General features: G+C 55.5%; 55 protein-coding genes and 1 pseudogene (2 of these 56 only partly in view). 34 read left to right on the forward strand and 22 right to left on the reverse strand.

The features are described from left to right. The 3 genes in view from ACR0DS_RS12900 to ACR0DS_RS12910 are tightly spaced (each overlapping or abutting the next) and all read left to right on the forward strand, a layout consistent with a single transcriptional unit that may run on beyond the window. Positions 1–157: the 3' end of a sugar phosphate isomerase/epimerase family protein gene (locus ACR0DS_RS12900; RefSeq protein WP_352996563.1), read on the forward strand. 758 nt of this gene lie to the left of the window's left edge; the window shows 157 of its 915 coding nt (coding positions 759–915); its start codon lies beyond the left edge, outside the window; it ends in the stop codon at positions 155–157. After that, positions 138–1,547: an aldehyde dehydrogenase family protein gene (locus ACR0DS_RS12905; RefSeq protein ID WP_480558992.1), complete on the forward strand. Its 1,410-nt coding sequence runs from the start codon at positions 138–140 to the stop codon at positions 1,545–1,547. Before ACR0DS_RS12900 ends, ACR0DS_RS12905 begins: the two co-directional genes overlap by 20 nt. Then, positions 1,547–3,328: a thiamine pyrophosphate-binding protein gene (locus ACR0DS_RS12910; RefSeq protein WP_480558994.1), complete on the forward strand. Its 1,782-nt coding sequence runs from the start codon at positions 1,547–1,549 to the stop codon at positions 3,326–3,328. Before ACR0DS_RS12905 ends, ACR0DS_RS12910 begins: the two co-directional genes overlap by 1 nt. A gap of 415 nt (positions 3,329–3,743) precedes the next feature. Here the strand turns inward: ACR0DS_RS12910 and ACR0DS_RS12915 are convergent, their stop codons facing one another. Both ACR0DS_RS12915 and ACR0DS_RS12920 read right to left on the reverse strand, forming a co-directional pair. Further along, positions 3,744–5,123, reverse strand: coding sequence for an NCS1 family transporter (locus ACR0DS_RS12915; protein WP_480483567.1), 1,380 nt, complete (start codon positions 5,121–5,123; stop codon positions 3,744–3,746). Between the two features lie 19 nt (positions 5,124–5,142). Further along, a complete protein-coding gene (locus ACR0DS_RS12920; RefSeq protein ID WP_480558996.1) occupies positions 5,143–5,841 on the reverse strand; it encodes an aspartate/glutamate racemase family protein in 699 nt (232 codons plus the stop codon). Positions 5,842–6,024: 183 nt separating this feature from the next. Here ACR0DS_RS12920 and ACR0DS_RS12925 point away from each other — a divergent pair. Next, a pseudogene (locus ACR0DS_RS12925) lies at positions 6,025–6,420 on the forward strand (IS6 family transposase); the annotation flags it as partial. 35 nt (positions 6,421–6,455) lie between these two features. Here the strand turns inward: ACR0DS_RS12925 and ACR0DS_RS12930 are convergent. From ACR0DS_RS12930 to ACR0DS_RS12940, 3 genes are all read right to left on the reverse strand, one after another. Then, on the reverse strand, positions 6,456–8,483 hold the full coding sequence (locus tag ACR0DS_RS12930) for an oxidoreductase (RefSeq protein WP_480558998.1): 2,028 nt from the start codon (positions 8,481–8,483) through the stop codon (positions 6,456–6,458). A 266-nt stretch (positions 8,484–8,749) separates the two neighbouring features. After that, positions 8,750–9,697 carry a DMT family transporter gene (locus tag ACR0DS_RS12935; RefSeq protein ID WP_480483617.1) on the reverse strand — a complete coding sequence of 316 codons (948 nt, stop codon included), beginning with the start codon at positions 9,695–9,697 and terminating at the stop codon, positions 8,750–8,752. 163 nt (positions 9,698–9,860) lie between these two features. Continuing rightward, complete coding sequence (locus ACR0DS_RS12940; RefSeq protein WP_480559000.1) at positions 9,861–10,811, reverse strand: LysR family transcriptional regulator; 951 nt, start codon at positions 10,809–10,811, stop codon at positions 9,861–9,863. A 90-nt stretch (positions 10,812–10,901) separates the two neighbouring features. On the opposite strand from ACR0DS_RS12940, the gene ACR0DS_RS12945 reads away from it, so the two are divergent. Together ACR0DS_RS12945 and ACR0DS_RS12950 are read left to right on the forward strand one after the other, a co-directional pair. Further along, positions 10,902–11,738 (forward strand): TauD/TfdA dioxygenase family protein, encoded by an 837-nt coding sequence (locus ACR0DS_RS12945; protein WP_480483563.1) that lies wholly within the window; start codon positions 10,902–10,904, stop codon positions 11,736–11,738. A 19-nt stretch (positions 11,739–11,757) separates the two neighbouring features. After that, complete coding sequence (locus tag ACR0DS_RS12950) at positions 11,758–13,389, forward strand: arylsulfatase (RefSeq protein ID WP_480559002.1); 1,632 nt, start codon at positions 11,758–11,760, stop codon at positions 13,387–13,389. A 9-nt stretch (positions 13,390–13,398) separates the two neighbouring features. On the opposite strand, the gene ACR0DS_RS12955 is transcribed toward ACR0DS_RS12950, so the two are convergent. Beyond that, positions 13,399–13,560, reverse strand: a complete 162-nt coding sequence (locus ACR0DS_RS12955; RefSeq protein ID WP_480559004.1) for a hypothetical protein — start codon at positions 13,558–13,560, stop codon at positions 13,399–13,401. A 78-nt stretch (positions 13,561–13,638) separates the two neighbouring features. Here ACR0DS_RS12955 and ACR0DS_RS12960 point away from each other — a divergent pair, with 78 nt between their 5' ends. The 3 genes from ACR0DS_RS12960 to ACR0DS_RS12970 all read left to right on the forward strand — a co-directional run bounded on the left by ACR0DS_RS12960 (position 13,639) and on the right by ACR0DS_RS12970 (position 15,382). Further along, the gene (locus tag ACR0DS_RS12960; protein WP_480539187.1) at positions 13,639–13,971 is read left to right on the forward strand and encodes a YegP family protein; all 333 of its coding nucleotides are present in this window, start codon (positions 13,639–13,641) and stop codon (positions 13,969–13,971) included. 503 nt (positions 13,972–14,474) lie between these two features. Beyond that, positions 14,475–15,116, forward strand: coding sequence for a Crp/Fnr family transcriptional regulator (locus tag ACR0DS_RS12965; protein WP_480487969.1), 642 nt, complete (start codon positions 14,475–14,477; stop codon positions 15,114–15,116). Positions 15,117–15,181: 65 nt separating this feature from the next. Continuing rightward, positions 15,182–15,382: a YgaP family membrane protein gene (locus tag ACR0DS_RS12970; protein ID WP_480483558.1), complete on the forward strand. Its 201-nt coding sequence runs from the start codon at positions 15,182–15,184 to the stop codon at positions 15,380–15,382. 68 nt (positions 15,383–15,450) lie between these two features. On the opposite strand, the gene ACR0DS_RS12975 is transcribed toward ACR0DS_RS12970, so the two are convergent. From ACR0DS_RS12975 to ACR0DS_RS12995, 5 genes are all read right to left on the reverse strand, one after another. After that, the gene (locus ACR0DS_RS12975) at positions 15,451–16,938 is read right to left on the reverse strand and encodes a TIGR01777 family oxidoreductase (protein ID WP_480559006.1); all 1,488 of its coding nucleotides are present in this window, start codon (positions 16,936–16,938) and stop codon (positions 15,451–15,453) included. Further along, positions 16,935–17,588: a DUF4166 domain-containing protein gene (locus ACR0DS_RS12980; protein ID WP_480487972.1), complete on the reverse strand. Its 654-nt coding sequence runs from the start codon at positions 17,586–17,588 to the stop codon at positions 16,935–16,937. The genes ACR0DS_RS12975 and ACR0DS_RS12980 overlap by 4 nt, the downstream gene beginning before the upstream one ends. Positions 17,589–17,651: 63 nt before the next feature. Further along, a complete protein-coding gene (locus ACR0DS_RS12985) occupies positions 17,652–18,215 on the reverse strand; it encodes a GbsR/MarR family transcriptional regulator (protein WP_480483554.1) in 564 nt (187 codons plus the stop codon). 235 nt (positions 18,216–18,450) lie between these two features. Further along, positions 18,451–19,194, reverse strand: coding sequence for an FHA domain-containing protein (locus tag ACR0DS_RS12990; protein WP_480483552.1), 744 nt, complete (start codon positions 19,192–19,194; stop codon positions 18,451–18,453). Further along, positions 19,191–19,742 carry a hypothetical protein gene (locus ACR0DS_RS12995; protein ID WP_480483550.1) on the reverse strand — a complete coding sequence of 184 codons (552 nt, stop codon included), beginning with the start codon at positions 19,740–19,742 and terminating at the stop codon, positions 19,191–19,193. Before ACR0DS_RS12995 ends, ACR0DS_RS12990 begins: the two co-directional genes overlap by 4 nt. Before the next feature lie 159 nt (positions 19,743–19,901). On the opposite strand from ACR0DS_RS12995, the gene ACR0DS_RS13000 reads away from it, so the two are divergent. From ACR0DS_RS13000 to ACR0DS_RS13060, 13 genes are all read left to right on the forward strand, one after another. Then, positions 19,902–20,606 (forward strand): hypothetical protein, encoded by a 705-nt coding sequence (locus tag ACR0DS_RS13000; RefSeq protein ID WP_480483548.1) that lies wholly within the window; start codon positions 19,902–19,904, stop codon positions 20,604–20,606. 57 nt (positions 20,607–20,663) lie between these two features. Then, a complete protein-coding gene (locus tag ACR0DS_RS13005) occupies positions 20,664–21,131 on the forward strand; it encodes a hypothetical protein (RefSeq protein WP_480483546.1) in 468 nt (155 codons plus the stop codon). A gap of 76 nt (positions 21,132–21,207) precedes the next feature. After that, on the forward strand, positions 21,208–22,725 hold the full coding sequence (locus ACR0DS_RS13010; RefSeq protein ID WP_480559008.1) for an FHA domain-containing protein: 1,518 nt from the start codon (positions 21,208–21,210) through the stop codon (positions 22,723–22,725). 35 nt (positions 22,726–22,760) lie between these two features. Next, positions 22,761–23,375 carry an FHA domain-containing protein gene (locus ACR0DS_RS13015; RefSeq protein WP_480483542.1) on the forward strand — a complete coding sequence of 205 codons (615 nt, stop codon included), beginning with the start codon at positions 22,761–22,763 and terminating at the stop codon, positions 23,373–23,375. A 5-nt stretch (positions 23,376–23,380) separates the two neighbouring features. Next, positions 23,381–24,571, forward strand: coding sequence for a PP2C family protein-serine/threonine phosphatase (locus ACR0DS_RS13020; protein WP_480559010.1), 1,191 nt, complete (start codon positions 23,381–23,383; stop codon positions 24,569–24,571). Positions 24,572–24,579: 8 nt separating this feature from the next. Next, a complete protein-coding gene (locus tag ACR0DS_RS13025) occupies positions 24,580–25,674 on the forward strand; it encodes a serine/threonine protein kinase (RefSeq protein ID WP_480483538.1) in 1,095 nt (364 codons plus the stop codon). A 101-nt stretch (positions 25,675–25,775) separates the two neighbouring features. Further along, positions 25,776–26,933 (forward strand): trypsin-like peptidase domain-containing protein, encoded by a 1,158-nt coding sequence (locus ACR0DS_RS13030; protein ID WP_480616756.1) that lies wholly within the window; start codon positions 25,776–25,778, stop codon positions 26,931–26,933. Beyond that, the gene (locus ACR0DS_RS13035; protein WP_480559014.1) at positions 26,914–27,645 is read left to right on the forward strand and encodes an ATP-binding cassette domain-containing protein; all 732 of its coding nucleotides are present in this window, start codon (positions 26,914–26,916) and stop codon (positions 27,643–27,645) included. The genes ACR0DS_RS13030 and ACR0DS_RS13035 overlap by 20 nt, the downstream gene beginning before the upstream one ends. Further along, on the forward strand, positions 27,645–28,835 hold the full coding sequence (locus tag ACR0DS_RS13040; RefSeq protein WP_480616758.1) for an ABC transporter permease family protein: 1,191 nt from the start codon (positions 27,645–27,647) through the stop codon (positions 28,833–28,835). The genes ACR0DS_RS13035 and ACR0DS_RS13040 overlap by 1 nt, the downstream gene beginning before the upstream one ends. Beyond that, positions 28,828–30,462, forward strand: coding sequence for a formylglycine-generating enzyme family protein (locus ACR0DS_RS13045; protein WP_480483530.1), 1,635 nt, complete (start codon positions 28,828–28,830; stop codon positions 30,460–30,462). The genes ACR0DS_RS13040 and ACR0DS_RS13045 overlap by 8 nt, the downstream gene beginning before the upstream one ends. 29 nt (positions 30,463–30,491) lie before the next feature. Further along, positions 30,492–30,740, forward strand: a complete 249-nt coding sequence (locus ACR0DS_RS13050; protein WP_480616760.1) for a hypothetical protein — start codon at positions 30,492–30,494, stop codon at positions 30,738–30,740. 8 nt (positions 30,741–30,748) lie between these two features. Further along, on the forward strand, positions 30,749–32,080 hold the full coding sequence (locus ACR0DS_RS13055; RefSeq protein WP_480483528.1) for a serine/threonine-protein kinase: 1,332 nt from the start codon (positions 30,749–30,751) through the stop codon (positions 32,078–32,080). Positions 32,081–32,093: 13 nt separating this feature from the next. Continuing rightward, positions 32,094–34,034 (forward strand): vWA domain-containing protein, encoded by a 1,941-nt coding sequence (locus ACR0DS_RS13060; RefSeq protein WP_480483526.1) that lies wholly within the window; start codon positions 32,094–32,096, stop codon positions 34,032–34,034. A 55-nt stretch (positions 34,035–34,089) separates the two neighbouring features. Here the strand turns inward: ACR0DS_RS13060 and ACR0DS_RS13065 are convergent, their stop codons facing one another. The 4 genes from ACR0DS_RS13065 to ACR0DS_RS13080 form a co-directional block, all read right to left on the reverse strand. Then, a complete protein-coding gene (locus tag ACR0DS_RS13065) occupies positions 34,090–34,836 on the reverse strand; it encodes an anti-sigma factor family protein (RefSeq protein WP_480559018.1) in 747 nt (248 codons plus the stop codon). Next, positions 34,833–35,378 (reverse strand): RNA polymerase sigma factor, encoded by a 546-nt coding sequence (locus ACR0DS_RS13070; RefSeq protein WP_480556465.1) that lies wholly within the window; start codon positions 35,376–35,378, stop codon positions 34,833–34,835. The genes ACR0DS_RS13065 and ACR0DS_RS13070 overlap by 4 nt, the downstream gene beginning before the upstream one ends. 6 nt (positions 35,379–35,384) lie before the next feature. After that, positions 35,385–35,777 (reverse strand): COG4315 family predicted lipoprotein, encoded by a 393-nt coding sequence (locus tag ACR0DS_RS13075; RefSeq protein ID WP_480483519.1) that lies wholly within the window; start codon positions 35,775–35,777, stop codon positions 35,385–35,387. Between the two features lie 407 nt (positions 35,778–36,184). Further along, a complete protein-coding gene (locus ACR0DS_RS13080) occupies positions 36,185–36,823 on the reverse strand; it encodes a TetR family transcriptional regulator C-terminal domain-containing protein (protein WP_480559020.1) in 639 nt (212 codons plus the stop codon). 130 nt (positions 36,824–36,953) lie between these two features. Here ACR0DS_RS13080 and ACR0DS_RS13085 point away from each other — a divergent pair, with 130 nt between their 5' ends. Genes ACR0DS_RS13085 through ACR0DS_RS13115 form a run of 7 tightly spaced genes read left to right on the forward strand, consistent with a single transcriptional unit; the run spans position 36,954 to position 45,824 of the window. Further along, the gene (locus tag ACR0DS_RS13085; RefSeq protein WP_480483515.1) at positions 36,954–37,811 is read left to right on the forward strand and encodes an ABC transporter permease; all 858 of its coding nucleotides are present in this window, start codon (positions 36,954–36,956) and stop codon (positions 37,809–37,811) included. Next, entirely contained in the window at positions 37,808–38,596 is a 789-nt protein-coding gene (locus tag ACR0DS_RS13090) for an ABC transporter permease (protein WP_480483513.1), read from the forward strand. The genes ACR0DS_RS13085 and ACR0DS_RS13090 overlap by 4 nt, the downstream gene beginning before the upstream one ends. Beyond that, entirely contained in the window at positions 38,593–39,690 is a 1,098-nt protein-coding gene (locus tag ACR0DS_RS13095) for an ABC transporter ATP-binding protein (protein ID WP_480559022.1), read from the forward strand. Before ACR0DS_RS13090 ends, ACR0DS_RS13095 begins: the two co-directional genes overlap by 4 nt. 17 nt (positions 39,691–39,707) lie before the next feature. After that, positions 39,708–40,769 carry an ABC transporter substrate-binding protein gene (locus ACR0DS_RS13100; RefSeq protein WP_480559024.1) on the forward strand — a complete coding sequence of 354 codons (1,062 nt, stop codon included), beginning with the start codon at positions 39,708–39,710 and terminating at the stop codon, positions 40,767–40,769. A gap of 60 nt (positions 40,770–40,829) precedes the next feature. Next, positions 40,830–42,896, forward strand: coding sequence for an FAD-dependent oxidoreductase (locus tag ACR0DS_RS13105; RefSeq protein WP_480559027.1), 2,067 nt, complete (start codon positions 40,830–40,832; stop codon positions 42,894–42,896). Further along, positions 42,893–44,467, forward strand: a complete 1,575-nt coding sequence (locus ACR0DS_RS13110) for a trimethylamine methyltransferase family protein (protein WP_480483505.1) — start codon at positions 42,893–42,895, stop codon at positions 44,465–44,467. The genes ACR0DS_RS13105 and ACR0DS_RS13110 overlap by 4 nt, the downstream gene beginning before the upstream one ends. Further along, on the forward strand, positions 44,460–45,824 hold the full coding sequence (locus tag ACR0DS_RS13115; protein WP_480559029.1) for an aminotransferase: 1,365 nt from the start codon (positions 44,460–44,462) through the stop codon (positions 45,822–45,824). The genes ACR0DS_RS13110 and ACR0DS_RS13115 overlap by 8 nt, the downstream gene beginning before the upstream one ends. Before the next feature lie 292 nt (positions 45,825–46,116). Here ACR0DS_RS13115 and ACR0DS_RS13120 read toward each other — a convergent pair whose 3' ends face one another. The 4 genes from ACR0DS_RS13120 to ACR0DS_RS13135 all read right to left on the reverse strand — a co-directional run bounded on the left by ACR0DS_RS13120 (position 46,117) and on the right by ACR0DS_RS13135 (position 49,449). After that, positions 46,117–46,986, reverse strand: coding sequence for an EamA family transporter (locus ACR0DS_RS13120; protein WP_480559031.1), 870 nt, complete (start codon positions 46,984–46,986; stop codon positions 46,117–46,119). 3 nt (positions 46,987–46,989) lie between these two features. After that, positions 46,990–47,775 carry a phosphodiesterase gene (locus ACR0DS_RS13125; RefSeq protein WP_480559032.1) on the reverse strand — a complete coding sequence of 262 codons (786 nt, stop codon included), beginning with the start codon at positions 47,773–47,775 and terminating at the stop codon, positions 46,990–46,992. 343 nt (positions 47,776–48,118) lie between these two features. Next, a complete protein-coding gene (locus tag ACR0DS_RS13130; protein ID WP_480559034.1) occupies positions 48,119–48,643 on the reverse strand; it encodes a redoxin domain-containing protein in 525 nt (174 codons plus the stop codon). A 56-nt stretch (positions 48,644–48,699) separates the two neighbouring features. Next, entirely contained in the window at positions 48,700–49,449 is a 750-nt protein-coding gene (locus tag ACR0DS_RS13135) for a hypothetical protein (protein WP_480559036.1), read from the reverse strand. An 86-nt stretch (positions 49,450–49,535) separates the two neighbouring features. Between ACR0DS_RS13135 and ACR0DS_RS13140 the strand changes: the two genes are divergently transcribed. Continuing rightward, positions 49,536–50,078 (forward strand): MarR family winged helix-turn-helix transcriptional regulator, encoded by a 543-nt coding sequence (locus tag ACR0DS_RS13140; RefSeq protein WP_480514547.1) that lies wholly within the window; start codon positions 49,536–49,538, stop codon positions 50,076–50,078. After that, on the forward strand, positions 50,079–50,789 hold the full coding sequence (locus ACR0DS_RS13145) for an MOSC domain-containing protein (RefSeq protein WP_480483491.1): 711 nt from the start codon (positions 50,079–50,081) through the stop codon (positions 50,787–50,789). It begins immediately after the preceding gene. A gap of 243 nt (positions 50,790–51,032) precedes the next feature. Here ACR0DS_RS13145 and ACR0DS_RS13150 read toward each other — a convergent pair whose 3' ends face one another. Continuing rightward, positions 51,033–51,893 carry a LysR family transcriptional regulator gene (locus ACR0DS_RS13150; protein WP_480616762.1) on the reverse strand — a complete coding sequence of 287 codons (861 nt, stop codon included), beginning with the start codon at positions 51,891–51,893 and terminating at the stop codon, positions 51,033–51,035. Here ACR0DS_RS13150 and ACR0DS_RS13155 point away from each other — a divergent pair. Together ACR0DS_RS13155 and ACR0DS_RS13160 are read left to right on the forward strand one after the other, a co-directional pair. Then, positions 51,892–52,908, forward strand: coding sequence for a nuclear transport factor 2 family protein (locus ACR0DS_RS13155; protein WP_480559038.1), 1,017 nt, complete (start codon positions 51,892–51,894; stop codon positions 52,906–52,908). The genes ACR0DS_RS13150 and ACR0DS_RS13155 overlap by 2 nt on opposite strands. 17 nt (positions 52,909–52,925) lie before the next feature. Beyond that, positions 52,926–53,879 carry a VOC family protein gene (locus ACR0DS_RS13160; protein WP_480559040.1) on the forward strand — a complete coding sequence of 318 codons (954 nt, stop codon included), beginning with the start codon at positions 52,926–52,928 and terminating at the stop codon, positions 53,877–53,879. 135 nt (positions 53,880–54,014) lie between these two features. On the opposite strand, the gene ACR0DS_RS13165 is transcribed toward ACR0DS_RS13160, so the two are convergent. Beyond that, entirely contained in the window at positions 54,015–55,217 is a 1,203-nt protein-coding gene (locus tag ACR0DS_RS13165; protein ID WP_480488001.1) for a diaminopropionate ammonia-lyase, read from the reverse strand. A gap of 69 nt (positions 55,218–55,286) precedes the next feature. Here ACR0DS_RS13165 and ACR0DS_RS13170 point away from each other — a divergent pair, with 69 nt between their 5' ends. Further along, on the forward strand, positions 55,287–55,781 hold the full coding sequence (locus ACR0DS_RS13170; RefSeq protein WP_480488002.1) for an Lrp/AsnC family transcriptional regulator: 495 nt from the start codon (positions 55,287–55,289) through the stop codon (positions 55,779–55,781). 225 nt (positions 55,782–56,006) lie between these two features. Here ACR0DS_RS13170 and ACR0DS_RS13175 read toward each other — a convergent pair whose 3' ends face one another. Next, on the reverse strand, positions 56,007–57,409 hold the 3' portion of the coding sequence (locus ACR0DS_RS13175) for a GcvT family protein (protein ID WP_480488003.1). The gene runs 1,042 nt beyond the window's last position; only the last 1,403 of its 2,445 coding nucleotides appear in the window; the start codon falls outside the window, past its right edge; the stop codon is at positions 56,007–56,009.

A 57,409-nucleotide genomic window follows, 5' to 3' on the forward strand; every position in this document is an offset into this window, starting at 1 on the left:
CCAAAGCCGCGTGGCCGAGTTGGGATATGAAGAACACGCGCGTCGCTGTCTCAGCCACGCCAAGCGAACATTCGGCGAGGCGCGGTCACAGCGTCGTATGCCCGATGCTGCAATTCCAAAACACCAAGAGGATCATCATGGGCAAAGAGCTCACTGAAAACGACCGCAACATGGCGGCCGATATGCTGGCACGCGCCCGCGCTGCCATGGCCGAGATCGAGGATTGGGATCAGGGCAGGTTGGACCGCCTGTCTCAGGCCATTGCATGGTATGCGGGGAACGAGAAAACCTTCACGCGTCTGGCCCAGCAAGGCGTGGACGAAAGCGGTATCGGAGATCGCGAAGGGCGTCCTGCCAAGCGATTTAAGATTCACATGGTGTTGCGTGACGTCTTGCGGACACCATCGACCGGGATCGTCGAAGTAGACGAAGAAAAGGGTCTGGTAAAATATGCCAAGCCTGCCGGTGTGATCGCATCTCTGATTCCGATGACCAATCCAGCGATGACACCACCGGTGACCGGTGTTTCCGCCGCCAACGCCCGGAATGCTGTTATCTTCAGTCCGCATCCGCGAACCGCTCATACCACCTTCGAGATGGTCGAGGTCATGCGAGCGGCCTGCCGTGCCGCTGATGCCCCCGAGGATCTGTTTCAATCCATTCGCAAACCGTCGATCCCATTGACGCAACATTTGATGGAGATCTGTGATCTGACGCTGGCAACGGGCGGCAAGCCCATGGTCAAAGCGGCGTACAGTTCAGGGCGCCCGGCCTTTGGCGTCGGCGCGGGCAATTCATCCATCGTCATCGATGAGACTGCCGACCTGGACATCGCCGCTCAGAGCACACGAATTTCCAAGACGTCTGACTTTGGTTCGGGTTGTTCGGCCGACGGTAACATCATCATCCAGCGCTCGGTTTACGACGATATGGTAAAGGCGCTTGAGGCCGAAGGTGGATACCTGTGTTCAACCAAAGAGAAGGCCATGCTCGAAGCTGCCATGTGGGATGAGAAAGGAAACCGTACCTTCCCGACTATCGCCTGTCCGCCTCAGCAAACGGCCAAGGTCGCCGGTTTCTCGATCCCCGAAGATCGCAAGTTCCTGATGGTTGAAAATCAGGGGCAAATCGGGCCGCAGCACAAGTTCTCGAAGGAAAAACTGACCACGCTGATGGCGCTATATCACTTTGACACTTTCGATGACGCGCTGGAAACGGTCAGCCAGATTTACAACACCGGAGGCAAGGGCCATTCCTGCGGCATCTACAGCCACAATGACGATCACATCGACCGGTTGGCGCGCCTGGCTCCGGTCAGCCGCATGATGGTGCGACAGCCTCAGTCCAAGGCCAATGCGGGTGCCTGGACCAATGGCATGCCTATGACCAGCAGCCTAGGTTGCGGCATCTGGGGCGGCAACATTACCAATGAAAATGTCACCATGAAACACATGATGAACTACACCTGGGTCAGCCGTCCCATCCCCGAGGATCGCCCCTCGGAGCCGGACCTGTTCGGTGAGTTCTACGGACAGGAGGTCGCGTGATGGACGGAGCGAAACTGGAAGGCAAAACCGTTGCCGAACACATCGTCGACTTTCTCGAACGTCGCGAGGTCAAGCATGTATTTGGCCTGTGCGGGCACACGAACATTGCGGTTCTGGCCGCGTTGGCGGAAAGCCCCATCGATTTCGTCACCGTACGGCACGAACAAATCGCCAGCCACGCAGCGGACGCATATGCCCGTGTGACGGGCAAGGCCTCGGTGGTGCTGTCCCATCTCTCCCCGGGGCTGACCAATTGTGCAACCGGGGTCGCCAACGCCGCACTGGACTGTATCCCGATGGTCGTGATCGCGGGCGACATTCCAACGCACTACTACGGTAAACATCCACATCAGGAAGTGAACCTCCATGCAGACGCCGCCCAGTGGGAGATCTATCGTCCCTTTGTCAAACGCGCCTGGCGGGTCGATCGGGCAGACCTGATGGCCGAAATTCTGGAAAAGGCGTTTCATCTGGCCGAAAGCGGCCAGCCCGGGCCAGTGCTGGTCAACGTGCCGATGGACATCTTCTCCGAGGTGATCCCCTCGGACAGTTTCGACCGTATCCGCGACAACACGCGCGCGCTCAAAAAACCGTCGATTGACGATGAAACAGCGCGAGAGATTGTCGAAGCGTTGGCGCAGGCTCAAAGTCCGGTCGCTTATGTCGGTGGTGGTATTCTACTGGCACAGGCCAGCGAGGAATTACGCGCCTTTGTGGAGCACATGGGCCTACCAGTCGCGCATTCTTTGATGGGTAAAGGCGCACTGCGCGACGACCATCCGCTTGTGCTGGGAATGACCGGGTTTTGGGGCACCGAGCTGGTCAACCAGTCTTGCCTGAATGCGGATTACATCTTTGCTGTCGGAACCCGGTTCAAAGAGGCCGATTGCTCCAGCTGGTATCCTGGTTACACGTTCAACATTCCTGGCTCAAAGGTCATCCATATCGACATTGAACCGCAAGAGATTGGACGGAACTATCCCACCGAGATCGGAGTCGTTGCTGACGCCAAGGCCGCTTTGCGCGTCGTCAACCGAGTTGCCCGCGAGATGTATCCTGAGGGCTTCAAACGCCCCGCGCTGGAACAGAAGATCACCGACTTCCGAACGAACTTCAAAGCGCGCAACGTGGACATGGCGACCTCGTCGTCCTTTCCGATGATGCCCGAACGTATTTTGGCAGATACCCGCAAGGCACTGCCCGAGGATGCCATTATCACTACGGACGTGGGATGGAACAAGAACGGCGTCGGACAACAATTTGATATCCTGGCACCCGGTTCAATCCTGACCCCGGGTGGATTCGCGACGATGGGCTTTGGCCCTCCGGGAGCGATCGGCGCAAAACTGGCAGCCCCTGACCGTGTGGTGATAAGTCTTGTTGGCGATGGGGGGTTCGGTCAGAACCCGTCGATGCTGGCAACCGCGGTCGAGCATGATCTGGGCATCATCTGGCTGGTTATGAACAACAACGCCTTCGGCACTATCGCGGGCCTTCAAAAGGCGCATTACGGTCTGACATACGGGACCACGTTCCCTGGATCAGCCGCAGCTCCTGCAAACGGACCGGGTTATGCGGATATTGCAAGAGCTTATGGTGCAGAAGGGCACAGGCTCTGTGCTGCTGATGAATTGTTGCCCGCATTGGAAGCGGCAATCGCCAGCGGCAAACCAACCGTTCTTGATGTCCCAATGATCAACAACCCAACACCAACGACGGGACATTGGAACATCTTAGACATATACTCACCGGACAAAGAGGTATCTCACGTCGCGACTTGACGAAACTGGGCGCGTTCAGACGCGCCCAGTTTCTTGTTTCAATGCTCATCCGTGTTCGAGCAGATATCAACAGCTCCGTCGCGGCGCAGTCTTCGTTGTTATGTGTCTGAACTTTTTTGTTGGTTAGTTATTCTCAACGAAGCACGTGAGATAATGTCAAATTGCAATAACGCTGAAGTATGTGCGTTCTTAGCGTCCAAGTTTTCTCTCTCGCAGCGAATGGCAGATACGACGGGATGCGTCGCAGCATCACCAACAGGCAGCCAACGGCAGCCTAGGGCCGGGCGCGTCGTTTAGGCCAAGGCGCTTATTAGCTACCCGGTACGTGACTGTTTTTTGATGGCGGCGAGCAGTAAATGCCTAAGAAAGAAGGCCCGCAATGACGCGAGCCTTCTTTTGGCGGATGGGTCATCGACTATGCGTCGAGAAACCTTTTCGCGCTCGGCAGGTGGTGCATCAGCACGTAGTAGGTCAGACCCGCCGGGATCAGACTTGCGTACCAGGAGATCCCCGAAAAGATCAGGGCCGCGACAACTCCGACACCCATGGCGATCACGGCAGCCCAGTTCACGCCGTTATAGGGGCCTTCCGGATCATAGAGCTTGTCAAGATCAAGCGTCTGTTTGCGCAGCACGAAGTAATCGACGACAAGGATCGCGAAGATGGGACCTAGGAAAGCCGAGTAGGTCTGAATGAAAATGCTCAGGCCTGCCGCGGACTCATCTTTTACAAGTTCCCACGGGAAAGTGCAGAAGGCGAGCAAGCCGACGATCACTGCAGAGGTTTTGAATTTGATCTTGAAGACATCCATCAGCGCATAGGCGGGAGGGACGACGTTGTTCAGGATGTTCGTTGTGACCTGAGCAAAAGCAATGAACAGGAGCGTTACGACCAGCAGCAGCTTGTTGTCGACAGCGCTCGAAAACACCTTGATTGGATCAACTTCACCGGTAGCACCGGACACCATCAGCCCAATGAGGCCCATAAAAAGTGTCGCCGGCAGGATCGAATTGGCATAGATCGCGACCTGCCTTAGCGGCCCAACGCTCCGACGCAATTCGCGCGAATAGTCCGATACGTTCAGCATCATCGTACTGTAGATCCCAAGGAAGAGCATGGTTGCCCCCCAGAACGGTGCACCCCAGGTGCCCTCGACATTTACCAGATTGGTCGAGATTTCTTCGCCGTATTTGTTGATGACGCTAAAGAACATGTAGATCAGCGACGCGATGATGAAGATCGATCCGATATTCTCGAGCCACTTGATCCCGTGAAACCCAAGCACCGAAAGACCGATCTGAAGGAACTGGAAGCCGATAAAGAACGCCCACATGTTCGAATAACCGAGGAGCGTTTCCGACACGAGGTTGAGTGCGCCCGCGCCGATCCAACTCTGGAACCCGAACCAGACGATAGCGGGAACCGAACGCACCAGCGCCGGAATCCGAGTGCCCGCAAAGCCAAAGGCGGACCGGGCCTGTACCATGAACGGAATGCCATATTTGTGACCGGCCTGACCGTTGATCATTAGCGCGAGCCCGATCACCGTGCAGCCGATGGCGATAGCGACAAAGGTCTGCAGGAGGTTCAGCGTACCGACCAAGCCCGACCCGATAGTAAATGTTCCGATGGAAACACATCCGCCAAGCCACGCGAAAAGATAGGACCACGGGTCCATGATCCGCGTCTCTTGCGGTGCCAGGCTCTCTTCCCCGATCGCCTTGTGTTCGATATGGGTTACGTGATCGTCGTGCGACATAGCGACCGTGTCGGCCGTGTCTGATTTGATTGTCATTTTCTCCTCCGATGACAGGTTATTTTAGTTTTGGCCGGGCGTAGGCATTGATTTTGCTGGTCTTTAGGCCGCAACCGACCAGCGCTTCGATCATGCGGGTTGCCACGCTCACGCCATCGATCACAGGAATGCCGGTCTCTTCGCTGAGCCACGCGGTCAAATCGGCCATCCCCGCACATCCCAGAACAATTGCTTCGCAACGATCTTCCTCAATCGCGCGCAGGATTTCCTCGCGGATCTTTTCGCGCGCGTTCGAGCCGGGCTCTTCCAAGGCCAAAACAGGGATCTCTGCTGACCGAACCCGCCGGCATTGATGCGACAGGCCATAGCCATGGATCATGTGTTCGATGATGGGCACTGACCGCGGCAAAGTGGTGACGACCGAGAACGAGGTGGCAAGCATGCTCGCCGCCTTCACCGCAGCTTCGCAGATTCCGATGACAGGGCCCGTCGCGATCTCGCGGCAAGCGCCGATACCGGGATCATCTAAACAAGCAACGACAATGCCATCGACCTGCTGGTCTTCTGCGGCTTGCACGCAGGACAGAAGGCCGGGAACTGACATCGCTTCGTCGAAATGCCCTTCGATACTCGCCGGTGCGCCTTGCGCGGTAGCGCCTCTGATCACGACACCGGCACTCGCGGCCGCCTGGGCGGACGTGATGATCTTGCGTGTCATCGATTCAGTAGAGTTGGGGTTTACAACTAGAATTTCCATGTGATCTCCCTTGACGATATAAATTGTTAACAAACAGTGGTAACGATTCCAAAAAAAATGTTAACTTAAATTGTCAAGGCGTTACCGATGCCTAGATGGCGTCTGTTCCGACTGGGGGCAGAATGACAGGGGTGTTGTCAGGTTAACCCTAGATCGGTTGCTCGTGTCTGGATTTGGACATAGATCGCATTGGTGAATCCATCGTCCAACAGCTACAAGCGTCACCGATTTCCGCCTCAGATCATTGCCCACTCTGTGTGGCTGTATTTCCGCTTCAATTTGAGCCTTCGCGAAGTTGAAGAGATGCTGCTTGCGCGCGGGATCGGCGTTTCTTACGAGACTGTCCGGCGTTGCGTGATCAAGTTCGGACGGATGATGGCTCGAAACTTGCGACTAAGTCAGGACCGTCCTGGTGATGTCTGGCATCTCGATGAAGTTGTCGTGAAAATCGCTGGTCGCAGGTATTGGCTTTGGCGCGCGGTCGATCAGCATGGCATCGTGCTGGACGAAATACTCCAACCGAAGCGGGACAAACGGGCCGCAAAACGGTTGTTGCGCCGCCTGATAAAGCGTCTTGGCTTCCTCCATTGGTCAGCAAAGAAGTGAAATTTCTTTCAGACAGTTACACATATCCGCAATGCATCGAGAATTGCGGCGTGTATATTTCGGCTTGTAACTGCGTCGCCAATTCGGGCCAAATGGAAACGGCCGCTTAGATTGGTGTCAACGAATGGAAATGTCCCACCAATAAGCGCCTTGTGTTCAACCTGCCCGTGGTTCCGCGAGCTTGGTTTGAGATCGTGAAAAAGTCCGTCCATTGGGGACAGGCCATGTTCTACGACTACGTGATCAACAAGACGTTCAGTGACATCCCCCGTCAACACATGACGCAGGCTGGCGCGAACTCCATCATCTTCGCGCACCAGGGAGGTAAGCTCTTGCAGGCAGGTGAAGGTAACTCCATTGGCGGCCAGATCGCGTAAGGCGACGGCAGAGGTCGTTGGGCCAAGGTCATGCAGAAGTGCCCGGTCCGGGGTTACAAGATTTACACTGCAACCATTGCCCGCCAGCGCGTCGGCAGTTACAGCCGCAGGGTGGTCGCCGACTTCATCGAACAACAGCACCTCGCCCGAGACACGTGCCTCGCCCAACAACACGTCCCAACTGGAAATTGCCAGGTCGCCGCCGGGGATAACTGTGGTTTCGGGCCAGCCGCCTGTTGCAACGATCACCAAATCGGGGGCTTCGGATATCACGTCATCAGCTTCGGCATAGGTGTTCAAGCGGATATCGATCCCAAGCAAAGTCACTTCGGAAATCAACCAGTCAGCTACGCCCCAGACCTGTCTGCGCGTTTTCCCTTTAGAGGCCAGAACCAACTGCCCGCCCAGCCGATCCGATGCCTCGAACAGCACGACTTCGTGACCGCGCAGGGCGCAGACCCGTGCGGCCTCCAGTCCGCCGGGCCCGCCGCCGACGACAACAACTTTCTTTCGGGTGTCGCTGTAGGCGATGATATGAGGCAAGGTCTGCTCACGCCCCGTGGCGGCATTGTGTCCGCAAACGGCAGGTTTGCCCTGATTGACCCGGTCCACGCAGTAGCCCAAGCCGACACAGGGGCGGATGCGTTCTTCTTCCCCCCGCGCGAGTTTTTCTACCAGATAGGGATCTGCCATCTGTGCGCGGGTCATGCCCACCAGATCGACATGGCCGCCGGAGACCGCGTGGCGGGCCGTGGCAATATCCGCAATCCCTCCTGCGTGCAGGATAGGCAAATCGACGGCATCACGGATGCGCCCGGCCACGGTGATATGCGGTGCCGCCGGCAGGCCCATGGGGCGCACCCATTCAGCCAAACCCAGATCATCATAGGGCGCGCCGGCGAGGATGTTGAGCAGGTCGACATCGCTGGATTTTTCCAGCATCCTGGCTGCGGCAATGCATTCTTCAGCGCTCAGCCCACCTTCTTTCAGTTCATCGCCGGTGATGCGCATCGACAGGATGAAATCAGCGCCGACTTCGGCGCGCACGGCGTCGAGCACCTGCAAGGTCAGGCGCATGCGGTTCTCCAGCGTTCCACCATAGTCATCGTCGCGCTTGTTTGTCAGCGGGGACAGGAATTGCCCCAGAAGGTGTGAGTGGGACAGGAGCTCGATCCCGTCGAATCCTCCTTGCTGACAGCGACGCGCAGCGGCTGCGAAATCGTCAATCACGCGGTTGATGTCTTCTTGTTCCATGGCCTTGGGAAAGGCACGATGTGCACGTTCGCGGATACTGGACGGAGCTATGACAGGCAGCCAATGGCCATCATCCCATGCAGTGCGGCGCCCCATATGAGTGATCTGACACATGATCGCGGCACCATGTTCGTGAACGCCATCCGTTAGTTTCCGAAACCATGGAATGACGCTGTCATCACCGGCATAAAGCTGGCCGAACACCGATGGGCTATCAGGGGCGATATTGGTCGACCCACCGACCATGGTCAGGGCAACCCCGCCCTTTGCCTTTTCCTCGTGATACAACCTGTAGCGGTCCCGGGGATGGCCATCTTCAACAAAATTCGGCGCATGGGACGTGCTGACGATGCGGTTGCGCAAAGTCAGGTGTTTCAATTGAAACGAATCGAGTAGGTGCGCCACTTTCGTGCCCCTTCGGCCAAATCTGCTGTTTGAAAACTGTCCAGGGTCGGCTCCGCTGGTCAGTTTCAACACCTGATGAGTTTGGTTGTCGAAAGCACTTTACTTGGGAAGCTATGCGTAAGAATTCACTGCTTCCGACATTGCTGTATGAAAAGGCGACCCGACCAGGAAATCCAATGGTGGAACACCCTTTGAGCACAGAAGGGAACCTGGCAGGGGCCGCTCGATCCATCAAGGTCTGCACAAGGTTGCAATCACGTGCAATCTTAGATTGGAGGTGCTGCGCGCGCTGTGATCAACTGTCTGGCAGTAACTCTTTCGCGATGTATCATGTACAGACCTGCACCGATGATGATGGCAATGCCAAGCAGGCTAAGCCTGTTCGGAAAGTCATTGAAGACAAGGTAGCCAAACAAGGTTGCTACCGGCAGCTCAAAATACTGCAAAGGAGCCAATGTGGCAGACGGGGCAAATGACAGCGCATAAGTCATCATCATGTGGCTTACCGTCGCAAAAAAACCGGTCCCAAGAAGCCACAACAGTGCAATGTCTTTCGGCCAAACGGGATCGAAAAGTTCGGAACCAGAACCTTGCGCAACCAATAAGATTGGAATGCAAAACAGACTGGCAACCAGGCCAGTGTGAAATTGCAGAGCCACCGGGTGCATCCGTCGCGACAAGCCCCGCGTCACAAGAATGTAGAAAGCGAAAGCAACAGCCGTACCGAGAGGAATAATTGCCACTGCGCCGAAAGCCGCGAAGCTGGGTTGGATGACGAACAATACGCCGACAAACCCTACAAGAGCTGCCCCGACGCGACGAGGACCGACATCTTCACCAAGGTAAAACTTGCCGACCAGCAAGACAATGAACGGTGCCACAAACACGATGGCAAGGGCATCAGCAAGCGGCATCACTCGGATAGCCGTAATGAAACAAAAAGTCGCGAACAGCAAAAGTATTGAGCGGAATACAAGTACCATCAATTCACCGCTCGCGACACGCAATGACAGTCCCATTTTCCAGACAAACGGTCCCATCAACGCACATTGCAATACAAAGCGAGCGGCCGTTATCTGCCCAACCGGCACACTGGCCGATGCGAGCTTGGCAGCTACATCGAGCAAGGGAGCAGTCAGGCAAAATCCAAGCATCAGTGCAACGCCCGCAAGGGTGCGATCCGTGGATTGAGGTGTGGAATCAGCTGAGGTCATCTCATCATGAAGAACTGTCGCCAAATGCGTGTCTGTTCTCAATGCGACGCCAGGCAAAAGTCCCGATATTCCCGAGCTCGGGCAGAGTAGGAGTTTGCTCATGCAGCGAACCGCAGGTTCCATGACCCGCACGGCAGCATCAACTGCCTTGTTTCAGGTTTCGCTAACGAGATGTACTGGCTTTTTCATTCAACGGTTTACCTGCAAGGCTAGGCACAGAGATCGGCGACCTGCAAATCTCTAGAAACCGGTCAATCAACGCTGTCTGCACTGTTTGGCGAGAGCGGGCAATCACCACCCTGTAGTGTCCGATGCTTTCCTCGAGCGGTCGCGCAACGATGGGGTCGCCTTCAATCGTGCGATCCTGCTTGGGCGGGAAGCCTGCCAGGGTGAAGCCGAACCCCTTGCCGACGTAGGCCTGAACAAGCTCGCGTGATTGGGATTGGAATGGCACTTCGGGGTGAACGCCTGCGGCCTGCAGCAGTTGAAGATAGCTAGGGCCGGGCCCGGCTGGTGATACAGCGATATAGGGCAGTCCGATCAGGTCGGACAGGCTGATCCGGGCTTTTGCTGCCAAAGGGTGTTCGCCTGACAGCAGAACCAGGGGCGGCAGCTCCAGCAGCACTTCTGCCTCATGCCGCTTGAGATCGAACCCCTGGTCAAAAACCACCAGCGCATCCACTTCGCCACCATCCAGTGCGTCCACCAAGGTCGGATAATCCGCTTCCTTCACCTCGACACGAACGTCTGGGTAGCTTTCGCGGAAGGCAAGCACCGCAGGCAGGACGATGCGCTGTGCCAGTGCGTGATGAGTGCCGATGTGGATCCTGCCAGTGCGTCCTGACGCCAGGTTCTCGGCCTGCCTGTCCAGCGCCGCGGCCTGCGCCAGCAGCGCCTCAGCCTGGGCGAAAAACTCCTTTCCCGCAGGCGTCAGCCGCATACCTTGCGCCGGAAAGCGGTCGAACAGGGTCAGGCCGGTGGTCGCCTCCAGTTTGTCCACCGCTGAGGCAATCGCGGCGGGAGAAACATTCAATTGCCGAGCAGCCTGGGCAATACCGCCCCGCCGGGCGGTTTCTGACAGGTAGGCGAGTTGGCGAAGGGTGAAATTAATCATCTAAAAAACTGACTTTTGAGGTGTATTAAATCAGTTTTACCGACCTTTTGACAAGCCCTATGCTGCTTTTGGGACAAACAGGAGACTCACATGGAGATTCTTCCTCTGACGGGGGGGCTGGGTGCCGAAATTCTGGGTGCGGATGTCCGCAGCGATGCAGATTTTGACGCCATTCAGCGCGCATTTGCCAAATACTCGGTGATTGTGCTGAGGGGGCAGGATGTGGGCCCGGAAGATCACCTCGCCTTTGCCCGCCGTTTCGGGCCGGTCAACGTGAACCGGTTCTTCAAGCCGGTCAAAGGGCACCCCGAGATCGCCATGGTGCTGAAAGAGAAGAACCAGAAAGAAGCCGTTGGAGAAGGTTGGCATACCGATCATTCCTACGATCAGGAACCGGCGATGGGCTCGATTTTGCATGCGATCGAAATGCCGCCTTACGGCGGCGATACGCTGTTTGTCTCAATGGGGGCCGCCTACGAGGCGCTTTCGGCCCCGATGCGCCGGTTTCTCGGCGAGCTGACGGCCGTGCATTCCTCGCGGCATGTGTTCGGCGCTGCCGTAATGGATAGCGAGGCAGTAAAGTCAGGACGTCTGGGCAATGCAGAGGCCGCAATCCAGGACGCCCGGCATCCGGTCGTTATCACGCATCCCCTGAGCCGACGGCGTGGCCTTTTTGTGAACCCGGTCTTCACAACCCGTATCGAGGGTTTGGCCCCGGCTGAGTCTGAGGCGCTTCTGGCCATGCTCTATGCCCATTGCCAGCAACCCGAGTTCCAATGCCGTGTGCGCTGGCAGGCCGGTGACATTACCATGTGGGACAACCGCGCCACCTGGCATAAGGCGATCAATGATTATCACGGCTTCCGCCGCCTGATGCATCGTGTCACTGTTGAGGGCGTTCCCCTCGCGCCCGCTGCTGCGGCCTGACCTTAGCGAAAGTATCGCAATGACCCACTTCAACTCACAGGCAGCAACCAGCCGGCCCAATGTCATCCTGATCCTTGCGGACGACATGGGATTTGCCGATCTTGGCTGCACCGGTTCTGAAATCCAGACCCCCAACATCGACGCCCTTGCGCGGGGCGGCGTTATGCTGTCGGCGATGTACAACTGCGCCCGCTGCTGCCCCACCCGTGCTTCGCTTCTGACCGGGCTGTATCCGCATAATGCAGGCGTTGGCCACATGGGCGCCAATCTGGGCACCCCTGCCTATCAGGGCTTCCTGCGCAATGACAGTGCCACGATTGCCGAGCATCTGCGCGCCAGCGGTTATGCCACGCTGATGTCGGGGAAATGGCATGTGGCGGGTGATTTTGAAGCCCGCAAGGTGGACAGTTGGCGGGTTGGCGACGTCGAACACCCAACCCCGCGCCAACGCGGCTTTGACCGGTTTTACGGGATCATGGATGGGGCCACACATTTCTTTTCGCCGCATTACATGCTGGAGGATGACAGTCGGGTCGAAACCTTCCCCGATGACTTCTACTTCACCGACGCCATCACCCAAAAGGCTATTGGTATGATCGAAAGCGCTGTGGCGGAAGAAAAACCCTTCTTCCTTTACCTAGCCCACACAGCGCCGCACTGGCCGTTGCACGCCCACCCTGAGGACATCGCAAAATACGATGGGGTCTATTCAAAAGGCTGGGACCATATTCGCACCGCGCGCCATGAAACCATGAACAGTCAGGGAGTGTTCCAGCGCGGCTGGGACATCTCGCCCCGCGACAGCACTGTACATGGTTGGGAGCAGGAACAGAACCGGGACTGGGAGGCCAGCAAGATGGCCACCTACGCGGCGATGGTTGACCGAATGGATCAGTCGATCGGCACGCTGGTTGCGGCCCTGAAACGGCTCGGTCAGTTCGACAACACGCTGATCCTGTTCCTGTCAGACAACGGCGGCTGCGCCGAATTCATGGCCGAGGACGGCTGGGCTAAGTTCTATCCCGACCGCACCCATGACGGCAAGCAGATCACCATGGGCAATGTGACCGGTCTGCGCCCCGGCGATGCCCAAACCTTCCAGAGCTATGACAAACCGTGGGCCAATGTCTCCAATGCGCCGTTCCGGCTCTACAAGCATTATGTCCACGAGGGCGGTATCTCCACCCCACTGGTGGCCCATTGGCCAAATGGGTTCGAACCGCGCGGCACGGCTCATGCAGCTTGCCATGTGGTCGATATTCTGCCGACCATCCTGGAAGCCACCGGAGGCGCCTATCAGACAGAGGTGGGCGGTCATGATATCCAACCGTTGCAAGGGGAATCTCTGCTAGGTCTTATGAAGGGCAAGGACTGGCAGCGCGAGCAGCCGATCTTCTGGGAGCACGAGGGCAATGCCGCCATCCGGTTGGGCCAGTTCAAGCTGGTTCGACTGCATGACCGCCCCTGGGAGCTTTACGACATCGAGGCCGACCGTACCGAGCTGACCGACCTAGCGGGCCGCAACGCCGCCCTTGAGAAAGACATGATCCACCAATACCTGGCTTGGGCGGAAACCGTCGGCGTGATGGACTGGAACGAAGCGTTGCCGAAACTGCTGGCGGCGTGGGGGATGGAGAACGCGGATGGCTGAAGCTGATCGCTAGGTGGCTGCTGAGGTCCCTTGGTAAAGGACGGGTTTGCTCGCATCCTGCCAGTTCAGGCGAAGTGTAACGAATGGAACCGAAGCCAGCATCAGATCATCCATTTCGATCTTACCTGTGACTTTGGCGGTATCTTGCTCTGGGTAGATTGCTCGCCTCATCTTTTTTCTTGAGACGAATGTTTAATTATAGGAATGTATTTGAAAAAATCGAAAGTAGAACAGAGGAGTAGGCGTCAAATGGCCGGGAAGTTCGAGATATATAAAGACAAGGCTGGTGAATTTCGGTTTCGTCTGAAAGCAGGGAATGGTGAAATCATTCTGGCCAGTGAAGGATATGTTCAAAAGGCGAGTGCCACGAACGGGATCGAGTCAGTCAAGAAGAACGCGCCGGATGACAGCCGGTACGAGCGCAAGGAAACCAAATCCGGCGGTCATATGTTCAACTTGAAGGCCAGCAACGGTCAGGTGATCGGCACCAGCGAGAGCTATACCAGCACTTCAGGGCGGGATAACGGGATCGATTCCGTCAAACGGAACGCACCTGACGCACGTGTCGACGATCTGACGTGACCTGACACGGTAACTTTTTACCACTTCCATTTGTGTAAACTGCGAAGGCGAGATGCATCGACGCATCTCGCACAAAGGCTTGAACAACCAAGCCGAAAGCACACATCAATCAACCCGTAGGCGCGAACGCATCGTGAAGCGTTTCGTTTCGATTCTGTTTCAAATCCGTGCCTACCGAATAAAACGGCGTTTTAGCGACAGAGGATCCAGACCCATGCTGGCAATCAAATCCTTTGCTTCAACCGCATTTGCCCTGACGACCATTAAGCTGAAAAACATGATCCGCTAAAGGCAGATCTCCCCTGGACTCCGTCCATTTCAGCATTTCGCCCAACTGGCAGGCCAATCGAGTCGCCATCTCCACTGATGCTGCCGCTATTAAGACCGTAGTAGAATTGTCAACTTTGGTTCCGCGCGGGTGGGTTTGTCACAGGCAATTGGGTTTGCTCGCGAGGTCCCCAAGGCTAAAAATCCGGGAGTGAGTGTGAGACGGAGGTAGAGCAGTGACCCAACAGAACTGGAGCCAGGCCATTCTCGACCGGCTCAAGTCCGCAGGAAGTAATCTGACTATACCAGACGGATCCCAACTGTTTGCTCCGGGCGCTTACGGTGAGATGTTTTTGATCGTCCGTTCGGGCATCGTCCGGGTGGAACAAACCAGTCCGTCGGGACGCACCGTTGTTCTTTATCGGGTTGGCCCGTACGACAGTTGCGTTATGACGACCTCGTGCATGTTGTCGGACATCCCCTATTCAGGGTTCGGTTATGCCGAGGGGCCGGTGACGGCGCTGGCCATCGGGCGGGACAAGTTCAACACGTTGCTGGCTACAGATGCCGAGTTTCGGGGCGCGGTCTTCATGGCGTTTTCACAACGCATTGTTGAGCTGTCCGAGGTTATCGATGATCTTCTACTTAACCGGATGGACCTGAAACTGGCGCAGTGGCTTTTGGATCAGGGCGCAACTTCGGGCGATATTCGCACCACGCACCAGCGCATTGCAGCCGAACTGGGCAGCGCGCGCGAAGTCATGTCCCGTATCCTCAAGGATTTTGAACATCGCGGGTGGGTCAGGCTTGAGCGAGGTGTGATTTATCTGCAGGACCGCCCAGCTCTGCACCACCATGCCAGAACGGGGGTTGTGTGACCTCGTCACATAATATGGCTTGGAAAACAGTGAATCTTGGGCCAGACAATCAAGGAGATTCGACCATGCAATTCACGTCTAATGTTGGTTCTGTCGACCGGATTCTGCGCCTGATCCTCGGTGGTGTGCTGATCCTTCTGGCACTGACCGGTACTATCGGCCCCTGGGGTTGGCTTGGGGCTGTGTTTGTGGTGACGGCATTCATGAAATTCTGTCCGATCTATGCGCTTCTGGGTCTGTGCACCAACAAGCAAGCCAAGCCGTAACACGACCAACCCTTGCCTCGTGCAACACCGGGATTTTCTGGATCCCGGCGTTGCGCAGCGGGCGCGGGTCAGGCGCGGCGTTTCTCAGAGCTGACGCTGTTTGAGGCGGCCCGAGCGCCCGTGATCCTGGCAAGGGCGGGGGCCAGCTCGGGGCTATTGAAACGGAACCCGCTGCGTAGCAGTTTTGCCGGAATGACACGCTGGCCACCCAGTATCGTTTCACGTCCCATATCCCCTGCGACGTTTGTGATCAGCCAAGCAGGCAGACGTATCAAGGCAGGTCGGTTCAATGCGCTTGCCAAAGCCTGTGTGAACTCTGCGTTGCGCACCGGGTTTGGAGCAGTGGCGTTGAGCGGGCCGTTGATATCCGGATGCGACATGACGAATGCGATGACGCGGATCAGATCATCCCGTTCGATCCAGGGCATCCACTGTTGTCCATTCCCCAGCTGACAACCGGCACCAAACTCGAAAGGTGTCAGCATTCGGGCCAGCATGCCGCCTTCAACCCCCAGCACCAGACCGATACGCAGTTGCACAACCCGGACGCCCATATCCACGACTGGCGCAGCGGCGCGCTCCCATGTGTCGCACACCTCATGGATGAAGGCGGGGCAGTGCGTGTCGTCTTCGGTGAGGGTCTCGTCTTGCCGCAGCCCATACCAGCCCACGGCGGAGCCGGTGATCAGACAAGATGGTTTTTGATCCAGCCTGCGGATCAGTGCGACCAAATCTTTCGTCATCTTGACCCGAGACTGCAGGATGCGCGCGCGTTTCCGAGGCGTCCAATGCGCGTTTGCTACCGGCTCACCCGCCAGATTGACGATGGCGTCAAAACGCTCTGTGTTGTCAATTTGCTCGAGTGAGGTGATCAGGCGTACCGGATGGGTCAAAGCGTCGACCTTTTGCAGATTGCGGGTCAGGACGGTGACGTGGTGGCCGCCAGCAACCAGGGCTTCGACCAGGCGTTGTCCGATGAAACCGGTGCCACCCGTGATCAGCAGATGTTGTCGGGGCGCGAGTTGCGCGACCAGAGAGGTCGCGTTGACAGCATTCAACCGCGTGCTGCGTGCGGCCGCCACCAAATCGCGCGCGCTGAACAGCGCCACACCAATCGCGGCAAGGGTCGCCATGATGCTCCAACCGCCGTGATGGACGGGTACCATCTCTGACGGCAGGGCAGACCAGGTCCAAAGGTATGGGGCAGCCAGCGCGAGGATCGCACCATAATTCAGCGCCAGCAAAGTGTGATTGACCCGTTCTGTGGCGGGGAGACGGCGGGTCAGGTCCTCTTCAACGAAATCCCAAAGGGTAATCAGGACCTCAAGGCCCAGGATTATGGTCAGAGCAATGGTAAACGTGCCGTGGGGTTCGAACCATCCAAGGCACAGGAAGATGACGGCGTAGAAAGCGTTCCTGACCCCATGCAGGCGCAGTTCGGTCTGTTGCGAAGGGCGCCAGGCCAGCCGCTCGGTGCCTTCATGGTGCACCAGCGTGTCGAATGCACCCATCGAGATCTGAAGGGCAATCAATGTCCAAAGCAGCGGGTCAGTCATGTCGGATCCTTTCTGTCGTAAAAAATGGCGTCCTGGTGGATCAACTCTCCGAACAGGCGGCTATGAAGGCTTAGGGAAAACAGAAACCGCGCGTCGCCAAGATCGGTGTGAGTGATGGTCAGAACGCCAGGGCGAATCCAGCGCGGGAGGCGCAGTTTCCTATCACCCAATTGAACGAAGTAATGATCGCTGAGAAAGCGGAGACCGGTGCGGTCTGCTTGAACGCGCAATGCGATACCGATACCGGCGCCGATGTATTCTTCGATCCCGGTCGGTCCAGAGAACCGTTTTGCGCTGTGGATAACTTGAGGAAACCCTCCGGCGCGCCCATACTGGCGGATCCAGAACTGTCCGTTAACGGAACTATCCTCGGTCACGGTGACAATCGCGGGCTGATCCACGCTGGATGTATCAAAGGGTAGGGGGCCGCCGATCAGACGGGCCAGATGCGCCAGCAGTTGCCCGGCCAGCGTCAGACGCATTGCTACAACTTTGCCCTGATAGACCACGCTGGCGCCGTTCGCTAGGCAATGACCAAACCGCGCCCGGACCTGATGGGGCAGGGCGGCCCAAGCTGCGGGGCCAACCAAGTCGCGAAACCTTTGATCGGACATGTCCATAACATGCGGAGAGAAATTGCTCAGTTTCATATCACACCATATGCTGTAGTTGCTGTTATTTCTGTAGGAAGAGAAATATATTCTCAAAATTTTTTACGACTTGCCTTTCTTGCTCCCGATCTTGAGGAGCATGATGATCTTGTCGCCCATCTTCATAAGAGCCGAAAGCTTGGACTTAGGGACCGACAGCATTTGCTCGGACCATTGGTCGGCCGTAGTCAGGAACTGTTGCATATTTTGCATTCTCTCCAATACGACAGGGGACAGATCAGCCTCGTCCGAGGCTTGTTGCACGCAGATGTCCAACGCCCGCATCGCGGGGTCGATCTCGCGCTCTTTGCGGCCTTTTGCAATCAGAAGGGCCATGTTCCAGACATCAGTTTCGGCTGCGAAGTGCTCGCGACGATCACCGGGGACGGGCACGCGGTGGATCAAACGCCATCCGGCCAGCTCTTTCAGCGAGTTTGAAACATTTGACCGGGCGATGCCAAGTTCGTTTGCGATTTCTTCGGCATTCATGGGCGAAGTGCTGAGGTACAAAAGCGCATGTATCTGCGCTACGGATCGGTTCACACCCCACTGGCTGCCCATATCACCCCAATAGAGGATGAATTGTGAACGGGCCGAGGATTCGGATAAATCAGTTGTTTCTGTCATGACAGAAATATGAGATACCGGTAGTCTGATGTCAAACAAATTTACCATGACGTCAGGGTGATCCGCCCGAAACCTGTACCGAGGTCTTGTCGCAACCGGATCGCAATTGATGACCGTGGAATCCTGAGTGACTAACCAATTCCAAAGTCAAATTTAGGGAATTAACCAGCCGCAATACCTGCCGTGCATTTGTAGCTAACAAACTATGCTAAAACCCGCGGTACGTTGGAACTGGTCACCTGACCGTGGCAATCTGGACATTTCCTACACGGAACCGACCATCCGCGGCCAACGGTACCCATTTTTCAGGACCGACACGCCGTCCACCTGTCCAGGTTCCGTTCGTTGAGCCCATATCACGAATAAAAAGATCGCCCGTTTTTTCTACGCGTAAAACACAATGCTGACCCGAAGTTCTTTCGCTGCGAGAAAGCGCAAGATCAGCCCAGTTCTTGTCACGTCCGATTTTGATCTGATGTGTGTTAGACAAGCCTTTAACATTCCGAAATTCGACAAACTTGCCGCGATCCGGGCCGTTCAGAACAACCAGTTGCCAAAAGGCCAAGGCGCGGGGAGCCATCGGGCTGTACCATGTCACATCGGCGGCCCTGTCATACCGGGATGCGACGTTCGGATTTGCTCCGGTTAAGCCAAACGACATGATCTTCTTCAACGCGCGGGTAGAACGCCGCATATGAGATACCGGATTGCCGCGTTTGTCGCGCATATTCAGACGTAAGGCATATCGTCCCAGGCTGTGCCCACCAAGAAAACCTTCGCAGATCAACCAGTAGCTAAGAACCAGGATCAGATAAAGCCCTACCGGTAAGGCCAGACCGGTATTTCCCAACCGTAGTTCCTGACGCAACACAGGTTCCAAAGTGACCAATACAAAACCCAGAAACATAAAATCTAGGACAGCGGCGGCGCTCAGCAGGCGCGCGGCGTTTTTTGAATCCAGAGGTCCACTGAGCTTCATGTCCGCGCCCCCAACAAAGTAAGCACCATAAAAAGGGCCGCGCCGATCGAGAATAGGAACAGCGCGTCGCACCTGATCCGCAGTGCTCGTCTACCACCTGCACCGGCGCTTTGAAAATGGAATCCAGCGACCCACACGGCAAGACCCGTTCCTGTGACAGTGAATAACAGGACTTCCGGCAAGACCTGTTGGTGGGGCGCAATAGAAAGCCAGTCAGCGGCCCCCACCATAAGGCCGCCCCACAAAAGCGCGACGACATAAGCTGCAAAGCCAAGAGACTCATTTCTTTGCTGACTTAGCTTTCCGACAAGTGCACCCAATCCCCATCCCAATGCCGCAGCGACTAAAACTAATAATGTCAGGCGGACAGGTAAAGACAGTGAAGAAACCTGAACATTGAACACAATACTGGACGTATTGTTCGTCAAATTGGAAGTAATACCGAGAAACGCAAGAAATGCGCCAACTCCGGCACCGAGGTGCCCAAGGAAGGTAAAAATATCATTTGCGAGTGAGAGTTTATCTCTGATATCAAAGGGTAATTTCATTGAAAATCTCGAGTTTGATAAATAAGGAATTCACGTGTTCGGCGACGTGAGACGATATTACCATTCTTCACTTGCACACATGCGAATCGTTGATTGAAAATAAAAAGTATGTGACTTCATAATCAACTACGAAGAAAATTATGAGTACGGAGTTTGTTGATGCGTTCAGTAGCAATTTCTATTTTTGCGGTTTTTTCTCTTCTACTTTCAGCCTGTACAGAAGAAACAATTCAATCTGCGTCATCATCGGCAGTCGCTGGCAAGACGCAGCAGGAAAAGCAACTTGAAAAGCAGGTTCGAAGCCTGGATCAGGTTTCAAAAGATATCATCGTCAACAATACCATTCAGGGTGCCCTGGCTGGTGCAGTCGTTGGTTGTGGGATCGGATTGTTGCTGGGTGGCAGTGGCAGCGATTGTGCCGCTGGTGCAGCAGCAGGTGGCCTGATCGGCGGCGTAGGCGGCAATCAGGTCGGCAAGAAAGCGGCAGCCAAAAATGTTGAAATCGTCAACAGCAAGGCTGTTCTGGCCAATCTGTCCAACGTCAGTAAGCAACTGAATTCGGTCGAAGCAAACCTGCGGTCAGTTCTGGCATCGCAAAACGCCGAACTGAAGTCGCTGCGTCGTCAACTGGATGGCGGCCAGGTTTCTCAATCGGCGTACAACGCACGCGTCAAGGCTATCAAGTCAAACCGCCAGGTTGTTTCGAATGAGCTAAAGCGCAGCGAAAAGAACATGGATGGAACGATTTCCGAGTTGCGTGCTGCCTCAAGCAAAGGCCAGCCTGGTCTGGGTGGAGCCACGAATGCAGCCGTCAGCAACAAAAATCGTCTGGCGCGGACGCGGGCATCCATCAATCTTCTTTAAGTTTCTTTGACCCGCGTTCGTTACCGGACGCGGGTTTTCCAATAGTAAGTGTGTACCATGACCTCTGATCTTTTTCGTTTCTCAAAACCGGTAATGCTGGTCTCATTGATCGCCCTTGCGGGATGTACAGGATCTACGGACCCAACCACCGCGACTCTCTTCGACAATATTGCTAACCTGAATTCCGGGGAATACGATCGCCAGATTGCGCAGAACAAGGCGCAAGCGGATGCCATTCTTGCTCAGAACAAGGCGGCTGAGCAGCGAAACGCTCAGCTAGCGGCGCAGCGCAATGCCAATCAAAGCGAGATAAACGCGTTGCGTCAGCAGATTGCGGAAGTCAAAGCCCAAGGGGCCAAAGCCCGCGCAGCGTCAGCTTCGGACCCGGTGAAACTGCAGCAAGTTCAGGCTTTGGACAATCAACTGGGGGCCGTCGAACGGGACGTATCAAGCGGCGCTGATCCGTCTGTTGTACGGAACGAACTAAACCGGATTAAGTCGGCCTATCGCGCGCTGTCGATCTGATAAGAAACACGCCAGGTCGGCGCTTGTCGACGCATGCGACGACCGGGACAACTTGCCTGAGGGGGGTCTTGGGATCGTGACCTACGGAATATCACGCAAATTTATTGCGGTTGCGGCTGCATTGGTTTTTGCAAGCTCAGCCCAAGCGCAGGACGGTAAGACGCGTGCGCCTGCGACCGGGCTTGCAATTCTGGATTGCGCTCCGGCAAAACCTGCACCGGAAGACAGTTGTCTGGTGCGGGTACCGTCAGGCAACGAACGCGGCGGTATGAGCTTTCGATCCCTTGGTGATACGCAAGCTGATTTCGAGTTCGTCAAAGATGTCGACGAATTGCCCGGTAACCTGACCCTCTCTGCTACAATGGTTCTGATTGACCTTTCTGTCGGGGATCGCAGTGGCAGGGTGCGCAGCTGGAGCCGCGAGAGGGACCTTATATCGCGCGTGGTGACGAACCTGCCGCCAGATGAGAAAGTTGCAATCTACGGTTTCGGTAACGATATTGTCGAACTCTCACCATTCTCCACCAGCCGCTCGCGCGCGGAAGACGTGGTCAAATCTCTAGAAATCAAAGAACAGAACACGCGCCTTGTTGCAAACTCGACCCGGGCAATCGAATTGCTCAGCGAGCAGGACGATGTGCTGTTGAAAAACCTGATTCTGATCACCGACGGCGACGAGGAAGGGTTGGCCACCGTTGAAGAGATTTCAGCGGCTGCGGAAAAGGCAGGGGTGTCTGTCTCAGCTCTTGGGATGTTCTGGCGGGCACAGGGGAATGCCCGTACCACGCGCGGCATCGATGTTTTGAAACGCCTGACCGATCCTCAACAAGGTCTAATGGAAGAAGTGTTTCTTCAGAACCAACAAACAGCAAACACGGTAGTTTCAAGCTTCATTCGAACTTATGGAAATTCGGTCAAGGGCTCAGGCCTGATCGTCCCCGTAGGCGATGCGGCGCCAGCGCGTATCACGATTGACATGATCGAACCTGTTGTTGGTCAACCTGGTCAGACACAGACCAAGAGCTACTCGGCAGAGTTTCAGCCTGTCAATGTAGCGGCGGCGCAAACGGAAGAACCGGCTGAACCGGAAGTGGATGAAACTCTGATTTTCGGCTTGCCGGCTTTGTATGTCTATGTCGGTGCCGGTGTTCTGGCATTGCTGGTACTTTTGCTGGCGTTCTTGCTGATGCGTCGCGGGGGCTCTGGTTTTGATGATGATCTGGAAGAGATCGAACTGGGGGATATCCCAAATGCTGAGGAAGTGCCGAACCGCGACGCAGCACCGACGGCTGCGCATGTACCACCTCCGGTTGCCTTTCTTGTGCGTGTTGACAATGGACATCGGTTTCCGGTGCCCGCAGGGCGTTCGACCTTGGGCCGCAGCAGCACTAACGCCGTGGTCGTTCCCGATAGCGGCGTATCCCGTGTTCATGCCGAACTGAGCGGATCGCTGGATGGCAAGTTCACACTCAGTGATCTGGATAGTCTGAACGGGACGCTGGTCAATGATCGCAAGATCAAAGGCACGCAAAGAATAAATGTGGGTGACACTGTGGGCCTTGGGCCCGTGCGCCTGAAACTGGTCCGCGGTTAATCCGCCAGATCATCTGAACAGGAAAGGTGATGAAAATGGGTAACGATAACAAGACTAGCTGGTTGTTCGATAAGGATGACGAAGAGTTGAACGATCTGGACATAGAAGGAGATGACGGTTTTACCGAAAGCCTTGCCCCTTCGAACAATGAACCGACACATGCAATCGGCGGATCATCCTACAGCGAAGCCCCGACCGAATATGTAGAATCTGACAAGACGCAGATCTACCACGGAGGTATGTCCAAGAGCTTTTCCGGAAAAGCCGAATTTGATCCAATGATTGATCCCATTACAGGGTGGTTGGTCGTGGTGAAGGGCCCCGGACTGGGACAGTCTGTAAACCTGGGTTCAGGTATGAACACGCTGGGACGCGAGGGGGGAGAGCGTGTGTCACTGGATTTTGGTGACAAGTTGATTTCTGGTAAGGATCATCTGCGTATCATTTTTGACGACGCCAATCGGGTATTCTTTGCAGCCCCCGGAACAGGCCGCAATATCAGTCGGATCAACGGGCAGATCGTCGCCACGACAATGCCGCTTGAGAACTATGCTTTGATTGAATTGTCCAAGCAGACTCATGTGCGTTTTGTTGCTTTCTGTAACGAGGATTTTGACTGGTCGGAACTGGCCCAATCCTCTGAAGACTAATTCAGATGACAATTATCAGCGGCAAGCAAAGCCTGGGCCAGCGCGAGAACCAGGAAGATGCGTTTGACATCGTATTCCAGAATGAACGTGACCCCAAATCAGATATCCTCATGCTGGTCGCCGACGGGATGGGGGGGCACGCTGGTGGTGAAGTGGCCGCGAACATGGCGTTGTCAACCTTCAAATCCCATTTCATCGAAGGCTCGAACGCCCCTCGTCCTCGAGACCGGTTGCAGGAGTCATTGATCGCGGCCAATGAAGCTCTGCGTCACAAGATTGGCAGCCAACCGGATCTAAAGGGCATGGGGTGTACACTTGTTGCCGCCCTGAAACTGGGTGACCGTTTGGTCTGGTTGTCCGTCGGAGACAGCAGCTTGTTTCTACTACGCGACGGACGGCTGAAAAAGCTAAACGCTGATCACTCGCTTTACGGCGAGCTTTTGCAGATGGTTGCGTCTGGTCAAATCACTCAGGACGAGGCTGACAACCATCCGCGTCGCAACGCACTGCGCTCTGCCTTGATGGGAGATCGGATTTCACTGACGGATATCAACGCGATCAACCTGAAACCCGGTGATGTCGTACTGGTATGTTCTGACGGGCTTGATACGTTGTCGCAAGCCGAGATCACCGGTGTGTTGCAAAGCGGTAAAAGTCGCGACATGCGTGGTGTGGCCTCGGATCTGCTGAATGCCGTCGAGGCGAAAGGCAAACCGAAACAGGATAATACGACTGTTGTGGTTTATGCACATGTTCAGGAAGGCATGAGCAGCATGTTGCGGGGCAGCCAGTGGGCGTTCACACCCGCTGACAATCGAAAGAAAACACTGAAATACATTGCGATCGGACTTGGGGCTTTAGCCGTTGGGGCCACTATTGGTGCGCTGAGTTTCGGTGACAAGAAGTCAGCGGAAACTGATCTGGTAACAAAGCCCGAGCCCGCTCCAGTAGAGCAGGAAGAACGCAGTATCGGAGACAGCTCGGTCGCCGAGCCGGTTTCGCCGGAAACGCCTGTTGAAGGTGTTGAGAGCCCCGCATCCGAAGAATCGGATGCTCAGGAACCGGTGGCTGATCCGGAAGCGCCTGGTGAAGAAGCCCCTCCGTCAGATGCGCCTGAAGCGTCGGGTGATCAGCCTGGTGAAGATGTGACCAATCAGGATGAGCAACCGTCCACTGATTCAGTAGTTCAGGAGTAGCGCCGCCCGTGTCCGCTCATTTGCCAAGGGGAGAAACCTTTGCCGGCTATGTCCTAGGGGACGTGCTTGGGCAAGGGGGCTTTGGCATCACCTATCAATCGCGCAACCGGGAATCAGGTGAACGATTTGCAATCAAGGAGTACTTCCCGGCGGATTACGCCAGTCGCGGACCGAAGAACGCAGTCGTTCCCACAAACGAAGGGCGCCAGCTTTTTCACATGGGGCTCGAAGCGTTTTTGCAGGAAGCTAACATGTTGCGCGACCTGCCGCAGCAGCAGGGCTTGATGCGTGTTCGGGCGGCTTTTCGCAAGCATGGTACAGCCTATTGCGTGATGGAATACATCCACGGCGATCCGTTGGACCGGATGCTGACTCGTATGATCGAGGCACGTGGCTCCGTACCTCAGGACCTCGTAAAAAAGTTTCTCCAATCAATGCTTGGTGCATTGGATGCGGTTCACAAAGTTGGCATTGTGCATCGCGACATGAAGCCTGCGAATGTCATGATCCGAAAAGATGGGCAGCCGATCCTGATTGACTTCGGAGCAGCGCGACTGATGGGCAAGTCCAGCGGGTTGGCTTCTATGTTCACACGGAAATACGCCGCGATCGAGCAGTTTCCGCCCGAAAAAACCGGGTTGGCGGGCGGAGTTCACGAAGGACCGTGGAGCGATCTGTTCGCATTGTCCGTTATTCTTTACGAAATGGTGTCGCAAAGCCTGCCGCCAAATGCGGAAGAACGTTGGAAAGACAAGCGGGCCACTGGTCGTGATCCTTATGTGCCCGTGCGTCAGAATCTGATCCGCAACCGTGTGCAGGCCCAATATGATGACGTTCTGCTCAATGCGATCGACATGGGGTGTCAGCTGTTGCCCCGAGACCGAATTCAGACTGCGCGAGACTATGCCCGGATTTCAGGTATCGATTTGCGTCACCCTGTCGAGAAACATGAACCACCTGACCCGAAACCAAAGCGACCGCAGGACGGTCGCACGCCTCGACATAAGCGCGGTGGTCGTGCTGGGCATAAGGCATCGCTAGTGGTGTTGTTGTTTATTCTGGTCGTTGCTGTGGCCGTAATTGCGTATGGAACTTTGATGTGAATGTTGTGATCGCCCTTCGTGCAATGTTTTTCTCAGTTGTTTGGTCAGCTGCTTTCGGAGTGTCAGCTGCATGCGCGCAGATCCAATCCGAAGTCGTTAAGGTGGCTGATGGTGCGGTTGGGCGTGTGGTTGTCCAATACGATGGTGGATGGGGAACCGGGTCTGGCTTTGTGCTTGCGCCTTTGCCGGGTGGAGGCGGGTATTATTTCCTGACCAATCACCACGTGATCGAAGGTGGTGTCAGCGCATTTGTTGGCTTCAAGAAAGGCGACCGAATCTACAAGTACGGCGTTCAGGTTGCATACGATTCCTTTGAAAAGGACATGGCTATCCTGAAGATCACACCGCAGGAATCCTTTGATCACAAACCCAACGTTCTGGCGGTGCGTGTTGGGACAATCAACAAAGGCGAGCAGGTTGCCGCAGTCGGTTTTCCTGGCACTTCAGACGTATCCAATGACAGCGGAAACGAGCTGGCCTTTTTTGAGACCACATTGACACAAGGGGCCGTCAGCAAAGTTTCACCCGGAAAAACGCAGCGGAATCGTGGTACGCAAGAAATTGTTCAGCACACTGCAGCAATCAACCCCGGAAACTCCGGCGGGCCGATGATCGATTTCTGCGGTTCGGTTTTGGGGATCAACACCGCCGGTGTCATGTTGAATTCGGATGGTGAAACTCCTGCTAACGGCACGTTCTTTGCACCATCCGCCAATTCCATCGCCGGTTTCCTGCAAGACAGCAATGTCCCGTTCACGCGTCACAAGGCAGGTTGTGATCCTGACAATCCAACTGTCGTTTCCGGTGGTACGTCAGACAGCAACCTTCTGATCATCCTTGCTGTATTGTGCGGTGGAGGCGCTGTGGTGATCGGTGGGATGTACTATGTCGTCTCGCGCAGTCGCGGTAAGGCTGATTTCAAACCCGAGCGGTCGGCTGCGTCTTCCAAATCCTCTGGGCGGTCTATTCTTGCCGTGGGCATGGCGGGTCATTCTGCGCAGTTCAGTGCTCGGCAGCTGCAATCCGGTGTCACCATCGGGCGTGCCAGCGAGAACACACTGACAGTCACTGATCGCAATTTGAGCCGCCGTCATGCAAGCCTCTCTCTGCAGGGGCGTAAAATGATGCTGACAGATCTTGGGTCTTCGAATGGGACCAAGGTTGACGGGCGGCGCCTCAAGCCAAACGAGCCGGTGCAGATCAACACCACGTCGAGGGTTGAACTGGGAGGGATAGCGCTTGTCCTCAAACGACCCTGATACCGTCCTGTCAATCCGGAACCTTGGTATAGAACGAGCGCCGGGTTTCTTTGTTGTGATCGAAGAACTGGACCTGAGGGCAGGTGAGACCATTGTTCTGGATGCTGTCAGTGGGGCGGGTAAAAGTACTGCTCTGGGGTTGATCGCGGGGGCGCTTCCGTTGACTGCATTGCCGGATACGCACCACGAGATAGCTGGCGTTACGGTGACGCCGGATACGCCTCGTGCGGATTTTGCGGGGCCGGACAAGCTGGGATTTGTACTTCAAACAAACACACTGGTTCCATATCTGACATTGCTCGAAAACATCGAACTGCCCGTGCGCGTTGCGGGTCAGGAACCCGATGCAGAATGGCAGGACCATCTGATCCGGTCGATGGGCCTGGGTGACTATGGGGCGCGAAAGCCGGGTCAGTTATCTGTTGGCCAACGACAGCGAGTATCCGTTGCGCGGGCTTTGTTGGGTCGACCGGCCCTGTTGCTGCTGGATGAGCCGGTGTCGGCACTGGATCCCGCGAATGTCGCCGAGGTCGAGGGCTTGATCGTGCATCTTGCGGCAGAGGCCGGGTCCGCTGTCGTGTTGGCCAGCCATCAGGCGCAGATCGGTGAGTTTGCGCAAACGCCTCGGGCTGATCATCGGCTTCTGGATCATCAGGGGCAGTCCTATTCCATCTTTTCCACAGCGGGTCGTGTAGCGGCCAAGGTGGCATGATGTTGAAAATACCAACCAAACTGGCCCTCAGGGAGTTAAAGCACGACTGGCAATCGGCTTTATGTTTTGTCGCTGCCTTGGCTGGTGTTCTTGGACCTCTGCTGATCATACTTGCGCTCAAGAATGGGGTCATCGGCACAATGGTCGGGCGTCTGATCGAAGATCCGTCGAACCGTGAAATCCTGGCCATCGGTGCGGGGCAGCATGATGCTGCCTTCTTTGCAGGTTTGAATGCGCGGCAAGATGTAGGTTTTGTTGTTCCTGCAACACGCTCAATCAACACATCCGCAAACGCTGTTCGGAATGAGGCGCAGCGGAAACTGGAGCGGGCGGTGCCATTGATCCCGTCATCTGCGGGTGACCCCTTGGTCAAGGGCGAGGCCGTCGGTCCCGGCCGGATCTGGATATCAGACACGCTGGCAAGTGATCTTTCGGTTTCCGCAGGTGATACACTGGACATGATTATCGGGCGCGAGGTCGACGGGCAGCGCGAGAACGCGCGGCGCGACCTGACGGTTATCGGTGTGCTTTCGCCTGAGATCTGGCCGCGGCCCGCAATCTTCCTGTCGGTTCCCGACTTGCTGGCAGTTGAGCGGTTCCGGGATGACCTGTCCGCGACACCTGGTAACTGGACGGACCCGGTTCCGGAACCTGACAGCTTTGCCAGCTATCGCCTGTATGCCAGGTCTCTCGAAGATATCGCAACCCTTTCCGCTTATTTGGCGGATATCGGTTTGCAATCTCGTCCAAGGGCTGAAAACGCAGCGCTGTTGCTGTCGTTTCGCCGGAATTTAAACATCCTTTTCACGGCCGTAGCGGCATTGGCGATGTTCGGGTTTTGGGCTGCAATGTCAGCCAACCTTCGTGGTATGGTCGAGCGTCAACGCGTCATCTTCAGTTTGTTTTCCATGTTGACGATGCCCGATCGTCAGCGGTGCGTCATTCCCGTTGTGCAAAGCCTGACGCTTGTACTGGGTGGTGTGATTGCGACCTTGGTTATCATCCTGCCTTTTCTGCTTGCCATCAATGCCAGCTTCGAAACGGCGCCCGGAGAGGCCATTGCGCGCCTTTACCCCGGTGACATTCTGGCCACTCTGGGTCTGGGCGCTGTGACAGCTGTCACGGCAGCGGCCTGGGCGGTATTTGCCGTTCGCAATGTTGAACCACAGGAGGTTTTGACCCATGCCTAGACTTCCTCTGAGTATGATTGCCACTCTGATCGGCCTTTTCAGCTTGACTTCAACCGCACAGGCGCAGGACATCACTTGGCGCGAGAAATATTTTAATCCGCAACCCGCCGAGGGAGATTTGACCCTGCCAATGCCGTGCGGCGGAGCGATGACGTTTCGAAAGATCGCAACTCCTAATACTGACGGCGTGATTGGCGATGTTTCGGTTGTACTTGGTCAGGAAGGAAGCGAGCAGCCCTATCTGAACGGTCTTCGGCGGGCGTTTGTATCTGGTGCGTTCGCGGATGAAGATGGTGCGGCCAAGGGCTACTTCTACATGGCCAAATACGAGTTGGCACAGGCACAATGGGATGTGGTCATGGCTGGTCAATGTTCCGAAAAGGAACCCCGCCGACGCGAGTTTGTTCCTGCCGTCGCACAATCAAAGCTCGACTATCAGCGCTTTGCTGAGGCCTATACGCTATGGTTGATGCAGAACGCCCCGGATACGTTACCGCGTGTCGGTGAAACACGTGGGTATCTGCGATTGCCGACTGAAGAAGAGTGGGAATACTCTGCCCGCGGTGGGTTGGCCGTTGATCAAGCTCTGTTCCGGGCGCCCTTGCCCCCGATTCCGGAAGGGACGCCGCAGGACGAATTCATAGCACATGGTGGAACAGCGTCGGCGGGCGGTAAATTACAGGTTATAGGTTCGTTGCGCCCCAACCCTTTGGGTCTGCATGACATGCTGGGCAATGCGGCCGAAATCGTTGGCGATCCATTTGCTTTGGTCCGTCACGGCCGATTGCACGGACAGGCCGGAGGATTTGTGAAACGGGGGGGTGATGCACGCACACCCTTGGCGGACATCACTTCTTCGACCCGGTTCGAAGTGCCGCCGTTTGACATTTTGTCCAATACCTCTTCAGCGGACCGGTTTACCGGCACACGTCTTGTGTTGCAGGGCTTGGCCATTACTTCGGCTGATCAGGACCAGGCTCTGAAAGATGGACTGGACCAATTGGCACGCCCGGACGAAGGTCTTGCTGTAGCGGCCAGCGAACAAGAGGCGATGGACCTTCTGGATGAGATATCGGCCGAGACGTTGTCGGATCGGACCAAAACTCAATTGGCGGTGATCAAGGATACCTTGAACAGGGGGCGTGTGGAACGTAACGCGCAACGCGACCAGTCGATCCGCCTTATCCTGACCTCGGGTGTACTTGTCTGCGGGCAGGGCATTCGACGTTATCTAAATGCGCTGATTTCATCACTGACAATTGCACCTGAGCTGGATGCGCTGGAGGCGGAAGCGCGGGCAAGCGGGGACCAGTCTTTCCTTGACGAAGTGCTTGCTGCCAAAGAGGACGCTGCGGCCAAGCTGGCCGAACTTGAGGCCAAGGCCAAGGCTGATATTGTCGAATATGCCAACCTGATCGAAGGGTTGGTCGATCAGTATTCACCTGTTTTGCTGCGCAAGCAGATCGATTTCATCTATCCGACAGAAGCAGAGCGGGGTCGCGAGCGCGCGACTTGCCTTGCTATGGTTCAGGATCATATCGGTGCGCGAAGCGTAGCTGGCTATTCGGATTTGGATCAGATTGCGAACGACTTTCAGGCAGTTGCTTTGTCGTTTGTCGAAGAATGAATTGGAAAGGTTGAACTATGCGGGATGTATTGAACAAATCGCTTGAAGTACTGGTCTGGATAACGACTTGTCTATCCATTGTCTTTTTCTGTTTCACAGCAATTACGATGTTGCGGCTATCTCCGCTGGGGCCGGATACAACGACCATCATTGCAGCCTTTCTGACTGTGGTGTTCGGGATTACCGCTTCGCTTGTTTTTGCTGGCATCTGTTTTCAAATCATGGATATCCGCACCTTTTCCAAACACAGCGCGATCAGTTTGAAGAGCCGGAGGTAACATAAGCTATGGAACATTCTGTACTTGGGCTTCGACCCGGCAGCGTCCTTCAGGATACCTACGAGATCAAGTCTCTGTTGGGTGAAGGTGGTATGGGTGCCACATTCCGGGGTTTGAACCGGGCCAGCGGTCACGAAGTGGCAATCAAAGTAATGACACCTAGCTTTGCCAAGAACCAAAAAGCGGTTGACCTGTTCCGGCGCGAAGCGAATTTGCTGCGAACTGTCCGTAGCGAGGCGGTGGTCCGGTTCGAAACCTCCATGCTGGATAAGGACGGGCGCTTGTTTCTGGTCATGGAATTTGTACCGGGTCATCCTCTGTCGCATTATCTGAAAAAGGGCGCGCGACTTTCGTCCGATGACGTTCTAAAATTGGGGTTGCGACTGGCGCAGGGGCTGGAGGCAATCCATAAACTGGGCATCGTTCATCGAGATGTTGCACCCGACAATGTGATGATCTCGCATGAAGACATTAATCAAGCGAAGTTCATAGATTTCGGTTTGGCATCTGACAGCATCGGAACCGACAAATCGATAATCGGCGACAGTTTTGCAGGCAAGCTGCGCTATTGTGCTCCAGAACAGTTGGGTTTGTTTGGCAATAGTGTTTCAGCCGCGACCGATGCCTATGCATTGGGTCTTGTGTTGATGCGTACGACCGGGCTCGAGTTGCCAGGTGAAGGTAAAGGTTTTGCCGCGGTTGAAGACCGAAAGGTGGACATCAAGATAACCGATCCAAAGGTTGCGCCCGGTCTGAAATCTGTTTTGGAACACCTGCTGAAAGCCAACCCCAAAGACCGTCCCAGTGACCTGCCTGGCTTGTTTCGCACAGCAATGAGCGGTGCCAAGGCAGCACCGACTTCGGCGGCTGTACCCCGTCAGCCGACTGCCGCGCCCGACCAGGGTGGGGGCAGCAAACTACCTTTGATTGCGGCGGGTATCGTCGCTCTGATCGCAATTGCTGGAGGTGCATGGTATTTTCTGTCAGGAGCTGGTGGTTCGTCAGCCAAGGTCAATGAGTCTGTCGGGATTGCGCAGGAGGCCGTTGCTGCCGATAACCCACTGACAGCCGCACGAGACCTCTTGGCTGTGGGCGGGGCACAGAATCTGGATGCCGCTTTGGGCGCGCTGATTGCGATCAGCAACGATCAGGAGTTGTCCCAACAGGATCGGGCATCAGCCAATATCCTGATTGCTGAGATGTATGATCCTAAAACGCACAGCACCGTTACATCGCCTTTCCCGCGCCCTGACCCGTCGGCAGCACGGCGTTATTATCAGCGCGCAGCTGATCTTGGGTCGGACCCGGCGCGTCAGGCTTTGGATCGATTGGCTGAGTGAGGAGGTGAAGAAGATGTTGATACGAGTTATTTCCCTAGTTGCCTTGTTGGCCTCTATGGTCGGTCCGGCTACGGCGCAATCAAGATCTCCGCTTCCAATCGAAGGCAAAGAAAGCCTGTATCAAAGGGTTCTGATCCGTGAGCGGATCGACGCGAGGCCCGAGCCAGACAGCGAAAGTTCCGCGGCGTCTCTTTCTCCATTACAGGTGTTTTTTGTCTATGCTCGTGACGGCGACTGGATGCAAATCGGAGCGAGCGATCAAGGCGACGATCTTATGTGGATTCCGGAAGGGGCGGCTATTCCCTGGAATCAGAACATTGTTGCAACGTTGGAAGGCAGTGACAATGTCGGACGCGTTTTGTTTTTTAATGATATCGACCCGATCTATGACATCATCGAAAGCGAAAACCCCGCCGGTCTTGCAAAAAACGCCAGAGATGAAGCGCTGGCAGCTGAGCAGGGCGGCGAACCGTCAGAAAGCGTGATCGCCTTAGGCCCGCGCGAAACGATTGATCAGCGTCAAAACCTTTATGTAATGCCAATCCTGGCAACGGAAGAGGCTGTGTTCGACATCGGACCGTTCGTAAATCTGCTGCAAGTGGCCGTTGCCAGTGCCAACGCCCCGAACCGCCCGGCGCCATCGGGTAGTCAGAATTCGGGCGACTTAAAAACAGCAGTGGTCTTTGTCGTGGACACTACGATATCGATGGAGCCGTATATCCGCGCTACCCGTGCAGCACTGCAAGAGGTTTATCGAGAGGCCGCAGGATCAGCGGCAGCAGACGCGATCAGTTTCGGGCTTGTTGGCTATCGCGACAGCCTCGAGGCAGCTCCGGGCCTTGGGTATGACGTTCGGACATTCGTGGATCTTCAGCAGGGCCTTAACGTTGACAACTTCCTGAGTGGCATCGATCAGATGCAAGAAGCGGAATCCAGCAGTAAGAATTTTCGCGAAGACAGCTATCGCGGTATTGAATACGCATTGGAAGGCATGGACTGGAGCGACTTTGGGGGACGGTTTATCGTACTGGTTACAGATGCAGGTCCACGCGAATTCGATGATCAGTATTCTGCCACAGGGTTGAGCGCCGAAAGTCTGAACAGGATTGTCCGTGAGCGCATAGGTGGTGCGATGGCCGTCATGCATCTGCGTACCGCGCGAGGTGCCAAAGACCACCCTTCGGCTGAAGCGGCTTATAAGCAACTGACCGCCTTTCCGAATTCTGCTCCCTTGTATTTCCCGATCGAGAACGGTGACCCAGACGTCTACAAGGAAACCGCACGCACGTTGGGTGGGATTGTGGCAAAGCATACGTCTTCTTATCGTCGCAGCGGCGGCGACGAGATTTTGGACGAAGACGCCATTGCTGACAAAGGTGACAACAGGTTTTCCGGCCTGAGTACAGCAAGCCGGACTATGCAACTGGCCTACCTTGGAAAAACAGAAGGCGCGCGAGCGCCCGACTTGTTTGAAGCTTATGTGGCGGATCGGGATTTTGATCGACCAGGATTGAAACCTTTGTCTATCAGATTGCTCATCTCGAAGGCGGATCTGAGTAACCTGGAAGAAGCGTTGCGGATCATTGTCGACCAGGCCGAGCGGAACGTCGTGAACCCTGATCAGTTCTTTGCACAGGTTCTTGGAGTTGCCGCAGACATGAGCCGCAGACCTGATCAGGTATCACGCCAATCAGACCCCAGCCTTGCCGAAGCTGTGGCGTTGGACGAATACCTGTCTGACCTGCCCTATAAGTCTCAGATCATGACTATTACTGAAGATGATTGGGTGCGCCTTCCGATTTCAGAGCAGCAAACCATCGTCAACGGGCTATATGACAAGATCGAACGGTACCGGCGGTACAACGAGTCGACCGATCAATGGGTTGATTACCTTGGGGCCGGGCCGCAGGCAGGAAACTTGCTGTACCCGATGTTGCTGGATGATCTGCCATAACCCCAAAGGTGTTGTCGCAAATCTTCTGCGCGAGCCAAGCCGTCGAAAGCGGTTTCTAGATCATTTGACCATGCGCCAAGCGGGCGATGTGTTCCATCGGGTCACGTTTCTGGTCCCCGACCAACGTATACTGCCAGGGTCCGTCCTGCCAGAAGACGACAAGATACCCGTCCTCTTGTCGAAACCGAAATGATTGAGTTTGAGTTGTGTCGCCATGCGTGGCCATCAAACTTAACCGATCACCCTCTGCATTCTCGTACATAAATAAAGCTGAGGCTTGGTCTCCTGCGGGCAAAAGGCGTCCTCCAATCAGGGAAAACCCGGTTTCCCCAAGTTGCGGCGCGATAATGGCAGAGCCCAGACGATTGGAGAGCCAGGTTTGCAAGTGGTCTTTTTCCGCAGCGGCGACTTCTACAGGGTGAAGAACCTCAACGGCGAATAAAGAATGCGCCGCCTTTGCGTGTTGCGAAAACAATGCCAGATCGTCGGTTGTTCCACTGTTCCAAGGTTGCAAATAAGATCCCAAGCCGAATCCGACTGTAAAAACCGCGACCGAAGCAACCAGCCTCAAAGAGACTGGCGAGGGTGGCGTGGCCTGTTTCTGCAGACTTCGAAGATGTGCCGCAGAAGGTACAGGGACCGCCTTGTTTATCAGATCAGATTGACGCTGCATTGCACGAACGCGCGCTGCATCGTCCGGGTGACGGGCAAGGTGACGGTCAAGGCGTTCGCTCTCTTCCGGTGACAACTCACCGTCTATGCTACGCTGAACCAGGTCTTCGATGGATGGGGTGTGCGTCATTTCACGCTCCTGATCTTCACGGCGGTCGAAGCGTCCATTTCAGATTTGATTTTAGTACGCGCGCGCGAGATCCGCGACATCAGCGTACCCTTTGGAATGGACAAAGTTGTGGCCGCTTCGTCATAGCTTAACCCACCAATCACAACAGAAAGAAGGGCTTCTCGCTGATCTTGGGGAACAGAATCCAGCGCCTTCCAGACAGCCTTGAGTTCCAACCGTTCTTCGGCCGTGCTTGTCGTAGCTGCCAGCGTCGAAATGTTGTCGAGATCGACAGTGTTGAATTTGGTCTCTCGACGCCACCTGTCCCGGTAGAGGTTCAACAATATTTTAGTGAGCCATGGTTTCAACGGCCGTCCCGGAAGCCATAGCAATCGTTTGCGAAGGGCGCGTTCAACACAATCCTGCACCAGATCATCCGCCGCATCCGGATCACGGGTCAGCGACCAGGCATAACGCCAAAGATCGGGGAGGCAGTTTTCAAGCTGGTTTTCAAATGACTGAAGCATGTACGTAAGCCGGGAGAGGAAACCTTCCCCCGGCACCAAGGTTCAGGGGCGTGCGATATGCCAAACACCTTTTACACCGTCCCCTGTCATGTCCCCAGGGTTTTCGTCTTTGAACCATAGATAAAGCGGCTTTCCTTTGTAGGCGATCTGAACGCTGCCATCCATGCGTTCGATCAGGCTGTAGCCTTTTTTCAGTTCCATGTTGGCATCACCCATCAGCGGCGGCCATTTGGTGGCACAGTCATCATAGCAATTCGAAACGCCTGTTTCGTCCTTGTCAAAGGTATAGAGAGTCATCTTGTGCGCATCCATAAGGAAGGTTTCTCCGTTGAGCTTGCCAGTTACGGCTGGCGCACCGGTGTGACCATCCGCAAATGAACCGGTTGCAGTCGCAACCAGCGCGACACCAGAAAAAGTAAGGGACTTTAGGGACATTGTATTCTCCGACTGTTTCAGGTCTGCCGAATGGCAGACAATACAACTACGAAGGCACCTGGAAAAAATTCCCCAAAGTGAAACATTTTTTCGGCGGCGTGTGGGCATTGTTTTGATGGTAAAGCCAGAGTCCACGCCTATGGGAAAGGTCACGCATATCCAGTTTGGGTACGAAAAACCTGTATCTGTTCGACAAGTGGGACAAGCGCGTTAGGGCCCGAGGGGCAGGGTGCTTCGTCACCTGTCAGTATCTGAAGTAAGGACAATTAAGTGTTGGCACGGCTATCGCAAATCTTGCAAAACGAAAGCACAGGCGAGCTGATTGCATGCGCCCGGAACAATTATCTCTCAGAAACTTCTGTCTCCGAGCTATCCAATTTGAATTGGGACGCCGCCTAGGCTTAGACCTAGAATTTTCCGGGGAAAAGTCCGCATAAAAACCTTCGAACAAGGTTGACAGAGCGGCGGCGTGAAAATCCCTGCATATCGGTTAGGTAGTTCACCCACATCCCCTCCAGCAAGGCCAGCGTTCCGCTGGTTGCGTCATCTACCAGGTTCGGGTCGCCCCTGTTTTCCGAGGCTATCTCTGTGAACGCGGACCGCAAGGTTTCGACAAGTTTGTCATCCTGAGTGCTGCTGTAACGGGCGATACCTGGATGAGAGCTTGCGATACCCCGAAACGCATGCCAGATTTTAGTACTGCGGGGATTGAGCAGTGCTTCTGACAGGTCGGCCTCAATCACTGCCATAACACGGTCTTCGGGTCTTGCGCTCGGGCCCAGATCTGTCCTTCTGTCCATCTCGGCATAATACTCGGTGCTGAAATGCTGGGCGGCTGCGGTCAGTAAATTGTCCTTACCCCCGAAATGCAAATGGATCATTCCGCGTGACAGACCGGAGCGCTCGCAGATTCGGCTGACCGAGGTATCGGTCACCCCAATATCGGCAATCGTGTCCAGAGTCGCTTCGATCAGTAGCTGTTTATTGGCTTCCGGATCCCGCTTTGAACCGCGTTTTTGTTCCTTGACGCTTTGCGCTTTATTCAATGGTACCAACCGTTTGTGAATGTCTCATAGAGGTAGCTCACAGGAATATTGACACGAAAGGCCATTCTGGCGCAACATTTAATGGACGATCGTCCATTAGTGACTCGTGAATTGCGGGAAGGGAGGTTGGGTGATCTTTCGCAGCGAAGCGTCCCGGGGATATACCCTTAGCGCGCCAGCCACGGCTTACGTGGGCTTTCTGGTCGCGGCGCCATTGGTGATCCTGATTGCCTATTCATTCTGGACCCAAACCTATGTGACGCTCGACAAGACACCGACGCTGAAGAATTACAGCGATGCGTTTGCGGATCCGCTGGTCCGACACCTGATGCTTCGGTCGATCTGGATTGCCGGAGCGGTGACCATAGTCACCGTCGCGCTGGCCTATCCCATCGCGTATTTTATCGCGATGAAGGCCCAGAAAAAGACCATCTGGTTATTACTGATCACCATACCGTTTTGGTCCAGCTATTTGCTGCGCGTATTTGCCTGGAAGCTCATTCTGGGGTTCAATGGAGTGATGAACTCTGCGCTTCTTGCGCTGGGTTTGATCAGCGAACCTCTCGACTTCCTGCTCTACAACGAATTCGCAGTCGTGCTGACGCTCGCTCATGCCTGGGCACCATTTGCGATCCTGCCGATCTATGTCTCACTGCAAAAGATCGATCCGAGCCTTCTTGAGGCTGCAACAGATCTTGGGAACAGCCCCTTTCAACGTTTTATGCGGGTGACGCTGCCGCTGACGATCCCAGGTATCATTGCTGCTTGCCTGATCATCTTCATCCCTACAGTCGGTGATTATGTGACCCCGGCTCTGGTTGGTGGTTCAGATGGGAAGATGATCGCCAATCTTATTCAGGTGCAGTTCGGGGCCGCCAACAACTGGCCACTTGGGGCTACGCTATCGTTAATCGCAATGCTGTCGGTGGGCTTTGCGGCCATCGTGTTTGTCATGTCCGCCACACGGCTGGGGAGGCGGATCAGATGAGACGTCCTACGACCCTGACAGCCTATGCGTTCGTGTATCTGCTGTTTCTGTACCTGCCGGTTTTGTTCCTGCCTTTGTTCTCTTTCAACAGCGGCACAATCGTTGCGTTCCCGATTAAGGGCTGGACACTGGACTGGTATCGGAAGCTGGGCGAGCAGGACACGTTGATCCAGGCGCTTTGGAATTCGCTTGCTGTCGGCACTGTTGTTGCCCTTCTGTCGACCGCCATGGGATTGTTCGCCGCCCGTGCCTTCGTTCGGTACCGTTTTCGGGGTCAACGCGCGGCAGAAGGTCTGGTGATGCTGCCTTTGGTGATCCCAGGTATTATCGTCGCCTCTTCAATGCTGGTCCTGTTTCTGTTTCTTGGTCTCAAGCCGTCATTGCTGACCGTCATTCTGGGCCACACGTTTCTCGCGCTGCCGTTCTCTGTCTCGATCTTGAAATCAGCCTTTGATGACTTCGACGCATCACTGGAGGAAGCATCTTACGATCTGGGCGTCGGTGTGTTCGAAACCTTCCGCCGCGTGACGCTGCCGGTCGTCGCCCCCGGTATCGTAGCCAGTGTTTTGGTCACATTCACCGTCAGTTTCGATGAGTTCGTCCTTGCCTTTTTCCTGTCCGGCAACCAGCCAACCCTGCCGGTTTACATCTGGAGCCAGATCCGTTTCCCCGCCAAGCTTCCAAATGTGTTGGCGCTGGGGTCGATCCTGCTGCTGACTTCGGTTCTGCTTCTGGTTCTGGCCGAATACTTCCGCCGCCGTTCATCCGCATCAGAGGTCCGATGACACACAGAAACATCATAGAGCTCAGGGACGTCGAAAAGCGCTACGGAACATTTGTGGCCGCGAGCGGAATAAACCTTGACCTCAGAGAGGGTGAGTTCTTTTCGCTCCTCGGTCCTTCAGGGTGTGGCAAGACCACGGTTTTACGCATGATCGCGGGCTTTCAGGAACCCACCAGGGGGAAGGTGCTGATTGACGGTCAGGATATGGAAGGAGTGCCGGCCAACAACCGACCGACGAACATGGTCTTCCAAAGCTACGCAATCTTCCCACACCTCAATGTCGGGAACAACGTAGCCTACGGGTTGCGGGGCAAAGCGCCCAAGGCCGAGATCGACCAGCGCGTCGCCGAAGCTTTGGAAATGGTCGAACTGGGTGGTCTTCAGGATCGCGGCGCAAGCGAGTTGTCGGGCGGGCAGCGTCAAAGGGTGGCGCTTGCCCGCGCGCTGATCATGCGGCCAAAGGTGTTGCTTTTGGATGAACCCTTGTCAGCGCTTGACAAGAAGCTGCGTGAACAGATGCAGTTTGAAATGCGCAATCTGCAACAGTCGCTTGGCATTACCTTTGTGATGGTCACGCATGACCAGTACGAGGCTATGACCATGTCCGACCGTATCGGCGTGATGTTCAACGGACAACTCAAACAAGTTGACACGCCAACGACGCTTTATGCCCGTCCCTGTGATCAACAAGTGGCCAGCTTCATCGGTGAGATGAACATATTGCCGGCCCGGTTACTGAGCGAAAGGGGTGACATGTTGTCAATCGATGCGGCTGCCTTCGGGCGGATGGAAATCGAGAGAAACCCCAATGTGGCGACCAGCGCCAGAAACATGAATATCGGTATTCGGCCGGAACAGCTGGAGATTGCTGTAGACCGGCCTGAAGACTACCCATCAACGGTTCAGGGTACTGTCAGCAACGTCGCCTTCTACGGTGAGAATATTCACTACCACATTCAGGTGGCTGGGGCCGAGAAACCAATCTCGGTTTCGGTTCCAAACTATTTTCATACGGTCGATTTCAAACGCGGCGACGCCGTTTGGCTGGGGCTTCAGGCGGCCAGTGTGATCGATCTTGGTACGAACTCGGAATAAAACAGAGGGAGGATAGAATGAAACTTCAGGGAATTGCGGCCTTCGCATGTGCGACGGCGTTAACGACAGGCAGTGCCAGTGCAGGTGGCGCCGATCTGACGGTTTTTGACTGGTCGGGATATGAAGATCCCGGATTCTTTGCCGGCTACATGGAAAAATACGGGGATGAAGCGCCAAGCTACTCCTATTTTGGAAGCCAGGAAGAAGCCTTTACCAAGCTGAGTTCCGGTTTTACCGCTGATCTGGCACATCCCTGTTCTGACGCGGTCAGAAAATGGGTCGCAGCCGATCTGATTCAGCCTTTGGATGAAAGCAAGCTGACCAATTGGGCGGATGTGCTGCCCGAGATCAAAGAGGTCGACGCCATCGTTCTGGACGGCCAGCTTTATATGCTGCCGTTCGAATGGGGGAACACAGGCCTTATCTATCGCACCGACAAGATCTCGGGGGATGACATCTCGCTACAATTGATGGCGGATCCGGCCTATGCAGGCAAAATCGCCATCCCGGATGCCGCATCGTCTGCTTATGCCCTGGCTGCGCTGGCCACCGGAAACGCGGATGACTACACCGACCTGAGTGATGAGCAATTCAAGGAAGCATCGGATTTCCTGCGCTCAATCCATCCGAACATGCGCTTTTACTGGTCCGACGCGGGTCAGTTTGACCAGGCCATGACCAGTGGCGAGATCGAAATGGGATGGGCCTGGAACCAGTCCGAACTGAACCTGATCTGGAACGAAGTGCCCGCCGCCATGATGCGTGATGTGGACAAAGGCATTGCGACCTGGGCGTGTGGCTATGTGCATCTGAAATCGTCCACGACACCGGTCGATCAGGTCTATGACCTTTTGAACGCGCTTACGGACCCTGCCAGTGGTCAGTACATCATCGACAACTGGGGCTATCCGCATTCCAACGCAAAAGCGTTCGAAATCGCCGATCAGGCCAATATCGATGCTTATGGTTTCTCCGATCCCAAAAGCTTTTTCGAAGGCAGCTTGTTCTTTGACGCTGTGAACCCCGAGCTTGAGGCGAAGATGCTGGCCGAATTCGAGCGGATCAAAGCCGGCTTCTAACATAACCCACTATCCGGAGCCTTAAGGCTCCGGAACTCAAATACAGGAAAACGCGTGATTATGTCGAACGCGAACCCATATGCTCTGCTTTTCGAACCGGTCCAGATCGGGCCCGTCACAGCCAGAAACCGCTTTTATCAGGTGCCGCATTGCACCGGGATGGGGCATCTCAGGCCGCGGGCGGACGCTGCCGTGCGGGGAATGAAAGCAGAAGGTGGCTGGGCCGTGGTGTCCAATCAGGAGACCGAGATTCATCCGACCTCGGACTTGTCCCCGTTCCCCGAAGGGCGATTGTGGGACGCACGCGATGTGCCTGCGCTGCGGCTGATGACAGATGCAGTGCATGCACATGGCGCGTTGGCGGCCATACAGCTGGTTCATAACGGCAACCACGCGCAAAACCTGCTGACCCGCGCTCCGGTTCTTGCACCGTCCGAGATGTCTGTGGATACGACGCAACCAAAGCACGCGCAGGCCATGGACAAGGCCGATATCCGGGAACTCCGCCGCTGGCACCGCGACGCGGCCCTGCGCGCGAAAGAGGCCGGCTTTGACATCGTTTATGTCTATGCCGGGCACAACATGACATTGGCGCAACATTTCATGCTGGCCCATATGAACCAGCGCAGCGATGAATATGGGGGGTCGCTTGAAAACCGTGTGCGGCTGACCCGTGAGTTGCTGGAAGACACCCACGATGCCATAGGCGACAGCTGTGCCGTTGCGTTCCGCTTTGCCATTGACGAGATGATGGGCGCCGACGGTATGCAGGCAGCAGAAGAAGGCCGCGCGGTTGTTGAGCTATTGGCCGATCTTCCCGACCTGTGGGACGTGAATGTCGCGGACTGGTCCAATGACAGCGCAACGACCCGTTTCCAGCCCGAAGATGGCTTTCAGAATGCGTTTCTGTCCCACGTCAAACAGATCACCCGAAAACCTGTTGTTGGCGTTGGCCGACTGACGTCCCCGGACATGATGCTGTCGATGGTCAAAAAGGGAATTGTCGACCTCATCGGTGCCGCGCGGCCATCCATTGCGGACCCTTTCATACCAAAAAAGATCGAGGAAGGCAGGATCGACGAAATCCGCGAATGCATCGGCTGCAATATCTGCGTGTCGTCGGACAATCTGGGTATTCCGATCCGCTGCACGCAAAACCCAACGATGGGCGAGGAATGGCGCCGTGGCTGGCACCCCGAGATCATCGCGCCAAAAAAAAGCGACGCAGAAGTGCTGGTCATCGGCGGCGGACCTGCGGGGTTGGAATGCACGATGCAATTGGCACGGCGCGGGTATAATGTGACACTGGCCGAGGCCTCGGCCGAACTTGGTGGACGGGTTGGCAGGGAAAGCAGACTTCCAGGCCTCGCCGCCTGGTCGCGGGTGGTTGACTATCGCCTGAACGATCTGAAACAGCGGGCCAATGTTCAGTTGTTCACGGACAGCAAGCTCGAAGCCGGACAAGTCGCCGAGCTTGGCATCGAGCATGTCTTTGTTGCAACAGGCAGCCATTGGCGCGCCGATGGAGTGGGTCGCAATACGCAACGCTGCCTGCCTAGGTTCACGCCGGATGCCAAGGTGTTGACGCCTGATGACATCATGAATGGCGTACTGCCCCCGGACGGCCCGGTGATGATCTATGATGATGATCACATCTATCTGGCGGGGGTGATTGCCGAGAAATTGGCGACTGCCGGATATCAGGTCATTTTTGCCACGCCTGAGAGTTTGGTTTCAGCCTACGCCGTTCACACATTGGAACAGTCCCGCATTCAGGCCCGCATGATCGAACTGGGGGTGGATATCCTCTGCAATCAGGTGCTTGCGGCGGTTCAGGGCGGCGCGGTGCGGATAGGCTGTGCCTTTACCGACCGCGAAACTGAAATCCCGTGCGCCTCAACGGTTCTGGTGACCGAGCGCCAGCGTGAAACCGCCCTTTTCGACAGCCTGAAGGGAGCCGGTTTGAAAACCCTTGACCTCATTGGTGATGCCGCGTCGCCGGGGCTGATCGCAGACGCAGTTTTTGCAGGTCATCGCGCCGCCCGCGATTTCGAACGCCCAAAGGCCGATGCAGACAAAGACTGGTTTCGCCGTGAGATTATTGATTTGGCAGAGGATGCAACATGAACAGCACCAATGAAGCACCCCGTTCACGTCGTCGCGGGGGCGGGGGGCGCGCAGCGCGTCTGAAGGTACAACAGACGACCACGGGTAACGAAGCCGTACGCGGGGGTCTGAGCGGCGGACGCTATAGACCGCTGACTCAGACCGATATGGAGAACATCCATCATGCAGCCTTGACCGTCCTGGAACAAACCGGAATTACCGACCATTTCCCGGAGTTGCTTGAGCTGGTGCTTCCCAAAGGTGCAGTGCTGAGTGACCTCAACCGGCTGTGCTTCCCACGCTCCCTGATGGAGGACATTCTGGCAGGTGCCGCCAAGGAGTTTTACGTCTATGCCCGAGGGGAGCGCGAAGGTAAGGACGACATGCATTGCACGGCAGAAAGCGTCTATTTTGCCAATTCCGGCACCGCCGTGACAACATTCGATTCCAAATCCAAAACCTATCGTCCGTCGGTTCTGCGTGATGTTTATGATTTCACCCGCCTGGTCGACCGTTTGGAAAACATCCACATGCTGGGCGACACGGTTCTGGCGACGGATGTGACCGATGACTTCACCCATGACATGAACACCATTTATGCCATGCTTGCGGGCAGCCAAAAACCCGCCTGCCTGACGTTCCGCGACCGCAGCCACATTCCACATGCCATTCGCATGTTTGATCTGGCTCAAGGGGGCGAGGGGGCTTTCCTGAAAAAGCCAAGCGTCATATTCGGCGGCTGCCCCATTGTTTCCCCCTTACGGATCGGCAAGGAAAATATGGAGATCCTGATTGATACCGCCAAACTTGGCCTGACTGTCGATCTGGCCGTGCCACCTCAAGCCGGGGCCACGGCACCTGCGACGCTTGCGGGAACGCTGGTTCAGACCGTGGCCGAAACACTTGCCTGCGTTGCCATCGTCAACCTGATCACGCCGGGTTGCCCCATCTGCTTTGCGGCCTGGCCCTTCATTACGGACTTGCGCAGCGGGTCTTTTACTGGCGGCAGCGGCGAACAGGCGCTGATCGGTGCCGCAGCAATTCAGATGGGCAACTTTTACGGCCTTCCTACCTCGGTGGGTGCAGGTATGACCGATGCAAAAATACCTGATGCGCAATACGGGTTGGAAAAGGCGCTGACCTTTACCCTTGCGGCGCATGCTGGTGCAAATCGCCTGTGCGAGTTTGGTGGCATGATCGGTAGCCTGATGGGATGCAGCTTTGAAAGCATGGTCATCGATGACGAAGCGGGCGGCATGATCCTGCGATCGTTGCGTGGGATAGAGGTTACTGATGAAACCATGGCGGTGGATGTGATTCACCAATGCGCCATAGATCCGGGTCATTTCCTCGGCAATCCGCACACGCTGAGCTATATGAACAGCGAATTTGTCTACCCACAGCTGATGGACCGCGAGCGTACGGACACTTGGGAGAATGAGGGGAAAACGGATCTGTTGGACCGCGCCCGCAACAAGGCGAATTCCATCCTCGACAGCCATTTTCCTAATTATTTTGGTGCTTTGGACGCTCGGGTGCGCGAAGAATTCCCTATTGTACTAAGCGCGGAAAGCATGGCCCGCCATGGATAACTCCAACGCCAAGCAATGGGACAACGACCACTTCCTGCACCCGTGGGAAGGGATGGAGGCTTTGGGTGAAAACGACCGCACCTTTATCGAAGGCGCCAGCGGCATCCATCTGATAAACGAAAAGGGTGCTCGCCTGATCGACGGTCCGGGGGGAATGTGGTGCACCCAGATTGGGTATGGGCGCACGGAAATGGCCGAAGCAATGGCCGAGCAAGCCCGGAACCTTGCCTATTTCTCACCCTTCAACAACACCAACTCGACTGCGGCACAGTTCGCCCGCGAAATCGCCAAACGTGCGCCCGGCGATCTGAATAATGTCTTCTTTACAACCGGCGGTTCCACTGCGGTTGATACAGCCATCCGGTTTGTCCATTTCCGCAACAACCTTATGGGTCGGCCAGAGAAAAAGAAAATCATTTCAAGGCAAAAAGCCTATCACGGAAGCACTTATCTGGCAGCCAGCGTCAGTGGAAAAGAACGTGACAGGCTTTGGCTCGACAAGGCCGACGACCTGGCGCATTTCCTGCCGGACGTGAACCCGCTTTACCGCGCGCCCGGTCAAAGCGATGAAAGTTTTCTGAACGAAAAAGTTGCTGATCTCGAAAACGCCATTGTGGCACTTGGCCCGGAAAACGTTGCCGCTTTTATCGCTGAACCGGTTTTGGCCTCGGGCGGTGTCATCGTGCCACCAATCGGATATCACGCACGCTGCCTGAACATCTGCAGGAAGTATGATGTCCTGTATATATCAGACGAGGTTGTCACGGCTTTCGGCCGATTGGGTCATTGGTTCGCTTCCGAGGCTGTCTTTGGCATTCAGCCCGACATAATCACCTGCGCCAAGGGGATGACATCCGGGTATGCGCCGATGGGGGCCGCGATTATCTCAGATCGGCTGATAGCGGATGTTGCGGGAAAAGATGCCACCTTTTCGAATGGCTACACCTATTCGGGCCATCCGGTCAGCGCGGCTGCCGGGTTGAAAAACATCGAGATTTTCGAGCGGGAAAAGATACTCGAACACGTTCGAAAAGTCGGCCCGGTTTTTCAGGATCAATTACAGCAGTTGCGCCAGATTGACATTGTGGCCGATGCGCGTGGGATGGGATTGATGGGGTGTGTTCAGTGCTCAGTCGATGGCGATCCCCAGAGCGAGCTTGGGCGCGACTATGAGATTGGCGGTCGTATCGATATGGAATGCCAGAAACGCGGTCTGCTTGTACGACCCGTGATCAACATGTGTGTTCTTTCACCGCCCCTCATCATTACAAAAAGCGAAATCGAGCATATGTTTGCTATTCTGCGACAAGGGTTAGAAGCGACATCCGAGTGGCTCGGCAGGATCAGTGGCCGGTGACTGTTGCAGGCTGTCGCTGCGAAAATCTGGAGATCGGATACCGTAGCGGCATTTCGAACTTAGGCTTTGCCAAATTCGTTTCCGTCAAGGAGTTGGCGTATTTGCACTGCCCGAGCGACTATGGCATCCACACGTCGGCTCCAGTGATGGAGTGTTTCGGATCATCAGTGTAGTCGTTTGCTTCTGTCGTGCTCGGCCATTACAGGACCGGCTATTTACGTCCAGAGAGATCCCAAACAAGGCCAGTAAACGAAGGACGAGTTCGTAGCGCGTCAAGACAGTGACTACCGTTTCAACTTCGGGACAGCGTAATCAAAAGGATTCCCAATGCGATCAGGCTTGCCCAGCCGATACGGTGCAGAAAACGGGATTCCTTCAAGATGATCGCCGCGAGGGTCACTGAAACCGGGATCGATGCTTGCCGTACCGCGCTGACTGTGGCGGCTTCGGCCCCAAGCTGGAATGCGGTCAGGATGAACAGGTAAGACAGATAGGACGCAATCCCGGCAAAAGCGATCCGCACCGGTGCCTGCGCCCAGCCACGCACGACCCCCAGAAACGGGGCTGACAAGTGGCGATCTTCCCAGGCTCTGATGCCAGCAAGCAGGGGTGTCACCAGAAAATAGGTGAAAAACAGGAAAGGTGCCGGATTGGTCAGCTTCATCGCTTGGGCATCGCTTAGCGAATAAGCGGCCGATCCCAGCATCGCCATACTTGCCAGCGCGAATGCTTTGTGATCATGCAGCAGCCCGCCAGGCGACTTCTGAATCATCAGGCTGCCCACCAAGACCAATGCGATCCCCAGCAGGGTGAACCACGAGTAATGCTGATCAAGGGCCAGCCAGCTGAAGGCGACAATGGCAATCGGCGACGAACGGATAATCGGATAATAAACCGACAGGTTCCCACGTCTCAGGGCCGACAATGTGCCGTAGTAGTAGAAGGTCAACCCAAGGGCTGAGATTGCGACAAAGGGCCAGGTCTCAAGTGGCAGGCTCAATTCCTGACCCATGACCAGCGTATGAACCGCCGCCAGGATCACCCAGGTCAGAGACACTCCAACATAGCACGACACCGGATGCGCAACCCCTTTCAGCGTAAGGTCGCGCAATGGGTGGGTTGCCGCCGAAACCAGAACCAATGCGATCCAATAGGCTTCCATACCTCAGGTCTGATGCAATGGGTTACGTTGCAGGAAAGTGTTGAAATGCACCGTCAGCTGATCCTCGGCGATCTGTACGACACCGTAAGCCGGAGGTTCGTCGCAGAACTCGCCATCGACACTGGCCGCATTCAACGGAATCTGATGGTTGAGACTGGGCAGGCTGGTAAATGGAATGCCACGCCAGTTCACATAGGTCATGCGGTGCACATGGCCGTAAAACACATGCCGAATGTTGCGCCCGTGTTTGAGGGCGTCAGCAAAGGCGTCCGCCTCGACCAGCCTGATCTCGTCCACAAGGGGAATGCCAAGGTCAAAGGGCGGGTGGTGCAGGAACACATAGGTTGGCTTGTCCTCGGCTTGGGTCAGTTGCTGCCTGAGCCAGTCCAGCCGGGCAGGGCAAAGCTGCCCTTCATGCACATCGCGCCCGTCTTTGGTTGAATCGAGAAACAAGAAAACACCCTCATCCGTTTCGAACCGATGCTGGACAAACCCGTTGGCATCCTTTGGATGATCGGGGAAGACCGATTGGAAAACAGTTCGGTCGTCGTGATTTCCAATCAGCAGAAAAGAGCGGAGCGGAAATGCGGCCAGTTTCGCCTTGAGCGCCCGATAGGCCTCATCCTCAGCAAATTCAGCCAAATCGCCAGAGATGACACAGAACGCCGCATCGGAATGCCACCGAAGGATATCGTCCAAACAGGCGTCCAGCCGCTGGGATGGAAAGCCGCCGTTTAGCGGGCCGGAGTCGCGGACGAGGTGTATGTCAGTGATTTGAATGAATTTCATCAGCCATTTTCCCCGAGTATTGCAAGAAACAAGGTATCGACGAAGTTTGCCGATCACACGGATTTAGTAAGAAATTCACTGGGTTCACTCGCTCATACGCGACAAGGTTTGCAGTCGAACACGACAGAGTTCGCGAATCTTCCCCCAAATGATGTGAAGCCGTAGTCCAGATAATCCGGCCGTATTGCTGTCGCGGGTACGCAAGTCTGAAACGGGCGCGGTACCGTGCCTAAACGAACATGTGGAACCTGGGCAGTCTTGCTTAGCTGAGAAAATTGAGAACCAATGTCGCGCACGCCGAGGAGGTAGATACGCTTAGGTTTGCCCTCTGTATGCCGCCGTTTCACACAGCGCAGCCAGTGTCATCACAACGCCTGGCCTGGCTGGGTTGCCGACTTGCGTCCACAGCGGCAGCCTCGCTGGCAAGTAGGCTTCCAATCTCCGCACCCAGCTGCAGCTTAGAGACCTGGCCAAAGTGATGTGCCGCAATCCTGCCTGACTGATCCAATAGAACAAGGCTGGGCGTGCCGCGCATTCCGTATGCCGCCATAGTTTCCGGCAAAGGCCCGGTGCCCTGTTTGTCGACCGCCACAGGAAACCTGATGCGGTATTCGTGAAGAAAGGCTTTCAGTGATACCGGCGTCATTGCGTCGTGATGTTCGAAAACGGTGTGCAACCCGATTACGGCGACGTGTTCGTTGGAAAAATGCTCCCGCACAGCTTGTGCCAGAGGGATGCCATGGATGACGCAGCCTGGGCATAGCATCTGGAAAGCCTCAATGACGACAACCTTACCCTGGAAATCCGAAAGCTTTAAGTTCTTGTCAGTGTTGAACCATTCACTGACCTGCAGTTCAGGTGCTTGCATATTGATCTCTCCTGTTCAGAGGTCGGCCGCCTGCCTGAGACGACCGGCTGACATCGTTACTGAAGCTTGCCCGGTAGGCTCAGGTCGCCCGAGGCAATGTCGAAAACATCCGTGACGCACAATAGCGGAGCGTGAATGTTGGCGTTTACCCGCAGAGCAGAGGTTACGCCATCATAAGCGATGCCTTCCAACTGAACGTCGTTGGAAAATCCGGCTTTGACTTGAATTTCCGGACCATCGAACAGCGGTGTGAACCCTGGGCTGTCCAGGAAGATTGGGAATCCAGGCCAGGTTGCAGGAAGCTTAGGCGTCGTCCCTTCAGGGATATCGCGCACTGCAAGGGCGCCCGGGCCGCAAGTTTCGGTCGGGGCGAGAACAACCCAGTGGCTGTGCCATTCGATACCGTCGTTGGCTGGGTCGCCATCGCCGTTTTCATCAAACAGCGGGGTGTCGTCAAAATCCGGGTGGCTGGTTGCAGCCATTGCCAAGATGCCGGCGCCGCCTTCGAAACCTACTGCAGACGTATCCAGGGATGTAGGCCACACATAGGACCAGACGTCTGACCCTCCTACTGCCCCGGTTCCTGCCGGCACCGATGCCCCGGCAGTACCATTGGTGGTCATGTGGAACGTAATGGTATTGCCGTTGCGATGCGCATGCGCTGCAAGGATGTCAAAGTCGGCCACCTTGGCTACATCAGCGGGAGAGACAACAGCCCCCTCCTGATGTACCGCGTGATCGCCTTCTGCGACGGCGGACGAAGCTCCGATCACAACTGCAGCAAGTGATTTCCAGGTGAGTGTCATTTCTTATCTCCGGTAAAGTGATATCGACTCGCTACCAAACGGAGAAACATATTGCAACTTTAATTTCGACTCGCTACTTGTTGGGCATGAGAACCGCCCACAGTATTCGTATCCTTATCAACCGTCTTGCCCGGATAGATTCCGCTGCGGGCTGGACGGGCGACCTGAACCCGACACAAAGGGCGGCGCTGGAGTACCTTTCCGAGGCAAATCAGTTTTCCCGTTCACCGTCACATGTCGCTGAGTACCTTGGGACAACCCGCGGAACGATGTCCCAGACACTGAAAGCGCTTGTGCGCAAGGGATACGCTGCCGAGCACCGGCAAAAATCTGACCAGCGGTCGATCTCGTACGAGCTGTCCAAGGCAGGCGCCTCTGTTTTGACAGAGGCCAATCCGATTGCTGACGCCATCGGCAATCTGCCCTCCAGCGTTCAGGTGTCTCTCAAGGATGGTCTGCTTCAGAGCTTGATGTTGGCATTGGCCGCGAACGGTGGTCACTCGTTCGGGAAATGCATGACCTGCGCCTATCATAAGAAAGGTCAGAAAAATGGCTTCTGCAGCTTGCTGGAAGTGAGCCTCGAGCGTGGCGAAGAAGAAAAGATATGTATTGAACACAAAGAGGCCTGAATGACCCTTCCTGAACTATCGACAGTAATAGGTGGCATTTTCCTGGGTTGTGTCACGAACCGCTGGGAGGCAAAGCCGCCCTCTGCCATTCAGAAGGATCGGGTGTCTGGCCGTCAGGTCATTTCGCTTACTGGATTTTCAGATGATGCACAGGCGGACCTGACCGTGCATGGCGGTGCAGAAAAAGCCATTCACCATTATGCGCAGGATCACTATGCGGATTGGCAGAGAGAAGGGCAGCTGCCCCCCGGCGCAGAGCCCGCAGCATTTGGTGAAAACATCTCAACAACCGGTTTGACCGAGGAAAATCTGTGCATTGGCGACATCCTGAGGCTGGGCACGGCAATCGTTCAAATCAGCCAGGGCCGTCAGCCCTGCTGGAAACTGGGACTGCACACCGGAAATGAAAGGATGCCCTACCTGTTTCAGAAAACGGGTCGCACTGGGTGGTACTACCGTGTTCTGGAAACCGGCGAGGTCGAAGCAGGAGATCGAATAACGTTGATTGAAAGGCGCAATCCGGACTGGAGCGTGCAGCACGTGACCCGCGCCCGACTGACACGACGAGTTTCCCGCAAGGATGCCGAAGCCCTCGCAAATCTGACGGACCTCGCCCCTGGCTGGCGGCAAGCCTTTGCGCGCATGGCGATGGGCGACGTAAAAGAAGATACGCGCGCGAGATTGGGGAGCATGTCGAACACATCGCCTTAAGGCCCCACTGCGAGACTTCAGCATGTTTGTTGGAAGACATGGGCAGGTCGCCAGCGCGGTGCACATCGGCACGTCAAGGGGCTATATGAATTTCTGGCGGTTGATCAGCCAGGAAGTTTCCAGTGAACGTTCCGCTTTCGCAGTTAGGATATCGGTTCCGGTTGTCGGAAGGAGGGTCCGCATGCGGCGGACCACGTCTTTTGCGCGCCATCTCAGAGATGGCAATCAAAGTTCCTTTGCCCTTCATCGGGCGGTCGCTATCTCCGAGATGAGCGCGCGGAGCCATTGGTGGCGAGGTGACGCTGCCTGGCGCATGTGCCAGATCTGCGCAATTCTATCGGGTGGCAGGTCGACGGGTGGGCTGCAATGAGCAAAGCCGGCAAAGATATTGTCCTTTAACCGCGCAGGCATAGTCGCAATAGTATTGGTCCCGCGAATAAGAGAGGCGATTGCCGAGAAACCGGGCAGCGTCACTGAGATGCGGCGATGCCTTTCCAGGTGGCTGAGCGCCAAATCGATAGCGGTAAGTTCGTGTTGCCCGGGCATCATGACCGCGTGGGGCAACGCGCAATAAGCCGCGATTGTATCAGGAGCAGTCACGTGGTCAGGGTCGAAATAGCAAAGATCATTGTCGGTCAGGATCAGTTTCTGCATCAAGTCGGCTTCGGTTCCGGTAAGCTCGGGCGCCAGCACCAGATCGACCTGCCCGTTGCGTAGTAGTTCGGCCCAGTCTTGTTGCGACTGCGCGCGCCAAATGCGCAGTTGTACCTTCGGTGCGCGGTGTCGCAACGCGTGAAATAAGGGTTTCAGCACGATTTCGGTCTCATAATCATTGGCGGCGATCACAAACTGGCCGCTGTCATCACGAGGCTCGTATTGCGCGGGTTCTGTAAATGCGTCCACTGCCTCCAGAATATGTTGCGCTTGTGCAAACAACTGGGCTGCGCGCGGCGTAGGAGAGATACCGCGCCCCATAGGGACAAACAGCTCATCTTTCACAATTCCGCGTAGCCGGTTCAATCCATGGCTGACAGTGGATTGTGTGACCTCCAGACGTCTGGCCGCCGCCGTGATCGAACCTGTGTCATAGACCGCGGCAAACATGCGTATCAAACGGACGCCGAGTTCCTTGTTATCGTTTTTCTTCATGAGTTGTATGGTTATTCTTTCTGTTATTTTCATCAATGAAAATCTCTATCTGGTCGCCACATGCAACCGAAAAGGTAAACCCATGCCGTTTAGAAGATCCGTCCTCTTTGCTGCAACCGCTGTGGTTATGGCGCTTTCCACTCCGCTCCATGCTGATAAGCTAAGCATTGACGCACAAACCCAGGCCTCGATCAAACTGGCCGAAGGGTTCTATCAGGATGTTTTGGTTTACCGGAACCTCAACAATTTCGGGAAGTACATCGGCGATACCTATGTTCAGCATGCCACCGCATATGGCGACGGGCCGGTTGAGTTGATCAAGGCCGTTGCCAGTGAACTGACTGCCGATCCTGATGTGCAGGTGGATCTCTACCGTGTGCTTGCCGAGGGTTCCTATGTTGCAATCCATTCTGTCTGGACCGGCAGTAACGGGGACCAGTACGTCTATGTTGATGTCTGGCGCGCCGAGGACGGAAAACTGGTCGAACACTGGGACCACTACCAGCAGGTCCCCGAAAGCGCGGCGAATGAAAACACCATGTTTCAGGGACCAAACGCAGATGTTTATTCCGATCAGAATATCGAGCAGAACCGTGAACGTGCTATCGCCGTTCTGAAAAGCTTTGAAAACCCAAGTGATCTATCAGCGGTCGAAGCGTATATCTCCTCCGAGAACTATATACAGCACAACCCGAGCGTGCCGGATGGGCGCGATGCTCTGGCAGAATACTTGACCGGACTAGCTGCTGATAACGTGCGCCTAAAAACAGAAATTGCCAAGACTATTGCGATGGGCGACATGGTGCTGGTTCATTCGAAGCAGACCAACCTCGACATTGAGGGCGATCTGGGCATCGGATTTTTCGATATCTTCCGCTTTGATGACAATGGTTTCATCGTAGAGCATTGGGACATCGAAGAAGCGCAGACCGGAGAATCTGCAAACACCAACGGCGTGTTCGAGTATTGAGGATCAGGAGAAACCCCATGACCATCAAACCCGGCAATGTGCACAGGCGAGGATTTCTAAACAGGATGGCCGGAGGTTTGACTGCCGCCGCCGGTACAGCGATGATCGCTGATATGCTGGCAACGCGGGCCTACGCCAGCGCGGTTGATGGGAAGGGGGTTTCGAAACTCAGAAAAGGAGCCTATGGCATGAGAAGCAGCGAAGCCCCCGTGTCAATCGGCCGTGTGGCACTGATTGTGAACAATCTGGACACTGTTGGGACCTTTTACCAACAAGTGCTTGGCCTTGAGGAATTGGCGCGGGATGGCGAAACCCTGAAACTGGGCGCAGGAAACAACGTTCTGCTCGAGTTGCGCCAAGACCGTGCTGCGCGGCGCTATCCGCATGCGGCGGGTCTTTTCCATACAGCTTTTCTGATGCCGGACCACGATTACCTGGGACGCTGGCTGATCTATGCTGCACAAAACCGCATCTCTTTGACCGGGGCGGCGGATCACGACGTCAGCGAGGCGCTGTATCTAAACGATCCAGAAGGCAATGGGATCGAAATCTACGCCGACCGGCCTGTTGAAACATGGCAGATGGATGGAGAGTATATCCGCATGGGCTCGCATCATCTGGACCTGGAGGCCATTGCAGGTGCGGCCCGTCAAGACTGGTCCGGGGCTCCGGAAAATATGGTGGTCGGACATGTCCACCTACAGGTCGGGGATATCAATGCGGTCGACGAATTCATGACACGACATCTAGCGCAGGATCGCATGCTGCACGAAGGTTCAGCAGGGTTCTACAGTTCGGGTGGGTACCACCATCACTTTGCAGGCAACGTCTGGAACAGCAATGGTGCAAAAGCTCGTCCAACTGACAGCAGCGGCTTGGATGAGATCGTGCTGTTGACGGATGGGACTGTATTGCAACCGCAAGAGCTGACAGACCCTTGGGGAACGCGGTTCACTGTCGAAAGGAAGTGAACCTGCATGATTGGCCAAGAACAAAGGCGTATCTTGCAGGCCGGACAGCGGTAAACTCCTGCGGCGTGGCCGGAAGGTGGAAGCCGGGCGCGGCTTCCACCAAGGGGGAATACCACGCCGGGTCATTTCCGCAAGTCAGTTGCTATCATTCATGATCCGGTCGAAAACATGCGGATCTGTGACGCCCTCTGACCCGATCAACATCACTCGGGATCGCGGCGTAATTTGAAATTGTTTTCGCAAGTCGGTGCGCATCGACGCGCAGATCAAGCCAATCAGACCGGCCACGGCGCTTTCTCCGGCTTCGATTGGCTCATCTCCGAAAGCGCCGTTTGCCAATAGGCGGACGGCCGGTGCCACAAGCTGGTCAGGGATTTTCATGAAACCGCTGGCGGCCTCTTCCAAAACGTTCCATGCCAATTCGGACGGCGCGCCGCAGGATAGCCCAGCCATTATGGTTTCTTCGCCTACTTCGACGGCTGTAGGCCGATTTGCCTGGGCGCTTGCAAAAAGGCAGGGGGCCAATTCAGGTTCGACCACGATGACGCGCGGCGCATTCTGCTCCCATTCGTGGAGGAATACCGCGGTGACGGCAGCCGCTAAGCCTCCAACGCCGCCTTGAAGGAAGACATGAGTGGGTGGCAAAGCCAAATCCTGCACGATCTCGCGCGCCATGACCCCGTAACCAGCCATGACATCAAGAGGTGCCTGAGTGTAACCGGGCCAGGAAGTATCTGAAACAATCAACCAACCGTGTGCCGCTGCATCGGTCCGGGTCTGTGCCACGGAAGCGTCGTAATCTCCATCAACCCTGATCACTTCGGCCCCCAGCTGGCGCATTGCGTCGGCGCGGAATGCGCTTACTTCTTTGTGAATGTAAATTCGGCATGGCGCGCCGAAGCGCTGGGCACCCCAAGCCACTGAACGACCGTGATTGCCATCTGTCGCCGAAATGACGGTTATGTCTGCAATTCCGGCAGTATGGGTGCCGTTTCGGATCTCATCGGCAGTGACTTCACGGCCTGTCTTTTTGGTTAATTCGCGCTGTAATACTCGCAGAACCGCATAAGCGCCGCCAAGTGCTTTGAAACTGCCCAAGCCAAATCTTAACCCTTCATGCTTGTAATAGACTGCGCCCAGATCCAGTGCTTCGGCTAGACCTTGAAGAGACGGCATTGGCGCTCTTTCGTACCCACTCCAGCTTTGAATTTCCCTCTGTGCGAGGTCAAATCCCTCGCGGGGTAAGGTGGCTGTGGCGGCATGGCCAAAGCCTGGCTTGGCTGTATGGCTTTCAATTCCGACTGTCTCAAAGTTTGCGAGCATTTGTGGTCCTTCCATTGTTGGTGCAAATATAATTCAATGTCAGTGATGTTTTCGCTCTGAATTGCTGGTAATTTTGAAGCAAACTTGCATGAGGTCGCCGTGAAACAAAAATATTTATCAGGAAGTCTGGATAGCTTCGATCTCGCGATTCTTAGGGTGTTGCAGCAGGACAATACGGTGCCGCACCGTCAAATCGGTGAAAGCGTGAATCTGTCTGCGCCCAGCGTGCAGCGGAGGATCAAACGCATGGAGGCGGAGGGCGTCATTGCCGCGCAGTCAGCGCATATTGATCCGGCAGCCGTGGGATTGCCGCTGACCATTTTCGTCGAAGTCGAACTAAAAACCGAGACTGGCGGAAAAATCGATGAAATCAAGAAAAGCTTCTATGCTGCCCCTGAGGTTCAGCAATGCTACTATGTTACTGGTGAAGTGGATTTTGTTCTGATCGTTATCGTTCGAGATATGTCCGAATATGAAAAGCTTACCCAACGGTTGTTCTTTTCGAACAAGAACATCCGAAAGTTCAGAACATTCGTTGCAATGGACCGAACAAAGTCATCCATGCAGTTGAACATCTGACTTGTGCCTCTCCAGAGCATGTAGTCTGGCGGGGTATTTGACTTTTGCGCGGCGCGAACTGGAAACAAAGTGCTTGTGCACTCCAAATCTGCCAGAAACCTGGTGATCTGGGCGGTAAATCCTGCCGAGACACCTCTCGGTTTACCTGGAAAATAACCACGTTTCCCGAGGTATTGAGGTTGGGACACATTTGCCCCAACCTCATCAAGGTAACAGGAGTTTATCTTACGATTTGATACGGTCCATTTTGGGATCGTAAAGCGGTTGAAGTGTCACGTCGCAGGAGACACGTTGGGTCGCAACCTCCAACTCATACGTGCCGGACGTAACAAAATCTGCATCGACGCCGCCCTGATTTCGGACATAGCCGTAACCGATGGATTTGCCGGTTGTATAGCCATAGCCTCCCGACGTTAGCCAACCCACCCGTTCTCCATCCCGGTATATTGTTTCGCGGCCCAACAGCACCACATCGGGGTCGACGGTGAAGCAGGCCAGCATCTTTTTGACGCCCTCGGCCTTTTGCTTCTCGCTTGCCGCGCGACCCTTGAAGTTTATGTTTTTGCGCAGTTTCACAGCCCATCCCAGACCGCTTTCAAACGGCGTGTGATCAGGCCCGATATCAGACCCCCAGGCGCGGTAACCCTTTTCTAACCGAAGAGATTCAATTGCGCGGTAGCCCGCATTAACCAGCCCTTGCGGTTGCCCTGCTTCAATCAGCGCAGAATAGACTGTTTGCGCGTATTCGACAGGCAAGTGCAGTTCCCAGCCAAGCTCGCCCACATATGTCACCCGCAGCGCCTTGACCGGGCAACCCGCGATGCCGATTGTCCGGATTGTGCCAAACCTGAACCCGTCATTCGAGACATCATCACGGGTAACTGCCGCCAGAATATCTCGTGCTTTTGGCCCCATCAGCGACAACACTGCGTTCGAGGAGGTGATATCGAACAGCTGGCAGTTCAGCCCGTCCGGAATATTTCGGCTGATCCAGTCAAAATCGTGGGTGGCATAGCCCGTACCAGTGACAATGTAGAATTCATCATGCGCTACACGGCCCACGGTCAGGTCGCATTCAATTCCGCCCTTGTCATTGAGCATCTGGGTATAGACCAGCGCTCCCACCGGTTTGTCCACATCATTGGCACAAATCCAGTTCATCGCCGCCAAGGCGTCCGGGCCTTTCAGCGCGAATTTGGCAAATGATGTTTGATCGAACAGCACTGCCGCTTCTCGGGCCGCTTTGTGTTCACGACCAACGGCAGCGAACCAGTTCTGGCGACCAAAGCTGTATTCGTCCTTGGGCGTTTCACCCAGCGATGCGTCGGCAAACCAGTTTGGACGCTCCCAACCCAGTTTTTCTCCAAAGCAAGCGCCCTGATCCATAAGCGTATCGTACAGCGGTGACTTGCGGCAGGGGCGGCCGGACTCGTGTTCTTCATGAGGCCAAGCCATAGTGTAGTGTTTGCCATATGCTTCGACTGTTCGGGTGCGAACCCAATCGGTGTCGAAATGCGGGCGGCCAAAACGGCGAATGTCGGCGGACCACAGGTCAAAGGGCGGCTCGCCCTTGGCGGCCCATTCTGCCAGCACCATTCCGGCGCCACCGCCAGAAGCAATGCCAAAGG

Source organism: Ruegeria sp. AF5 (assembly GCF_056541905.1).

Excerpts from the sequence above, each read along its gene's own strand:
- ACR0DS_RS12905 (WP_480558992.1), top strand. The coding sequence starts at position 138 with ATGGGCAAAGAGCTCACTGAAAACGACCGCAACATGGCGGCCGATATG.
- ACR0DS_RS12955 (WP_480559004.1), bottom strand. The coding sequence starts at position 13,560 with ATGAGGCGAGCAATCTACCCAGAGCAAGATACCGCCAAAGTCACAGGT.
- ACR0DS_RS12950 (WP_480559002.1), top strand. The coding sequence starts at position 11,758 with ATGACCCACTTCAACTCACAGGCAGCAACCAGCCGGCCCAATGTCATC.
- ACR0DS_RS12975 (WP_480559006.1), bottom strand. The coding sequence starts at position 16,938 with ATGACTGACCCGCTGCTTTGGACATTGATTGCCCTTCAGATCTCGATG.
- ACR0DS_RS13140 (WP_480514547.1), top strand. The coding sequence starts at position 49,536 with ATGAGAACCGCCCACAGTATTCGTATCCTTATCAACCGTCTTGCCCGG.
- ACR0DS_RS13090 (WP_480483513.1), top strand. The coding sequence starts at position 37,808 with ATGAGACGTCCTACGACCCTGACAGCCTATGCGTTCGTGTATCTGCTG.
- ACR0DS_RS13105 (WP_480559027.1), top strand. The coding sequence starts at position 40,830 with ATGTCGAACGCGAACCCATATGCTCTGCTTTTCGAACCGGTCCAGATC.
- ACR0DS_RS13005 (WP_480483546.1), top strand. The coding sequence starts at position 20,664 with ATGACCTCTGATCTTTTTCGTTTCTCAAAACCGGTAATGCTGGTCTCA.
- ACR0DS_RS12915 (WP_480483567.1), bottom strand. The coding sequence starts at position 5,123 with ATGACAATCAAATCAGACACGGCCGACACGGTCGCTATGTCGCACGAC.
- ACR0DS_RS13015 (WP_480483542.1), top strand. The coding sequence starts at position 22,761 with ATGGGTAACGATAACAAGACTAGCTGGTTGTTCGATAAGGATGACGAA.
- ACR0DS_RS13040 (WP_480616758.1), top strand. The coding sequence starts at position 27,645 with ATGTTGAAAATACCAACCAAACTGGCCCTCAGGGAGTTAAAGCACGAC.
- ACR0DS_RS13075 (WP_480483519.1), bottom strand. The coding sequence starts at position 35,777 with ATGTCCCTAAAGTCCCTTACTTTTTCTGGTGTCGCGCTGGTTGCGACT.
- ACR0DS_RS12985 (WP_480483554.1), bottom strand. The coding sequence starts at position 18,215 with ATGACAGAAACAACTGATTTATCCGAATCCTCGGCCCGTTCACAATTC.
- ACR0DS_RS12920 (WP_480558996.1), bottom strand. The coding sequence starts at position 5,841 with ATGGAAATTCTAGTTGTAAACCCCAACTCTACTGAATCGATGACACGC.
- ACR0DS_RS13135 (WP_480559036.1), bottom strand. The coding sequence starts at position 49,449 with ATGACACTCACCTGGAAATCACTTGCTGCAGTTGTGATCGGAGCTTCG.
- ACR0DS_RS13045 (WP_480483530.1), top strand. The coding sequence starts at position 28,828 with ATGCCTAGACTTCCTCTGAGTATGATTGCCACTCTGATCGGCCTTTTC.
- ACR0DS_RS13125 (WP_480559032.1), bottom strand. The coding sequence starts at position 47,775 with ATGAAATTCATTCAAATCACTGACATACACCTCGTCCGCGACTCCGGC.
- ACR0DS_RS12980 (WP_480487972.1), bottom strand. The coding sequence starts at position 17,588 with ATGAAACTGAGCAATTTCTCTCCGCATGTTATGGACATGTCCGATCAA.
- ACR0DS_RS13165 (WP_480488001.1), bottom strand. The coding sequence starts at position 55,217 with ATGGAAGGACCACAAATGCTCGCAAACTTTGAGACAGTCGGAATTGAA.
- ACR0DS_RS13065 (WP_480559018.1), bottom strand. The coding sequence starts at position 34,836 with ATGACGCACACCCCATCCATCGAAGACCTGGTTCAGCGTAGCATAGAC.
- ACR0DS_RS13160 (WP_480559040.1), top strand. The coding sequence starts at position 52,926 with ATGACCATCAAACCCGGCAATGTGCACAGGCGAGGATTTCTAAACAGG.
- ACR0DS_RS12940 (WP_480559000.1), bottom strand. The coding sequence starts at position 10,811 with ATGATTAATTTCACCCTTCGCCAACTCGCCTACCTGTCAGAAACCGCC.
- ACR0DS_RS13120 (WP_480559031.1), bottom strand. The coding sequence starts at position 46,986 with ATGGAAGCCTATTGGATCGCATTGGTTCTGGTTTCGGCGGCAACCCAC.
- ACR0DS_RS13000 (WP_480483548.1), top strand. The coding sequence starts at position 19,902 with ATGCGTTCAGTAGCAATTTCTATTTTTGCGGTTTTTTCTCTTCTACTT.
- ACR0DS_RS13055 (WP_480483528.1), top strand. The coding sequence starts at position 30,749 with ATGGAACATTCTGTACTTGGGCTTCGACCCGGCAGCGTCCTTCAGGAT.
- ACR0DS_RS13020 (WP_480559010.1), top strand. The coding sequence starts at position 23,381 with ATGACAATTATCAGCGGCAAGCAAAGCCTGGGCCAGCGCGAGAACCAG.
- ACR0DS_RS12945 (WP_480483563.1), top strand. The coding sequence starts at position 10,902 with ATGGAGATTCTTCCTCTGACGGGGGGGCTGGGTGCCGAAATTCTGGGT.
- ACR0DS_RS12990 (WP_480483552.1), bottom strand. The coding sequence starts at position 19,194 with ATGAAGCTCAGTGGACCTCTGGATTCAAAAAACGCCGCGCGCCTGCTG.
- ACR0DS_RS13130 (WP_480559034.1), bottom strand. The coding sequence starts at position 48,643 with ATGCAAGCACCTGAACTGCAGGTCAGTGAATGGTTCAACACTGACAAG.
- ACR0DS_RS12995 (WP_480483550.1), bottom strand. The coding sequence starts at position 19,742 with ATGAAATTACCCTTTGATATCAGAGATAAACTCTCACTCGCAAATGAT.
- ACR0DS_RS12970 (WP_480483558.1), top strand. The coding sequence starts at position 15,182 with ATGCAATTCACGTCTAATGTTGGTTCTGTCGACCGGATTCTGCGCCTG.
- ACR0DS_RS13115 (WP_480559029.1), top strand. The coding sequence starts at position 44,460 with ATGGATAACTCCAACGCCAAGCAATGGGACAACGACCACTTCCTGCAC.
- ACR0DS_RS13100 (WP_480559024.1), top strand. The coding sequence starts at position 39,708 with ATGAAACTTCAGGGAATTGCGGCCTTCGCATGTGCGACGGCGTTAACG.
- ACR0DS_RS13110 (WP_480483505.1), top strand. The coding sequence starts at position 42,893 with ATGAACAGCACCAATGAAGCACCCCGTTCACGTCGTCGCGGGGGCGGG.
- ACR0DS_RS13155 (WP_480559038.1), top strand. The coding sequence starts at position 51,892 with ATGCGTATCAAACGGACGCCGAGTTCCTTGTTATCGTTTTTCTTCATG.
- ACR0DS_RS13095 (WP_480559022.1), top strand. The coding sequence starts at position 38,593 with ATGACACACAGAAACATCATAGAGCTCAGGGACGTCGAAAAGCGCTAC.
- ACR0DS_RS12935 (WP_480483617.1), bottom strand. The coding sequence starts at position 9,697 with ATGACCTCAGCTGATTCCACACCTCAATCCACGGATCGCACCCTTGCG.
- ACR0DS_RS12910 (WP_480558994.1), top strand. The coding sequence starts at position 1,547 with ATGGACGGAGCGAAACTGGAAGGCAAAACCGTTGCCGAACACATCGTC.
- ACR0DS_RS12960 (WP_480539187.1), top strand. The coding sequence starts at position 13,639 with ATGGCCGGGAAGTTCGAGATATATAAAGACAAGGCTGGTGAATTTCGG.
- ACR0DS_RS13060 (WP_480483526.1), top strand. The coding sequence starts at position 32,094 with ATGTTGATACGAGTTATTTCCCTAGTTGCCTTGTTGGCCTCTATGGTC.
- ACR0DS_RS13150 (WP_480616762.1), bottom strand. The coding sequence starts at position 51,893 with ATGTTTGCCGCGGTCTATGACACAGGTTCGATCACGGCGGCGGCCAGA.
- ACR0DS_RS13145 (WP_480483491.1), top strand. The coding sequence starts at position 50,079 with ATGACCCTTCCTGAACTATCGACAGTAATAGGTGGCATTTTCCTGGGT.